47 protein-coding genes, 2 tRNA genes and 2 pseudogenes (1 of these 51 running past the window's edge) are annotated in these 57,671 nt (G+C 45.6%); 17 read left to right on the forward strand and 34 right to left on the reverse strand.

Features of this window, described 5'->3' with window-relative positions:
* On the reverse strand, positions 1-60 hold the start of the coding sequence (locus tag MKY98_RS16175) for a hypothetical protein (protein WP_013310940.1). Its footprint begins 498 nt before the window's first position; the window shows 60 of its 558 coding nt (coding positions 1-60); the start codon lies at positions 58-60; the stop codon falls past the left edge of the window.
* Between the two features lie 201 nt (positions 61-261).
* Between MKY98_RS16175 and MKY98_RS16180 the strand changes: the two genes are divergently transcribed.
* Positions 262-1,020, forward strand: coding sequence for an MBL fold metallo-hydrolase (locus MKY98_RS16180; RefSeq protein ID WP_069010571.1), 759 nt, complete (start codon positions 262-264; stop codon positions 1,018-1,020).
* A 108-nt stretch (positions 1,021-1,128) separates the two neighbouring features.
* Here MKY98_RS16180 and MKY98_RS16185 read toward each other — a convergent pair whose 3' ends face one another.
* Both MKY98_RS16185 and MKY98_RS16190 read right to left on the reverse strand, forming a co-directional pair.
* On the reverse strand, positions 1,129-1,365 hold the full coding sequence (locus MKY98_RS16185; protein WP_069010570.1) for a DUF3892 domain-containing protein: 237 nt from the start codon (positions 1,363-1,365) through the stop codon (positions 1,129-1,131).
* An 87-nt stretch (positions 1,366-1,452) separates the two neighbouring features.
* Complete coding sequence (locus tag MKY98_RS16190) at positions 1,453-1,896, reverse strand: GNAT family N-acetyltransferase (protein WP_029517666.1); 444 nt, start codon at positions 1,894-1,896, stop codon at positions 1,453-1,455.
* A gap of 142 nt (positions 1,897-2,038) precedes the next feature.
* Between MKY98_RS16190 and MKY98_RS16195 the strand changes: the two genes are divergently transcribed.
* Positions 2,039-2,110 (forward strand) — tRNA-Val (locus MKY98_RS16195).
* Positions 2,111-2,359: 249 nt separating this feature from the next.
* On the opposite strand, the gene nirD is transcribed toward MKY98_RS16195, so the two are convergent.
* Complete coding sequence (nirD, locus tag MKY98_RS16200) at positions 2,360-2,689, reverse strand: nitrite reductase small subunit NirD (RefSeq protein WP_029517667.1); 330 nt, start codon at positions 2,687-2,689, stop codon at positions 2,360-2,362.
* A gap of 12 nt (positions 2,690-2,701) precedes the next feature.
* The gene (nirB, locus tag MKY98_RS16205; protein ID WP_069010569.1) at positions 2,702-5,134 is read right to left on the reverse strand and encodes a nitrite reductase large subunit NirB; all 2,433 of its coding nucleotides are present in this window, start codon (positions 5,132-5,134) and stop codon (positions 2,702-2,704) included.
* 446 nt (positions 5,135-5,580) lie between these two features.
* Here nirB (MKY98_RS16205) and MKY98_RS16210 point away from each other — a divergent pair, with 446 nt between their 5' ends.
* On the forward strand, positions 5,581-6,183 hold the full coding sequence (locus tag MKY98_RS16210) for an ANTAR domain-containing response regulator (RefSeq protein ID WP_069010568.1): 603 nt from the start codon (positions 5,581-5,583) through the stop codon (positions 6,181-6,183).
* A gap of 19 nt (positions 6,184-6,202) precedes the next feature.
* Positions 6,203-7,276, forward strand: a complete 1,074-nt coding sequence (locus MKY98_RS16215; RefSeq protein ID WP_069010567.1) for an anthranilate phosphoribosyltransferase — start codon at positions 6,203-6,205, stop codon at positions 7,274-7,276.
* A 125-nt stretch (positions 7,277-7,401) separates the two neighbouring features.
* Here the strand turns inward: MKY98_RS16215 and nasC are convergent, their stop codons facing one another.
* Both nasC and nirB (MKY98_RS16225) read right to left on the reverse strand, forming a co-directional pair.
* Positions 7,402-9,582, reverse strand: a complete 2,181-nt coding sequence (gene nasC / locus MKY98_RS16220; protein WP_069010590.1) for an assimilatory nitrate reductase catalytic subunit NasC — start codon at positions 9,580-9,582, stop codon at positions 7,402-7,404.
* An 81-nt stretch (positions 9,583-9,663) separates the two neighbouring features.
* Positions 9,664-11,838, reverse strand: coding sequence for a nitrite reductase large subunit NirB (gene nirB, locus MKY98_RS16225; RefSeq protein ID WP_069010566.1), 2,175 nt, complete (start codon positions 11,836-11,838; stop codon positions 9,664-9,666).
* A 419-nt stretch (positions 11,839-12,257) separates the two neighbouring features.
* On the opposite strand from nirB (MKY98_RS16225), the gene MKY98_RS16230 reads away from it, so the two are divergent.
* The 4 genes from MKY98_RS16230 (at position 12,258) to MKY98_RS16245 (ending at position 18,763) form a co-directional block, all read left to right on the forward strand.
* On the forward strand, positions 12,258-13,499 hold the full coding sequence (locus tag MKY98_RS16230; protein ID WP_069010565.1) for a nitrate/nitrite transporter: 1,242 nt from the start codon (positions 12,258-12,260) through the stop codon (positions 13,497-13,499).
* Positions 13,500-13,895: 396 nt separating this feature from the next.
* Positions 13,896-15,614 (forward strand): NAD-dependent malic enzyme, encoded by a 1,719-nt coding sequence (locus MKY98_RS16235; protein WP_069010564.1) that lies wholly within the window; start codon positions 13,896-13,898, stop codon positions 15,612-15,614.
* 99 nt (positions 15,615-15,713) lie between these two features.
* The gene (locus MKY98_RS16240) at positions 15,714-16,673 is read left to right on the forward strand and encodes an AEC family transporter (protein ID WP_069010563.1); all 960 of its coding nucleotides are present in this window, start codon (positions 15,714-15,716) and stop codon (positions 16,671-16,673) included.
* 326 nt (positions 16,674-16,999) lie between these two features.
* Positions 17,000-18,763: a methyl-accepting chemotaxis protein gene (locus MKY98_RS16245; protein ID WP_069010562.1), complete on the forward strand. Its 1,764-nt coding sequence runs from the start codon at positions 17,000-17,002 to the stop codon at positions 18,761-18,763.
* Positions 18,764-18,856: 93 nt separating this feature from the next.
* Here the strand turns inward: MKY98_RS16245 and MKY98_RS16250 are convergent, their stop codons facing one another.
* The 7 genes from MKY98_RS16250 to MKY98_RS16280 all read right to left on the reverse strand — a co-directional run bounded on the left by MKY98_RS16250 (position 18,857) and on the right by MKY98_RS16280 (position 29,412).
* A complete protein-coding gene (locus MKY98_RS16250; RefSeq protein ID WP_069010561.1) occupies positions 18,857-19,909 on the reverse strand; it encodes a glycoside hydrolase family 53 protein in 1,053 nt (350 codons plus the stop codon).
* 101 nt (positions 19,910-20,010) lie between these two features.
* Positions 20,011-22,098, reverse strand: a complete 2,088-nt coding sequence (locus MKY98_RS16255) for a beta-galactosidase (protein WP_069010560.1) — start codon at positions 22,096-22,098, stop codon at positions 20,011-20,013.
* Between the two features lie 26 nt (positions 22,099-22,124).
* Entirely contained in the window at positions 22,125-23,003 is an 879-nt protein-coding gene (locus tag MKY98_RS16260; protein WP_069010559.1) for a carbohydrate ABC transporter permease, read from the reverse strand.
* A gap of 27 nt (positions 23,004-23,030) precedes the next feature.
* Positions 23,031-23,921: an ABC transporter permease gene (locus MKY98_RS16265; protein WP_029517681.1), complete on the reverse strand. Its 891-nt coding sequence runs from the start codon at positions 23,919-23,921 to the stop codon at positions 23,031-23,033.
* A gap of 251 nt (positions 23,922-24,172) precedes the next feature.
* Entirely contained in the window at positions 24,173-25,855 is a 1,683-nt protein-coding gene (locus MKY98_RS16270) for an extracellular solute-binding protein (protein WP_069010558.1), read from the reverse strand.
* 136 nt (positions 25,856-25,991) lie between these two features.
* The gene (locus tag MKY98_RS16275; RefSeq protein WP_069010557.1) at positions 25,992-27,617 is read right to left on the reverse strand and encodes a response regulator transcription factor; all 1,626 of its coding nucleotides are present in this window, start codon (positions 27,615-27,617) and stop codon (positions 25,992-25,994) included.
* The gene (locus MKY98_RS16280) at positions 27,592-29,412 is read right to left on the reverse strand and encodes a sensor histidine kinase (protein ID WP_069010556.1); all 1,821 of its coding nucleotides are present in this window, start codon (positions 29,410-29,412) and stop codon (positions 27,592-27,594) included. The genes MKY98_RS16275 and MKY98_RS16280 overlap by 26 nt, the downstream gene beginning before the upstream one ends.
* Positions 29,413-29,526: 114 nt before the next feature.
* Here MKY98_RS16280 and MKY98_RS16285 point away from each other — a divergent pair, with 114 nt between their 5' ends.
* Positions 29,527-29,703 carry a hypothetical protein gene (locus tag MKY98_RS16285; RefSeq protein ID WP_176715684.1) on the forward strand — a complete coding sequence of 59 codons (177 nt, stop codon included), beginning with the start codon at positions 29,527-29,529 and terminating at the stop codon, positions 29,701-29,703.
* Here the strand turns inward: MKY98_RS16285 and MKY98_RS16290 are convergent.
* The gene (locus tag MKY98_RS16290) at positions 29,696-30,136 is read right to left on the reverse strand and encodes a NucA/NucB deoxyribonuclease domain-containing protein (protein WP_069010555.1); all 441 of its coding nucleotides are present in this window, start codon (positions 30,134-30,136) and stop codon (positions 29,696-29,698) included. The genes MKY98_RS16285 and MKY98_RS16290 overlap by 8 nt on opposite strands.
* Positions 30,137-30,276: 140 nt before the next feature.
* Here MKY98_RS16290 and MKY98_RS16295 point away from each other — a divergent pair, with 140 nt between their 5' ends.
* Together MKY98_RS16295 and MKY98_RS16300 are read left to right on the forward strand one after the other, a co-directional pair.
* Entirely contained in the window at positions 30,277-30,471 is a 195-nt protein-coding gene (locus MKY98_RS16295; protein ID WP_069010554.1) for a hypothetical protein, read from the forward strand.
* 386 nt (positions 30,472-30,857) lie between these two features.
* Complete coding sequence (locus tag MKY98_RS16300; protein WP_013310964.1) at positions 30,858-31,160, forward strand: hypothetical protein; 303 nt, start codon at positions 30,858-30,860, stop codon at positions 31,158-31,160.
* Between the two features lie 69 nt (positions 31,161-31,229).
* On the opposite strand, the gene MKY98_RS16305 is transcribed toward MKY98_RS16300, so the two are convergent.
* From MKY98_RS16305 to MKY98_RS16325, 5 genes are all read right to left on the reverse strand, one after another.
* On the reverse strand, positions 31,230-33,116 hold the full coding sequence (locus MKY98_RS16305; RefSeq protein WP_069010553.1) for an Ig-like domain-containing protein: 1,887 nt from the start codon (positions 33,114-33,116) through the stop codon (positions 31,230-31,232).
* A gap of 120 nt (positions 33,117-33,236) precedes the next feature.
* A complete protein-coding gene (locus MKY98_RS16310) occupies positions 33,237-33,659 on the reverse strand; it encodes a hypothetical protein (protein ID WP_061828460.1) in 423 nt (140 codons plus the stop codon).
* 16 nt (positions 33,660-33,675) lie between these two features.
* A complete protein-coding gene (locus MKY98_RS16315) occupies positions 33,676-34,344 on the reverse strand; it encodes a uracil-DNA glycosylase (protein ID WP_069010552.1) in 669 nt (222 codons plus the stop codon).
* Positions 34,345-34,603: 259 nt separating this feature from the next.
* The gene (locus MKY98_RS16320) at positions 34,604-35,266 is read right to left on the reverse strand and encodes an S-layer homology domain-containing protein (RefSeq protein ID WP_069010551.1); all 663 of its coding nucleotides are present in this window, start codon (positions 35,264-35,266) and stop codon (positions 34,604-34,606) included.
* Positions 35,267-35,383: 117 nt separating this feature from the next.
* Complete coding sequence (locus MKY98_RS16325) at positions 35,384-37,444, reverse strand: glycosyl hydrolase 115 family protein (protein WP_081317531.1); 2,061 nt, start codon at positions 37,442-37,444, stop codon at positions 35,384-35,386.
* A 257-nt stretch (positions 37,445-37,701) separates the two neighbouring features.
* Here MKY98_RS16325 and MKY98_RS16330 point away from each other — a divergent pair, with 257 nt between their 5' ends.
* The gene (locus MKY98_RS16330) at positions 37,702-39,645 is read left to right on the forward strand and encodes a serine hydrolase domain-containing protein (RefSeq protein ID WP_069010550.1); all 1,944 of its coding nucleotides are present in this window, start codon (positions 37,702-37,704) and stop codon (positions 39,643-39,645) included.
* 177 nt (positions 39,646-39,822) lie between these two features.
* On the opposite strand, the gene MKY98_RS16335 is transcribed toward MKY98_RS16330, so the two are convergent.
* A complete protein-coding gene (locus tag MKY98_RS16335; protein ID WP_069010549.1) occupies positions 39,823-40,089 on the reverse strand; it encodes a hypothetical protein in 267 nt (88 codons plus the stop codon).
* Positions 40,090-40,406: 317 nt separating this feature from the next.
* Between MKY98_RS16335 and cysK the strand changes: the two genes are divergently transcribed.
* On the forward strand, positions 40,407-41,345 hold the full coding sequence (cysK, locus tag MKY98_RS16340) for a cysteine synthase A (RefSeq protein WP_029517693.1): 939 nt from the start codon (positions 40,407-40,409) through the stop codon (positions 41,343-41,345).
* A gap of 437 nt (positions 41,346-41,782) precedes the next feature.
* Here the strand turns inward: cysK and MKY98_RS16345 are convergent, their stop codons facing one another.
* Together MKY98_RS16345 and MKY98_RS16350 are read right to left on the reverse strand one after the other, a co-directional pair.
* Positions 41,783-42,130, reverse strand: coding sequence for a YolD-like family protein (locus MKY98_RS16345; RefSeq protein ID WP_069010548.1), 348 nt, complete (start codon positions 42,128-42,130; stop codon positions 41,783-41,785).
* Between the two features lie 854 nt (positions 42,131-42,984).
* Positions 42,985-44,211, reverse strand: a complete 1,227-nt coding sequence (locus MKY98_RS16350; RefSeq protein ID WP_069010547.1) for a serine hydrolase domain-containing protein — start codon at positions 44,209-44,211, stop codon at positions 42,985-42,987.
* A 299-nt stretch (positions 44,212-44,510) separates the two neighbouring features.
* On the opposite strand from MKY98_RS16350, the gene MKY98_RS16355 reads away from it, so the two are divergent.
* Positions 44,511-46,304, forward strand: coding sequence for a response regulator (locus MKY98_RS16355; RefSeq protein WP_208332684.1), 1,794 nt, complete (start codon positions 44,511-44,513; stop codon positions 46,302-46,304).
* Positions 46,305-46,341: 37 nt separating this feature from the next.
* On the opposite strand, the pseudogene MKY98_RS16360 reads toward MKY98_RS16355, so the two are convergent.
* The 9 genes and pseudogenes from MKY98_RS16360 to MKY98_RS16400 form a co-directional block, all read right to left on the reverse strand.
* Positions 46,342-46,626 (reverse strand): annotated as a pseudogene (locus MKY98_RS16360) (IS110 family transposase); the annotation flags it as partial.
* A gap of 950 nt (positions 46,627-47,576) precedes the next feature.
* Entirely contained in the window at positions 47,577-47,915 is a 339-nt protein-coding gene (locus MKY98_RS16365) for a hypothetical protein (RefSeq protein ID WP_069010545.1), read from the reverse strand.
* The gene (locus tag MKY98_RS16370) at positions 47,912-49,138 is read right to left on the reverse strand and encodes an MFS transporter (protein WP_069010544.1); all 1,227 of its coding nucleotides are present in this window, start codon (positions 49,136-49,138) and stop codon (positions 47,912-47,914) included. The genes MKY98_RS16365 and MKY98_RS16370 overlap by 4 nt, the downstream gene beginning before the upstream one ends.
* Positions 49,135-50,268, reverse strand: coding sequence for an MGDG synthase family glycosyltransferase (locus MKY98_RS16375; RefSeq protein ID WP_069010543.1), 1,134 nt, complete (start codon positions 50,266-50,268; stop codon positions 49,135-49,137). Before MKY98_RS16375 ends, MKY98_RS16370 begins: the two co-directional genes overlap by 4 nt.
* 22 nt (positions 50,269-50,290) lie before the next feature.
* Complete coding sequence (locus MKY98_RS16380; protein ID WP_029517702.1) at positions 50,291-50,992, reverse strand: polysaccharide deacetylase family protein; 702 nt, start codon at positions 50,990-50,992, stop codon at positions 50,291-50,293.
* Between the two features lie 30 nt (positions 50,993-51,022).
* Positions 51,023-52,189: an MGDG synthase family glycosyltransferase gene (locus tag MKY98_RS16385; RefSeq protein ID WP_069010542.1), complete on the reverse strand. Its 1,167-nt coding sequence runs from the start codon at positions 52,187-52,189 to the stop codon at positions 51,023-51,025.
* 24 nt (positions 52,190-52,213) lie between these two features.
* Positions 52,214-52,735: a phosphatase PAP2 family protein gene (locus MKY98_RS16390; RefSeq protein ID WP_039272208.1), complete on the reverse strand. Its 522-nt coding sequence runs from the start codon at positions 52,733-52,735 to the stop codon at positions 52,214-52,216.
* Positions 52,713-53,351, reverse strand: a complete 639-nt coding sequence (locus MKY98_RS16395; RefSeq protein ID WP_370682676.1) for a YqaA family protein — start codon at positions 53,349-53,351, stop codon at positions 52,713-52,715. The genes MKY98_RS16390 and MKY98_RS16395 overlap by 23 nt, the downstream gene beginning before the upstream one ends.
* A 186-nt stretch (positions 53,352-53,537) precedes the next feature.
* Positions 53,538-54,119 carry a YkoP family protein gene (locus MKY98_RS16400; RefSeq protein ID WP_049816996.1) on the reverse strand — a complete coding sequence of 194 codons (582 nt, stop codon included), beginning with the start codon at positions 54,117-54,119 and terminating at the stop codon, positions 53,538-53,540.
* Positions 54,120-55,037: 918 nt separating this feature from the next.
* Between MKY98_RS16400 and MKY98_RS16405 the strand changes: the two are divergent.
* Positions 55,038-55,367 (forward strand): annotated as a pseudogene (locus MKY98_RS16405) (response regulator transcription factor); the annotation flags it as partial.
* Between the two features lie 1,213 nt (positions 55,368-56,580).
* Here MKY98_RS16405 and MKY98_RS16410 read toward each other — a convergent pair.
* Positions 56,581-56,666, reverse strand: a tRNA-Leu gene (locus MKY98_RS16410).
* Positions 56,667-56,913: 247 nt separating this feature from the next.
* Between MKY98_RS16410 and MKY98_RS16415 the strand changes: the two genes are divergently transcribed.
* On the forward strand, positions 56,914-57,072 hold the full coding sequence (locus MKY98_RS16415) for a hypothetical protein (protein ID WP_013311032.1): 159 nt from the start codon (positions 56,914-56,916) through the stop codon (positions 57,070-57,072).
* 128 nt (positions 57,073-57,200) lie between these two features.
* Positions 57,201-57,389, forward strand: coding sequence for a hypothetical protein (locus MKY98_RS16420; protein WP_023989396.1), 189 nt, complete (start codon positions 57,201-57,203; stop codon positions 57,387-57,389).
* A gap of 75 nt (positions 57,390-57,464) precedes the next feature.
* Here the strand turns inward: MKY98_RS16420 and MKY98_RS16425 are convergent, their stop codons facing one another.
* A complete protein-coding gene (locus MKY98_RS16425) occupies positions 57,465-57,617 on the reverse strand; it encodes a hypothetical protein (RefSeq protein ID WP_165149143.1) in 153 nt (50 codons plus the stop codon).
* Positions 57,618-57,671: the final 54 nt, after the last annotated feature.

Raw genomic sequence — 57,671 nt, forward strand, 5'->3', positions numbered from 1 at the left:
GGCGGTTCCTCCCATTATTGAAAAGGCCATCATTAGGGCCATCACTCTTCTCCATTTCATCACTACTAATCCCTCCATCGTCATCTGTTAAAAACCTTCTGTCGTACATTTATACCTAGCTCAGCCGCACAAGTTGCGCTGTGTTTCACAAATTGTCCAAAGTTTTTACATAAGAAGCCAAATCTTTAGTTCCAGCAGCATAGGTGGTAAAATACGACTGTAGAATGTTCTAGTACACAAAGTCTGGAGGATAAATCCATAATGAGCCTAACGATACAAATGCTTGGCACAGGCAGTGCCTTTGCCAAGCATTATTACAACAACAACGCGCTGCTGGACAGCGGAGAAGGCAAACTGCTAATCGATTGTGGTACAACCGCTTCGTTAGCATTACACCAAATGCGCGTCCCTTTGCCTGATATTGACGCCATCTTAATCACACATATTCACGCAGATCATGTCGGAGGTTTGGAGGAATTCGGTTTTCAAATGAACATTCTCCATCGTCGCAAGCCTCTACTTTATATCGCCGAACCCCTAATCCACCCTTTATGGGAGCATACACTCAAGGGCGGGATGTCACAGCAGGGTATGATTGACAAGCTTGAAGATGTATTCGAGGTAAACGTAATAACGCCTGGCGTGCCCACTACATTAGTATCCGGTATCCAGGTGGAGCTGATCCCTACACGGCATATTCCTGGTAAAAACAGTTATTCCTTATTCATAAATGACCGCCTTTTTTATAGTGCAGATATGGTTTTTGACCCTGATTTGCTTCATCATCTGGTGCATGAACGAGGATGTCGGAGTATTCTGCATGAGGTTCAATTACAAGGTGCCGGAGAAGTCCATACGACGTTGGACGAGCTGCTAAGCTTGGCGCCATCTCTTCAAGAGTTGATTCGTCTGATGCACTATAGTGATGATATGGAACAATTCAGGGATAAAGCTGGCGTCATGTCCTTTCTGGAACAGCAACGATTATATCAACTTGCAGAGTTGGAACGTGCAGAGTAGCATGCTAAATACAGCTTAACAATTAACAAAAAGCCGCCTGGCTATCCTTTGTAGGAAAGCCAGGCGGCTTGCTGTTTTTAAATATAATGCTAGTGTTGCGAGTTAAGGTCAGAACAATGGCAGTTGATCCAGGTTATTAGAAGGATCTCCGTCGGCATCTCCCCGAATTCGTTTGCTGCCATCCTTGGCCTTGAAAACGTTAACGCCTGCAATTGAGCCTGTCTCAATCTCATTCAAAGCCTGGCTATAATCTAAAATCCGACCGGTAGATGTCTGAAAAGACATAAGGTCGCCATCCCCGTTTTTACGTACTGCTGTAATTTGCTCCCGTTCTGTATTAGCCATGCTGTATCGCTCCTTATCCATAGTATAGTGGAGGAACTTTTACTAGCATGCGCATTGTACAGATTTGTATGCACCTTGCGCTGCCGACTACAACTTTTTGCGCATACGAACATGCGGTATTCCCGCATCGTCAAAAGGTTCATCGGAGATCGTCTCGTAGCCAAGCTTTTCGTAAAACTTCTCGGCTTGACATTGGGCATCTAGCAACGAGTATCTTAACCCCAATTCACGTGCACGTTCCTCCAGTGCTAGCAGTAATACACGTCCATAGCCTGCGGCACGATGCTCCTTGAGAACGGCAATACGTTGCATTTTAGCTGTATCTTCCTCATAGTATGTCAACCGACCAGTGGCCACCATTTCACCATGTTCACAAATTAGCAAATGATGGGCCGTATCTCCCAGCTTGTCATAATGGTCAATTTCTAAATCGAGAGGAACCTTTTGCTCATCGACAAACACTTTGGTACGGATCGATATTGCCTCCTGTAGCTGCTCCTCTGTTGTTACACTTATAATTTCTGCGGCCATCACCTGTTCCCCCTATCATTAACTCCAAATTTGTAAACTCACTAAATTCGAATTATATATATAAATGGTCATGAAGTACAGGCTGACTTCTATTTTTTCACTTTACATATATGGTTAATACATGATATTATCTAATAACCGAAGGACGGTAGCTCAGCGGGAGAGCATTATCTTGACAGGGTAAGGGTCATGGGTTCGATCCCCATCCGTCCTATTCGTCAAAAGCCTTGATATTCAAGGCTTTTTTGTTTGTCTAGAGATAAATCCAGTTATCCTGTTTTTTAATCAAAATGATACTTATAAGATAAAAAAGCCGCCCGGAAAGATAGGGTCGACTTTTCTGTATACTCAGATCGTTGTAATTTAACAATGTCATTTTTTCTTCAGCAAAGCTTTTCACCTTAATCCTTCTATTTATATAGAAGAAAAAAAACAGGACCTCAGCACAATACGCATAGAACTCTTAGATTACGATATAAACCGCCCCGCTCTCACCGTCAATCTCCGTCGGGTAAGCAGTCACACATCCAGTATCTGGCTCTTGCACCCGGCCAGTGGAAAGGTCAACTTTCCAGTCATGGAGCGGACAATGGATTGCTGAGCCACATATCATTCCTTCGGATAACCGTCCCCCTTTGTGCGGACAACGATTCTCAAGTGCATGCACGCTGCCATCGCTCAGACGGAATACAGCTATTTCTGTATCATGAATGCGAACTGTCCTTGCTCCACGTCGGTCAATTTCGTTCAAATTAGCTATTCTGATTCTGTTGGTTGTCGTATTGGTCTCCATTTTGTCAGCCCCCTATTCCATTACTGGCTTAAGTTCCGGCAGCTGCACAAAATTTTTGCGCAGCTCTTTGTTGTGAATAATTTCGTGCCACGGATCAGTCGTCGTGCTTAATGTCTCTTCAATTCTGGTCACCAGTTGCTTCCTCGTCTCTGCATCCGAAAGTGCCTGTTTGATGGATTCCACTCCGACCCGTTCCAACCAATGGGCTGTGCGTTCGTTCCAATTGGCCTGCTCACGATAATACTGCAGATAGGCACCGGTCCATTCCATCACTTCATCCTCGGTTCTAACGGTACAAAGTAGTTCAGCTGCCCGAACCTTGATACCCCCGTTACCTCCAACGTAGATCCCCCAGCCACCGTCAATAGCAACGACGCCCAAATCCTTGATCGTCGCTTCAGCGCAGTTACGCGGGCAACCGGACACAGCCAGTTTGACTTTGGATGGAGCATTCAGACGTTCAAATGCCTTTTCCAACCGGATGCCCATCCCCATAGCATCCTGCGTGCCAAAGCGGCAAAAGGTATTACCTACACACGTCTTAACCGTTCGCAGCGTCTTTCCATAGGCATATCCAGACGGCATATCCAACTCGGCCCAGATCCCTGGCAAATCCTCTTTTTTCACACCAAGCAGGTCAAGACGTTGACCACCCGTAAATTTAACCAGAGGCACATTGTATTTCTCCGCGACAGCAGCAATTTTCTTCAGGTCGGCAGGTGAAGTAACTCCTCCATATATGCGGGGCACGACAGAATAGGTGCCATCTTTTTGTATATTGGCATGGTACCGTTCATTCGTAAATCTGGATTCCTTCTCATCTTCATAATCTAGTGGCCATAGCATACCTAGATAATAATTGAGGGCCGGCCGACATTTAGTGCAACCTTCCGGTTCGTTCCATCCCAGCACATTCATCACTTCTTTGACACTCTTCAATCCCATCTCCCGAATGCCATCAATGATCGCTTCCCGGTCAAGCGTCGTACAACTACAAATACCCTCTTTCATCGTTTCTCCGGCTTCTGCGCCTGCGTATAGCTGTAAGAGTCCCTCCACTAATGGCTTGCAGCCGCCACATGATGCCGATGCTTTTGTGCATGCCTTAATCTCCCCGACACTCCGGCAGCCAGCCGCAACCGCCTCTCCAATGTCACCCTTGGATACACCATTACATCCGCATACAATTTCGTCATCAGGCATCTGCTCCAGCATCATGGAGCCACTAGCTTCTGGTTGACCGGGATTGAAGCCAAGTAATAACTCTTTCTCTCGGCCAACCACCGACTCGCCACTTTTGATCAACGAAAACAGCATGGCTCCGTCAGACGTATCCCCAAACAGAACGGCTCCGATCAGTTTTTCTTCCTTGATTACGATTTTTTTGTAGACGCCACCAATATCATCCTGATACCGCAGGGAACGTGTTCCCGGTTCATCCTTGTAATCCCCTGCTGAAAACACGTCGACACCCGATACCTTCAACCTTGTCGAGGTAACTGAACCACTGTAGCCGGGAGTCTCCATTCCCGCGAGTCGCTGAGCCAGTACACCACCTTGCTCATATAATGGAGCAACCAGCCCGTAAGTGATTCCCCGGTGTTCTGCACATTCTCCAACGGCGTAGATGCCGGGGATATTCGTTTCCATGTGATCATTTACGATGATCCCGCGGTTTACAGGGATTCCCGCCGACACCGCCAGTTCAATGTCTGGTTTGATGCCTACCGCCATAACGATCAGATCCGCTTCCAACTCGCTGCCATCGGCAAATTTCAACCCTTCCACGCGGCGACGTCCTGTTATAGCCGCCGTCCGCTTATTGACCAGAAATGTCATTCCCTGCTCTTCCAGCTCGCGCCGTAGCATAAGGGAAGCAGCCTCATCCAGCTGCCGATCCATAATATATCCGTTAATATGGATAACTGTGACGTCCATCCCCAAGTTAAGCAGCCCCCTGGCTGCCTCTAGTCCAAGCAATCCGCCACCGATGACGGCTGCTTTTTTGTGCGTCTTCGCCGTCTCCATCATCGTTTCACAGTCACGAATATCCCGGAAACCGATAACACCATCCTTGTCGGCCCCTGGAAGCGGCAGAATAAACGCTTTAGACCCCGTTGCCAACAACAACAAATCATAAGAGATGCATACGCCGGAGCGTGATGTCACCTGCTGCTTTTCCGTGTCGATAGCTGTGACAGGATCATCGGTATACAATCGAATATTGTTGTCTTCATACCAACTCCAGTCGTTGATGACAATATCCTGCAAACCAGCCCCTCCCGCCAGAACGGAAGACAGCATGATCCGGTTATAGTTTGGATGGGGCTCGGCCCCGAATACCGTAATCTCATAGCTACCTGGTGCAAGCTTCAGCAAATGTTCGAGAGTGCGTATCCCCGCCATTCCGTTGCCGATCAACACTAACTTTTGGATATTGTTCATCAGGTCACTCCCCTTCCATTGGTATCCTCAAAACATAAAAAGCCCGCTTCACATATGGGGATTCAAAATATCCCCCCACATGAGAAAACAGGCTCCATTGCCGTTTCATCGAATACGCCGTTGTATCCATCAGAGTATGGAATTAAAAAGTATTGTAGCTAATATATAATGGTTCAAATGATATGTCAACATTCCTAACGCATAAACTTATAAAAAATTATATTTTATCACCATGTAACATGTCTATGACGTATAAAATATCACTCCCCTACAAAATTAGGATTGATTTTCAGACCAAAACACGCCAAAATGGTTTAAAAGTCCGTTTCAACTTGATGATGGTGGAAAAATAAAGCAAACGGATAAAATCACATGTCATATTTGTTATCAATGAATACCATCCCCATCGCTAACTACCCTTCATATTACAGAGAGGAGGAGCCCGCTTGCGTTCCTTGTTGGTAATTCACTTACATTCTGATCATGTATCTGAGCAGACACACGCCGTTTCCTCATGGCAGGCAGGACCTGAACACCTTTTAGAATCCAACGGATACCTAACTCTGCCCTGCCGCAATGAATCTGAAATCAAACAGCTAATCCTTAATGCAGATGCGGCGGTACTAAACATCCCTGTAGGCATGATTAGCATGTGGGGTGGCAGGCTGGAGCAAGCCAAAGCGGTTCCGTTGCTCTGGTGGTGCAGCGCAGAATCAGCGCTATCATCGACAGAGGCTTGTGAAGCTGATGTCACTGTTGATGGCATTCTAACCCCTTCTATGGCAGCCCATGAGCTGAATTGGGCTCTTCATTTTAGTGCCAAACGCTTTTTTGAACGCCAGCACTGGCAAAGTGAACGCAAGCAACTGACCGCTCGGTTGGAAGAACGCAAATGGATTGATATGGCGAAAGGAATACTTGGAGAAGTAAACGGTATCCCGGAAGCGGAAGCATATGATGTGCTGCGGAGAAAAGCAATGAACGAACGCAAACGTATCGTTGATGTGGCCATTTCCATCGTCAAAGCACAGCAAATGCTAAAAGCATAAATCTGAAAGGGGCCTGAACATGAATATCATAGAAATATTAAAAGAAGTGGGTCGTGGCAAAAGGGGCGCCCGGGATCTGAATTACGCCGAAGCCGAAGCTGCTGCCGAACTTATTATGACCCAGTCAGCAACCCCTGCTCAAATCGGAGCTTTCTTTGCCGCGGAGCGCATTAAAATGGAGAGTGTTGGCGAGCTGGAAGCATTCGTAAACGTCTGCCGTAAATATACCCATCGCTACCCGATGCATAAAGGTATTGATTTCGCCGGTCCGTATGATGGCAGGAAGTCTTCATTTATTGCCACCTTCGCAACGGCCTTTCTACTCGCCTCATGCGGAATTCCTGTAACGATGCATGGTAGTGCACCCCTCCCTCCCAAATGGGGTGTTACGCTCCCGCTTTTATTGCAGGAAATGGGGGTAACGCCCCGGAACATGACGCGTGAAATCGCCGTTCATGCCGCGAAGCTGACTGGTGTACTGTTCGTAGCCTCCGAACAGTGGTGTGTGCCCCTGCGAGATATGCGGCCCATTCGCGAAGAACTGGGGCTTCGCACAGTGCTGAATACTGCCGAGAAACTGGTTGATTACGGTTCTTCCCCATATATTGTATTCGGCGTTTTCCACAATACTGTGTTCGAAAAGACGGCGAAACTCATACAAAATCTGAATTACCACAGAGCTCTGATCGTCCAAGGGAGCGAAGGATCGGAGGATCTGTTCATCGATCGGCCGACCCGGACTTACCTGCTTGCTAACGGCGAGGTATCATTACAGGTTATTGATCCGGAAATGTACGGACTGGATTCGGTGGTACCAGAGCATAACTGGACCCCCGCTGAACAACTGCGCATTACGGAGGAAGTGCTACAAGGCACAGCTTCTATAGCCTTTTCGAATCAAGTGTTACTCAACAGTGCGGTCCGGCTGTTCGTTGCAGGGCGAGTTGACTCCATAGAGGAAGGTTTGTATACCTGCAAACCGCTGCTAGAAAATGGGCACGCCTGGGGTTTGTATTGTCACTGGCGGGAAGCCATGCTCAGAACAGAAATAAAAACGGAAGCAGACAGATCTGAAACCCGATTGCATTTATAATTACTGGCGTCACGCAGTCTGTGATTACGAGCCCTAAACTGTCCAACTCAAAAAGGCCAGCTCCCTCACTCATACAAGGGGGCTGGCCTTTTATGCAAAGAAAAAGTCACTTACTCCGTCCTGCTCTAGAACTCCGACCATTCCTCGTTATCTGCACTGGTTGCGGATGCAGCCAGATGAAGGGGACGGATGCGTACAGCTGCCGTTTTGAAGCCAGGCATCCGACAGAACGGATCAAGATCAGGGCGGGTCGCCCGATTAACATTTTGTATCCCACCCCAATGCATGGGCACGAAGAGCGTATCTTCGCGGATATCTGGTTTGATCCGGCTGCGGACAGTGAAGCTGCCGCGCTGTGATGCTATCTCTACCCACTCCCCGTCCCTGATGTGCCAGCGTCGCGCTGTCCGCGGATGAATTTCCACATAATTCTCAATCTCTCGCGCGGCCAGCGACGGACTTCTGCGCGTTTGTGCACCGGTCAAATAGTGAGCCAGTACACGGCCGTTCGTCAAAATAAGCGGGTACTCCTCTGATATCTCCTCTCCTGCTCCACAGCTTTCAACCACCGTAAAAACAGCCTTTTGATCAGAATGGGCAAAGGTTTCCCGAAACATTGTATCCATACCGGCTCTGTCCGTAGACGGGCATGGCCAATATACTCCTTCTTCACGACGCAGCCTGTCGTATGTGATCCCGTAGTAATCCGCAGGACCGCCCTGGCTGGCGAGCCGTAGTTCTTCAAAGATATGCTCAGCATCCCTGTATGAGAAATAGCCGCCCTTGTTTAGCTTTGCAGCCACCTGACACAAAATGTTCCAGTCATCTCTAGCCTCGCCTGGTGCGGGCCTCGCCGCTTCCCGTAGCAGAACGCGGCCCTCCAGATTGGTCATCGTCCCCGTATTCTCCAAATAAGATGTCACAGGCAAAACAACGTCAGCCATTCGCGCGGTTTCCGTGAGAAACATATCCGCCACAACCAGCAGATTCAGCTTTTTGAGGGCTTTCTCCACCAGCCGGACATTCGGGTTAGATACAATAGGATTAGAGCCCATCACGAACAAAGCTTGGATTTGTTTCTGATGGACAAGCTCCATCATTTCATAGGCGGACACCCCTTTTCCTGGCAAACTGCTTGGTTTCACTCCCCATACGGACGCCACATAGGCTCGATCTTCTTCATCCTCAATCGATCTGTAGCCAGGAAGCTGGTCAGCCTTTTGGCCGTGCTCTCGTCCCCCTTGCCCGTTTCCCTGACCTGTGATAGCTCCATAACCGCATCCTTCCCTTCCAATCTTGCCAGTGGCCAGCACCAGATTAAGAAATGCACGCACCGCCATATGTCCATCTGTCTGCTGTTCAACACCCCTGGCCGTAAAAACGATGCCCGTCTCCACACTGCCAAAGGCACGTGCTGCCTGCTGGATCATTTCTACTTCAATTCCGCACAACGCAGCCGATTCTCTCAGATCCACACCCTTCAAATGAGTCAACAGCTGGTCATAGCCGTTGGTCCGCTTGCGGATAAACTCTTCATTCGCAAATCCCTCATCCACGATGACCTTTAGCATGGCATTGGCCAGCACAGCATCCGTACCCGGCTTGATTTGCAGGTGCAAATCAGCGGCGGCCGCCGTTGGTGTCGCGCGCGGGTCAATTACGATGACAAAGGCGCCGTTTTCCTTCGCCTGGTGAAAGTAAGGCATTAAGGTCGGCTGGCATTCAGCGATATTCGTACCTGCGAGCACAATACAACGAGCCAACGGAATATCAGCCAGCCTGCAGGTCAGTCCGCGATCAATGCCAAACACTTTACTGCCAGCGGATGCCGCTGCCGACATGCAGAAGCGCCCGTTATAGTCGATATAACGCGTACCTACAGCCACTCTTGCAAATTTGCCGAGTAAATAAGCCGTTTCATTGGAGAGTGAACCTCCACCGTAAATTCCGATTGCATCAGGACCTTGTGTGGACAGTAGCGTAGAGAAACTGCTAGCTATAGTATCCAACGCCTCCTCCCACTTGACGGGAACCAGTTGGCCCTCTTTGCGAATGAGGGGCTGTACCAGCCTTTCCGCATGAGTCGCATGCTGATGCGCATTCATTCCCTTGATGCACAACCTACCCTGCGAGGCTGCATTATGCTTCCCTTCCGCCTTATACACTGTACGAATGATACCCGCAAGTGTCTCTGTACCCGTGCTAACGGTCATCTTACATTGCACGCTGCAAAACGGGCACTGCGTATCCATTACTGACGGTACATGTAGCCCAGCTTCCGGTTTGCCTTCTCCTGACTGACACATCAAAGCCACCTCCCTTTCGCCATTTTTCGGAATTTTATCGTCTGCACGATAGATAATTCGCCATAACTCCAACTCAACCCGTCATCCTGTCAGCATTGTGGTCCGCAGACTACCCGCTAGACCACTTCGAAGAGCAGCGTCAAGCACACTTTCCCGTAATGCCAGAACACCAGTCCTTTCCATCCACTCCCACATTTTTTCCCCATACCGGGCACTATGTCGGTATATTTGCAAGCAAGTTGCAGTCAGCAGAACCGCTTCTGTCGGGTCTTCCTCCAATCCAAGCAGCTGCCCCTGGCGAACCGGATGCTCTGCATGGCCACCCGCATAGACCTCCCAGCCTGCTGGAGAACGAGATATTCCAATATCGTGGACAAGTACACCTCCGGGATATGCCGATCCAGGACAAATAGCAACTGTAACTAACGCTGGCAATGCGAGACTTGCCCATAAAGTTGCCAACCGCTCTCTTAGCCAGGCTACTTCTACAAATGCCTGATCCATCAGATCCGCCTCAACAAAAGACCGATCCTCGGCATTTAGGTTCGTAAAGCGCAGACCCGCAGAGGGCGCCTCTCCTCCGTACTGCGGTGTGACCTGAACCGCAACGCCAGCCCCTAATGGATTTGTCGCAGATCTGTCGCGCAACCCGAGAGATTCCAAGTAATAAAGTACAGCCGGACGACACAATTCACACCCCTGCTGTCTAGTCCAACCGAGACGGGATACTACTTCACCTGGAGTCTGACAGATTGCGTCCACCATAGCTGTTTTAAGCGAATCATGATCGTAATGCGTACATCCACACACAGGGACAATTTCTTGGGCGGTTGGAGTAACTACAGGTCCGGAATCTGTGGATCGGGACAAACTATTTTTGACCAGTGCAGCCACCAGCGGCCGACAGCCCCCACAGGAACCGGACGCTTTGGTCCGGCTCTTCACCTCTTCCACCGTCTTCAGCCTATCCGTGGCAATCGCTCGCAAAATAGCCCCCTTACTCACGCCGTTGCACGCACATACCGTTTCTTCTTCCGGCAGTGCGGCTGCCGCATCCTCTGCTTTGCTCCGGCTGTTATCCCGGGATGTAAGCTCTGTAGCGGACGCCCCGCGCCGTACCATTCCGAGCAACGAGGTACTTTCCGCCGTATCTCCGTACAAAATGGCGCCAGTAACAGCACCGCCGTGCATCATCACTTTTTTATAAACCTCCAGCATCCCGTTATATTCCATAACTGCTGTCTCGTTTCCCTCATCGCGAATGTCTCCTGCGGAAAACACATGGATCCCCGCTACCTTGAGCTGCGCATACGGAACCGTCCCTTCATAGGGAGCCGTTTCACGACCACAAATAACTTTTGCCAGCACTTTGCCCTGCTCATATAGCGGCGCCACCAGTCCGTATGAAATCCCGCGGTGCTCAGCACATTCGCCGACGGCATAAATACCAGGAATACTCGTGCGCATATAATCATCCACGACAATGGCGCGGTTTACAGTCAGACCGCTATCCTGAGCTAATTCGATATTCGGTCGGATACCAACCGCCAGCACAACCAAATCCGTGTCCAGCCTGTTCCCGTCCGCAAACATCAAGCCTTGTGCCCTGTTTCGGCCTATGATGTTGACCGTTTCCTTCGCCAAATGAAACCTCATGCCCTGTTCCTCCAACTTTCGCTGCAGAAGCACAGCTGCCGTCCGGTCAAGCTGACGGTTCATAAGATACTGCGCATTATGAACAACCTCAGTTTCCATCCCTAGATTCAGCAGGCCTTGAGCAGCTTCAAGTCCTAACAGCCCCCCTCCGATAACCGTGGCCCTGCGGTATGTTTTGGCATATCTAGCCATGGTTTCACAATCATTCACATCACGAAAAGCAATTACTCCCTGTTTTCGCACTCCAGGAATGGGCGGCATGAAAGGCAATGAGCCCGTTGCCAATATGAGCATGTCATAAGGTTCTTTCATGCCGGATTCCGTTTCCACCATCCCGGCTGCAACATCAATACGACAGACGCGTTCACCCGCGTACAGCTTTACCCCGTTCTCTTCATACCAGTCCCAGTCATGGGTAACGATATGTTTAAATGAGCTCTCCTCCTGAAGCATTTTGGACAGGAGCACTCGGTTGTACCCGGGACGGGGCTCTGCACCAAATATCGTGATTTGGAACCGCTCTGGCTCCAAATTGAGTATTTCCTCCACACATTTGATGCCTGCCATACCATTGCCGACGACGACCAGTTTTTTCATCATGTTAAACCAGCCCCATTCTCCGAATAAAATAAGACAGAAAAAGCCCTTCTCCATTCAATGGAAAAGGGCACCGTTGCCGTAAAAGTCGGCACATCGTTGTGCCGATATGTATCTAAGATTACTGAATTGTGAATGTCATGTCAACATTCAATACATGAAAACTATATTTTCACCTTTTATTTAATTTTTTTCTCGCATTTGTGTTATGTATATTGACATACAATAGATCCTTTTTTATAATTTGAATTAAAATCACTCCAACGTGATCATACCAAGTCGACTCACAATGAAGTGTGTCAACCACGGCAATGAAGCCGCAAACCGTTTCCTAGATACCATGTAGGGGCGATTTGCGGCTTTTCATGTTCAAATTACATTTTGCAGACAAAGAACAACAATTAGAACAGGAGAGATGGAGAATGAACAAAAAAAGTTTCTGGAAAAGCGGACACAAGCCCACCTTATTTGGTTCCTTTCTGTATTTTGATATCAGTTTTATGATATGGGGGATGATCGGACCGTTGGCCGTTGTAATTGCCAATGATTATCCAATGGACCCTGTACAAAAAGCCAATCTTGTCGCTCTACCCATACTCGGTGGTTCCCTGCTGCGGCTCGTGCTCGGATTCATGTCGGATTATATCGGTCCCAAGCTCACAGGACAGATTGGTATGCTTGTCACGATCATCCCGCTTTTGCTCGGCTGGCTGTGGGTTGATTCGCTGGAGCAATTATACGTTGTTGCCCTACTCCTGGGCGTAGCTGGAGCTTCATTTGCAGCTGCGCTGCCGTTAGCCGGTCAATGGTACCCCAAAGAGCATCAAGGCTTGGCTATGGGAATTGCCGGAGCCGGTAATAGTGGTACCGTCCTTGCGACTTTGTTCGCCAACCGCATTGCTCAACATTTTGGCAGTTGGGAAGCCGTTTTCGGATTGGCCATCCTCCCCATCTTAATCGTCTTCATTCTGTTCAGTATTTTTGCCCGCAACAGCCCTCACCGCCCGGCACCAAAAAATCTGTCGCAATATGCTTCGGTGCTCAAACAGAGGGATGCCTGGGTATTCTGTGCCTTTTATTGCGTGACGTTTGGCGGATTCGTTGGCCTATCTAATTATTTGACTATTTTCTTCAATACCCAGTATGGCCTCTCCGCGGTACATGCCGCCGATTTTGCAACCGTTTGTGTGATTGCCGGAAGCTTTTTTCGTCCTGTAGGTGGTTTTTTATCCGATCGGATTGGTGGTTCACGCATGCTAATGTACTTGTATGCGGGGGCCGGGATTATGCTCGCCGGCATTGCGTTGTTACCGCCACTTACCGTGGTAGTTGTGCTGCTGTTCGTAGGCATGATGTGCCTTGGCGCTGGCAACGGCTCTGTATTCCAGCTCGTGCCGCAGCGCTTCGGCAACGAAATCGGGCTCATGACCGGCATCGTCGGCGCTGCTGGTGGCATAGGCGGGTACTTTCTCCCTCTTATACTGGGTCATCTGTACAAATCAACGGGTTCCTATATGCCGGGCTTCATCTGTCTGAGCCTACTTACGTTCTGTGCCTTTACCCTCGTCATCATAATGCAATTGAAATGGCGTAACAGCTGGATGCGACGCTCTGCTACAGTTACTGATGAAGCCGTCAATCGCATTGGAGAATTAAATGCCTGATATTCATCAAATATAAAGCTGCGAAAAATATAAAGCTGCGAAGCATTGAATTGTCCCTCAAACATCCCTATAGCCCAAAAAATGGCTTAACTTCGTTTATATAAAATGAAGTTAAGCTATTTTTCATGCATACTCAATCGAATCACACCTATAAAAACTATGATAAACATCACATTAGATCAATATTTTCCGAAAATATTATGAAAATTAAATGAAATTTTCATTTAAAAAACATTGAAAATCGCTTTCATTTTCATAATTTCTCTTATGTAAACACTTATATAACCATTTTTCACACAACATACTTGTTCACTTGGTTTAAAATAAGGCGTATACTTGTCCACGAATTGTTCAAGGATGAACTAAATGTAATTTTCTAGAAAGAAGGAATTAAAAATGCGTGCTTTTCATTTTACGGAAGACGGATCTATCGAAACCAAATTAACCGGAAAAGATCTACTTGCCAACCCACTGCTGAATAAAGGAGTGGCTTTTACCTTGGAAGAACGGAAACAACTTGGACTTGACGGTCTCCTTCCTCCTACGATATTAACTATTGAGGAACAGGTTCAACGGGTTTACGAGCAATTTCAGAGCCAACCGGATAATTTGCGTAAAAATGTTGCGTTAAATGATCTTTTTAATCGCAATACGGTCCTTTATTATCGTTTGCTCTCTGAGCACCTAAGCGAAATGCTCCCGATTGTTTATACACCAACAGTAGGCCAGGCTATACAGGAATACAGTCATGAATATCACAAGCCTGGTGGTATGTATTTATCTATTGATAATCTGGCGGGTATTGGAGAGGCTTTTAAGAATTTGAACCTGGACCCTGATGATATCGACCTGATCGTAGCCACAGATTCCGAGAGTATTTTGGGAATCGGGGACTGGGGAGTCGGAGGTATTAATATCTCTATTGGTAAGCTTGCTGTGTATACAGCTGCTGCTGGTATAGATCCTAGCCGGGTGCTGGCAGTTGTTCTTGATGCAGGTACAAACAACGAGAAGCTATTGGAAGATCCTTTATATATGGGGAATCGTCACAAACGTGTACGTGGAGAACAATATGATCAATTTATTGACACTTATGTTCAAGCTGCACTTTCCTTTTTCCCGAATGCTCTGCTGCACTGGGAAGATTTGGGCAATGTCAATGCACGGAACATTATCAATAAATACGGAAATAGTATTTTGACTTTTAATGACGACATTCAAGGTACTGGAGCGGTTACACTCGCAGGTGTGATGTCCGGTGTTCAATTGTCCGGAATCCCACTGAGCAAGCATCGGGTTCTAGTCTTTGGTCCAGGAGCTGCCGGAATCGGCAATGCAGACCAAATTAGCGCCGCCATGATGCTGGAAGGACTGTCAGAAGCAGAAGCAAGACGTAACTTCTGGGCTTATGATTACCGTGGCCTGCTTACCAACGAAACAGAAGGACTTTTTCCATTTCAGGTTCCTTATGCGCGTGATGCTGCAGAATGCCGTGACTGGGAACATGCTGAAGATGGAAAAATCCCTCTGCTTGAAGTCATTCGCCGCGTGAAACCGACGATTATGATTGGTACTTCCGGTGTTAGTGGGGCATTTAGTGAGGAAATCGTTAAAGAAATGGCCAAACATACAGAACGTCCTATAATTATGCCTATGTCCAACCCGACTCCACTTGCAGAAGCAACTCCGCAAGATTTGATCCACTGGACCGAAGGAAAAGCCCTGATTGCCACAGGAAGTCCTTTTGAGCCGGTGATCTATAACAATATTAAGTTTGAAATTGGGCAATCCAACAATGCTTTCGTGTTCCCGGGTCTTGGTCTTGGCGCAATCGTGGTAAAATCCAAAATCATAACAGATAGCATGTTTGCTGCAGCTGCCCATGCAGTAGCTCAAATGGTGGATTTGTCGCAGCCTGGTGCTTCCCTGCTGCCAAAAATCAATGAATTACGCGAAGTATCTGAAGCGGTAGCCGTGGCTGTGGCCAAGGCAGCAGTTCAGGATGGAGTAGCGCGTCATCAACCGGACGATATCGCACAAGCAGTTCGAGATGCGATGTGGGACTGTAAATATAAACCCATCAAACAATATGGTCAGGCAGCGGTCCTGGTTTAAAAAATAGCGAACAACATCAAATTTATACTTGCATACGCAAAGTGATTATTTAACTGATGTCCGCCATTTTTGGCGGACATCTTCATTGGAGGCGACATCATGGCTACAGGTCATATTTTTATTATCTTAATTCCTATTTTCTTTGTCATTTTAATTGGTTATTTCGCAGGATTGTTTAAAGCTTTTAACCCCGCTTCTTCTAAGGGATTAAATACACTCGTGACGAAGTTTGCTCTACCCGCACATTTGTTTATTGGGATTACGACGACACCAAGAGAGACGTTGATTCAAAAGTGGCCCTTTCTTGTGGCTTTGCTACTTGGTGTAATCGGCTTTTATATTGTATTGCTCATTGTTTATCGCTTAATTGCCAAAAAAGGCCTGACTGAATCCTCCATGTTCGCATTGAATTCAACACAGCCTTCTTTTGCATTCATGGGAATTCCGGTTCTGGGCAGCTTGTTCGGAAGTGCGACAGTCGCCATCCCGATTGCGATTACCGGGATCGTCGTTAATGCCATTCTTGATCCGCTTGCAAGTATTTTGGGAACGGTCGGCCAGCGCAAAACAACAGAATCCGACGGCACTAAAGGCAACTTATTTAAAGTCACTATGAAATCAGTCCTTCATGGACTCAGCGAGCCACTTGCCTGTGTACCTTTGTTTGGTGTCATATTGACTCTATGTGGATTCCACGCTCCGAAACTTTTACAATCCATGTTTGATCAAATCGGCAATGTTACTGCCGGTACAGCCCTATTTGCCATCGGGGTAACCATTGGTATCAAGAAGATTACGTTCAGTCCAAAAGCACTTAGCATTGCTATGCTGAAAGCCATCGTAATGCCTATTGTTATGCTCGGTATTGCTGTTCTGATAGGACTATCCCATGAAGATGTAAGCAAAGCCGTACTGCTTGTCGCTTTTCCCGGCTCGGCTGTGGCCGCTATGATTGCTACCCGTTATGAAACACTGGAAACGGAAGCTGCATCTGCATTTGTTATTAGCTCAGTCTTATCGCTCATTTCACTACCCTTGCTCATTTCACTTCTTTTATAAGGGACAGAAAAGTTAAGAACCCTCAATGCAATCCAGGTATTTATAGGTGTAAAGCAAACCCGTTTGTCCTCATTTATCTTATTTTTTAAATATTGTCTGAACAATAAAGTGATTTAGTAAGAATTGAGTTGGAAAAACAACATAAATCCAGTTTGCCGACAAGCGGCGGCCCCATCGTTTCATTCACTCGGGGGCCGCCGTTCTTTTTGTATAACCTTCTACTCTCCCTTTTAATAAATACCTAACAATTAGAAAGCAAATTGTCGAAATATATATGGGATAGGTTGTATATGAAACTAAATCGCTAATTCAAAGGAGAAGAAAACGTGAAAAACTTGAAGTGGAGAACTATGTCCTTTTTTGGTAAAAATCTATTAATCTCTTTTCTTAACATCGTATTAATAGGAGCTATTCTCATCACATCCAGCTATATACTTCAAAAGAACATTCTCACCACGCAGCTGCAAGACCAAGTTAAGGTATTGACTAAAAAATGGGCAGAAGATGTTGATAAAACAAAAGTACAACAAGCATTGAATGAAAAAGATTATAACGGCTCTGTGCAACAAGATTTACGCAAATTTCTCGATTCTATTCACACACTTTATCCTAACGTTGCCCAAGCTTACATATTCGGCACAGAGCTAACAGAAGGAAATCAGACCTCCATTATTGGCGTTCCCACAAATTTAGTCCAAGCTTTCCAAGACTTAAAGATGAACATTGGGGACATGTACACTCTTCCTGACGAAAATGCACAAGCCGTAAATAAAATGCTTCAATCTAATGAATCAGCATTAAGCAGCTTTTACACGGACGAATATGGCACATGGACTACTATTGTTTACCCGATTACAGATGCTAGCGGGAAAGTCACAAGTGCGATTTACTTTGACGTAGATGCGAGCTCTGTACCTACCGGCCTTCATAAATTGCTTGTATACGGTGTTTCACTGCTCATTCTGTTTCTTGCCATCTTCTTAACGATTCAATATTTACTGGTAAAACGCACCCTCTCCCCGATTCGTAGCCTGATGAAGGGCATTGAAGAAGTCAGCGAGGGAAATCTGAATGTAAAAATCAAGACAGGCGAGGACGACCTTGGCATTATCAATCAAAAATTTAATTCAATGATCAAACACCTTAACGATACAATGGTGAAAGTACAGGATACCACGCAAGAAGTTACGGGATCTGCCCAGGAATTGTTAAGCATTAGCGAGAAAAACAGTACGAATACGAACGTCATTAACAGCAATATTCAGGAAATAACCCAAGGGCTTGAAGCTCAGGATCACGCAGCACTTGAAAGCTCCAGAGCTATGAATGAAATGTCGACGGTTATCCAAACCATTGCGGAGAGCTCCTCTTCCGTAGCCGATCAAGCTTATTCTATGGAAAAACGCTCCGTTGAAGGCAATCAGGTAGCCCAAAAGCTTTCCGCTCAAATGGACTCTATCTCCACTACAATGGAAAGTACAGCTGATTCCGTTAATGCGCTGCAGAACCGTTCTAACGAAATCAGCAATATCGTCAGCATCATTACAGGCATTGCCAGTCAAACGAATCTGCTTGCACTGAACGCTTCTATTGAAGCTGCCAGAGTCGGTGAAGAAGGCAAAGGTTTTGCAGTCGTAGCGGGAGAAGTGCGTAATTTGGCTGAACAGTCTCAAGAGTCTGCCAAACAAATTGCAGAGCTTATTGAAGAAATCCAAAAAGAAATTGAACAGACTGTAAAAGGCATCAGCCTTGGTACAAAAGAAGTTCAGATTGGGCTAGAAGTTACGAAGCAGACAGGCGAAATGTTCTCTGAAATTTTAGATGCGTCTAATAAAGTGTCGTCACAAATCCAGGAAGTATCCAGTGCAACGGAGCAGATTTCAGCCAGCACGCAGGAAATGTCAGCTACCTCTGACGAGCTGTCTTCCACAGTTAGCAAAACAGTCGACAGCAGCAAACAAATTCAGCATACTATTGGAGAACAGGCTGAGTCTATGGCTTCTATTGTCCAAGCTTCTGACAAGCTTACATTGATGTCCGGCGAGCTGGAAGAGCTCATTTCGTTCTTCAAGGTGAACCGAGAAGCCTAATCCTATAACTTCCAAGAGCCCTAGATAACAATAAAGAACCTCTAGTCTGATAAATGCGAACTAGAGGTTCTTTGATCTACTCTTACATACTTCTTAATTTATAAATCCTTCCAAAGCTGAGGTTGGTTTACCGTCAGCCTGCCAAGCACCTTTGTTATAACCTTGATTGTAACCTGGAGTTGCAGCAGGCTCCCAATAAAATACCCCTGTACCTTTACCGCCTCCGATGTTCCGAACCTTCGTTTTGATTGCAAATATAAATGCCTTGGAAGCCGCAGGTTCATTATATTCCATCCCGATTTCACTGATGACAATGCCTTTTCCGTATTTGGCAATGAGGTTATTGGCATTGGTAATCGTCTGATCCACCTTGCCCTGCCAGTCCGCAGGAGAGGGATACAGAGACAGTCCGATGAGATCAAACTGAGCTCCATTATCAATCAGTCCGCCGATATTCCAGTTCAACACAGAACTGTTATCCCCGTTGGCTAAATGTACGATCGTTTTAGTACTACTGCTTACCGATTTTACAGCGTTATTGCCCGTGTTGACGAGCCACGCATAGTTTTTCATGTTCACCGAAGCTTTGCCGTCTTCCCAGAGCATTCCATTGTTCGTCTCATTACCGATCTGCACCCAGTCCGGTGTTACCCCCTTGCTTTTCATCGTGTTCATAACATAGACCGTATGGGACCAGACTGCATCCATAAGTTGTGTAAATGTGAAATTGCGCCACGCATAAGGTTTGTTCTGTTGCCCTGGATCTGCCCAAGAATCACTATAATGTAGAGTCAGCATAACGCTCATACCTAACTTTTTAGCTCGTTGCGCCAGTTCTGCTGCCTTTTCGGCATTCATGTATCCGCTTGCATAATCTTTCATGTCAGGGTTTACCCACACACGGATACGCACCGCGTTGATCTGATAGTCATCTCGCAAAATTTGCAGTATATCTCGACGAACACCCTTCTTATCCTTCCAACTCATACCTTGCGCTTCCATTCCTGCTACCCAGCTTATATCTGCTCCTTTGGCGAAAGCAGGGGCGGCCGAAGCCGCACCCAACCCTACAGAACCGAACGGATACAATAAGCTGGATAACAAGATCAACATCGCAAATACCATCGTGCGGTTACCTGTTTTCATAAGTCATCTCCCATCCGAATTGTATACTTCTCATTGCCTCTGACCAATCTACCAGCTCCCACTCGGGAAAACGATAGAGATCACACTTAAAATATCATGTTCTATTTATTGCGCTCTGTCTTTAAAACCTTAACAGCGTAGGCATCCAATTGAATGCTACCATCTTCTATCACATGATTTTCAAGCATATCCGCATAAGTTCGTCCATCCAACATAATCTTTTGCGGCTCATGCGTGAAATTCAATATGAAAATATAATCATTAACTCCATCGGTACGAATCGCCGTATTCACTCCATGAGGCAACTTCACATTGAGCGCTTTACTGATTCCTGCATCATCAATTAAACTTCTGTAAAAATGACTGTGGAATAGTCCGATGTTGCGTGATGCGATGTAATAAGCCTTTCCTTGTCCCAAACGGTTCACCGTCAAAGCTGGGCGTCCTGCATAAAAGTCTGAACCGTACACAGCCAGTACCTCTGCACCCTCTGTATGAATGAGATCACACAATTCTACAGCTTCATACTCCCCTTGCAGATCCAGCTCATTGCCTTCAACCGGCAAAATGTGATTACGGTCATGATCATGCAATCCGTCAATCTCTTCCGACCAGATCCCCAGCGTCTTACGAAGCGGGCCCGGAAAGCCTCCAAGGAAGCACAAATCATGTTCATCTACGATACCAGACCAATAGGTTGCTACGAAAATACCACCGTTTTCAACAAACTTCTGTATACGCTCCCCCACACCGCTGCGGACCATATATAACATCGGAGCTACCAAAAGTTTGTATTTGGAGAAATCTGCATCCATATGAATGACATCTACAGGCACACCCTGCTCCCACAGCGCCAAATAATGCGCTTCAGCTGTCTCTTCATATTTTACACCTTTGTTCCGCGGTCCCTGTGAATCGTTGATTCCCCAACGGTTCTCCCAGTCAAAAATGACTGCGGCCTCCGCCGGTACAGATGTACCGATAACCTCCTCCAGTTTTTCCAGCGCATTACCGACATGGGTCACATCCCCGAATACCCGAGTGTGCTCATGTCCGACATGATCGACAACCGCACCATGCAGCTTTTCACTCGAACCGCGGCTTTTCCGCCACTGAAAATATTGAACGGTGTCTGACCCGTGTGCCACAGCCTGTAAAGACGAGAGCAGATGCATTCCCGGCCGCTTCAGCTTGCTAACGTCTTGCCAGTTCGTCAAACTTGGTGTACTCTCCATGAGCATCCAAGGCTTACCTCCCTTGATTGAACGAATAATATCATGCATCATGGCCACTTTAGCAGCCTGACGGCTATCATCTCCCTCACGATCATGCCATGTTGGGTAACTATCCCAGGATATAACATCGAGCAGATCAGCAAACTTCCAGTAGTTCAATCCTTCAAAAAACTCCATCAAATTGGTTGTGACCGGAATTGCTGGATTTGCAGCCTTGAGCGGCACAATCTCATGCTTGATAAAATCTGCGGTCTGATCGGTCACAAACCGTCTCCAGTCCAAATTCATGGCATGAACCTGTGTTTCACCGTGAGGTGCCGGGGACTCAACTTGGCTCCAGTCCGTAATCGTATGACTCCAAAAGGTCGTCCACCATGCGTGATTTAGCTTGTCCAGCGTACCGTATTTATCCTGGACCCAAGCGCGAAATGCCTCCTGACAATAATCACAGTGGCAATCTCCACCAAATTCATTGGAAATATGCCAGCCAATAACAGCCGGATGGTTAGCATAACGCTCGGCTAGCTTCGTATTCATGATACGTACTTTTTCCCGGTAAACAGGCGATGTAGCACAGTGATTATGGCGAAATCCGTGCAGATTACGGACACGGTTAGCCTCCACACGCAGCACCTCAGGATATTTTTGTGACATCCAGGCTGGTCTTGCTCCACTAGGAGTAGCCAAAAATGCATAGATTCCGTTCTCAGCAAACGAATCCAGAATACGATCCAGCCACTCAAACGTAAATACACCTTCCTCAGGCTCCAATGATACCCATGAGAAAATGCCAACAGACATCACGTTACATTTGGCTAGTTTCATTAGACGAATATCCTCCGCTAACACCTCAGGGTAATGCTGCCATTGCTCCGGGTTATAGTCCGCTCCATGCAGCATACGTGGAATTCGCTCACTAATCGGGGGGTACTTAGTTATGTTTTGATACGTCACTGTAAATCATCTCCTTATTATTTCTATTACTCTTTGACGGAACCTAGCGTCATACCTTTAACAAAATACTTTTGTAAAAATGGATATACAATGAGAATAGGCGCTGCACCAATGAAAATTTGCGCTGCATTAACCGTCGTTTGAGAAAGTAATTCCATCTCCTTTGGACTCATGCTCATGGAACTCATGTCCTTCTGAATAATTACAGTTTGCAGGAACGTCGCGAGCGGATAGTCCTTTGCATTGCTCAAATAGAGTAGACCGTCAAACCAGGAGTTCCAATGAAATACCATACTAAACAGCGCAATCGTCGCAATGGAAGGCATGGATATCGGTAAAAAGATACTAAACAATGTCCGAAAATGTCCTGCTCCGTCGATCAATGCGGCCTCTTCCATCTCTTTGGGAATTCCTCTAAAAAAGTTCAACATAAGGATGACCAGAAATGTGTTGACCGCTCCTGGCAAAACAAGTACCCAGAAGCTATCCATTAAATGAATCTTTTGAATAACCATATAGAATGGAACCAGACCACCGTTAAAAATCATGCTGAACACGAACAACCATGAATATACGTTTCGGCTACGGAACACAGATGTTTCCTTTGAAAGTGGATAAGCAGCTAAAAAGGTAATCAGCAGTGTCAAGCCGGTTCCCAATACAGTCCGACAGACAGAAATCCAGATGGAGTGCAGAAAAATCGGGTTATTCATTGTCTTCTTATAGGCTTCTAATGAAAACTGCACTGGCCACAGTCCAACCAGATTTGCATCTGCTGCTGATTTAGCACTAAATGATACCGCCAACACATGAATCAGTGGAACGATACACATGATAGACAAAATCACTAGTAAGCAAATATTAAACACATTGAAAATGCGGTATGGCGTTGTTTTATGATACATGACTCTCCCTCTTTCAGTCTCGTGGAATCAGAATATGCGGTAACCTGCCCATTTGTAAGCAAGTCGATAAGATATCAGAATGAGAATCATACTGATAACGGATTTGAACAAGCCGATAGCGGTGGCAAAGCCCATCTCCCCATTGATTAACGCTGTCCGGTAGACGAATGTATCAATAATATCGCCTTTTTGGTAAACCAGTGGATTATAAAGGTTGAAAATCTGGTCAAAACCGGCATTCAGTACATTGCCAAGTGCAAGCGTTCCAACAACGACTACCATCGGAATTAACGAAGGTACAGTGATGTGTAGCGTCTGTCTCCAGCGGCTCGCTCCATCCATTTCAGAAGCCTCATACAACGAAGGATTAATACCCGCCAGTGCAGCGAGAAATACGATGGTGTTGTAGCCGAACTCCTTCCATATATCTGAAACAATGACAGTAAACCGAAACCAGTTATTATCTCCCAGAAAAAAGATAGGCTGGATCCCGAAACTACCGAGAATACGGTTCATAAATCCATCTGTAGCCAACAGGTCAATCAGAATTCCGCCCAAGATGACCCACGACAGAAAGTGTGGTAGATAAACTAGTGTCTGAATGGATCGCTGAAGTCCGACCTTGCGAATTTCATTCAGCAGTATAGCAAAAACAAACGGAACTACCAGATTGAAAAACATCTTTAACACAGCAATAATTAGTGTATTCCAGACAACTTGAAGACTGTCCTCCCGTTGAAACAAAAAGCGGAAGTTATCCAGTCCAACCCACTCGGAACCCGTTATGCCTAGCCAAGGCTTGTAATTTTGAAAGGCCATCACGATGCCGCCCATCGGAATGTAGCTGAATACAATTAAGAAAATGATGGCTGGCAGCAGCATGATATGAAATGGCCACGTACGTTGCAGACTTCTCATTGCAGTTCCTCCTGTAACTTTCATTCATGGTATACTTCAATTATAAAAGCGTTTTCGCAGTCCCGACAGTTCAAAAAACCAACATACATGGCACAAAAGCAATCATTTTTTTAAGCTCGCCAAACGAATAAAACTTTTTTTCAAATACACCATGATATCGCATTCATTTCCACTCGATACGGGTGAAACTGTAGTAAAAAGGCTGCCCACCTCGGGACAGCCTTCCTACTCTGTTACAACATCATTGGTTTTTACTTTTCGACGCTTTTATACCATTCGTTTACTTCATTTGTAATTTGTTCGCCACCCGCTGTTTTCCACGTCTGCACAAAGGTATCAAAAGCAGAGATCGGCTGCTTGCCATAAATAATTTCATTGAAGGTCTGACTTTCAATTTTATCCAGATAGTCCTTTTTAGCCTTCATGGTTGGCGTAGTTGGACCTGTGAACTGATCTTTCATGGAGATATCCTTCTGTTCCATAAGCACTTTGGCAGCTGCAGGAGTACCTTTCCCGTAGTTCACCATTACATCTTTCTCTAGACGGGTCTTCGGTTCTGCGCCGTTAGCCAAACTTAGCAAAGCCTTCATTTGGGCATCAGGTATACGCGCACCATCACGAACCAGCAAATAACGAATAGAGTTTACATAACCGCCTGGTATTTTATCGATAGACATTAGCTTTCCGTCCGCATCCAAATCATAATCGTAGCCCTTAAACAGCCCATTCGACAAATCGCTATCCGGTTTGGCATTAGCATAATGGTCAAACAAATAGTTTTGATAAGTGAAAAAAGCTTCAGGATGCTGCATTTGTTTGTTGATTAGTACAACACCATTGGTGTATTGCGTACCGTGACGCATGGCTTTGTTGTCAGGACCTGCTGGAATCTTAATCGGCTTCCATATGGCACCCGGCGCATTTTTGACTGTATCCTGAAGCGGCCAGCCGCTCATCCAATATGGTCCAGGAATCATACCGGCTGTTCCTGCGACTGTAGGTTCTGCCGTTTTATTTTCATCCCACAATGCTGCTTCCTGAGGAATATATCCCTTTTTGAGCCACTCGCTCAGCTTTTGCAAACCCGGCTTCATGCCAGGCTGCACGGAGCCATATTCCAAACTGCCATTTGTACCTTTGTTCCACTGCTGAGGTAGTGTGCCATATGCCCCGAAAATCCAGGACGGGTCACCCATCCAAGTGTTCATGGATGTTTTAAAACCGATACTGAGCGGAACCACTTTGTTCGGAGCCAGTCCGTCCGGATTTTTATTTTTAAAGGCATCCATCACTTTTTCCAGATCATCCATCGTCTCAGGAGCCTTCATACCCAGCTTATCCAACCAATCTTGTCGTACCCACAATACATAATCATGGTTATAGGCGAAATCAAGCACAGGAATACCCATTTTCTTACCATCTCGGCTATACTGATTCCATACATTCGTATCCTGATTCATCGCCTGCTTCCATGAATCCGAAGCGTACTTGTCAAACAACGGACCAGCCTCTGCAAACATACCGGAATCGATCATGTCCTGTGCCAGTTGCTCATTTTCCGTCCCCAGTACAACGACGTCCGGCATCTCCTGACCGGAGGACATAGCCAAACGCAGCTTCGTAGCAAATGCGCCATTCGTATCCGTGACGGACCAGAGTGATTTGATATTAATACCGAATTTCTCTTTAGCCCATTTGGTCGCAATGTTATTTTCGATAGATTCACCATTTTTAAATTTTAAGGCGGGATCTACACCCCATACCGTGGAAATTGTGACTTCTGGATTGTATTTTTCTTTGTATACGTTTTCAGTTTTAGCTGTGCCGTCCGCACTCCCATCATTTCCCGCACCTGAGCAGCCCACAAGGCCAACTCCTAATACCATAGTTGCGGCGAGCAACGACAACAGCTTTTTCTTCGAATGAACTCGCATATTGTTCCCCCTCTAGAAATCATTTTCTACTCTTTTATTATAGAAGGGCTTTTCTTCACAGCCTATGTCACAAAATAAATATTTCTGCACCTTTCCCAACTGATCTTTACTGATTTCGTCTTTACTGGTCCCATCTCTACTGATCTCGAAATTCGTGCGGAGTCATTCCGTAATGCTTTTTGAACATTTTACTGAAGTATTGGGGATTCTGGTAGCCTAGTTCCGTCGTAATTTCGTATATTTTTTTGTTGGAATATTTGAGCAAATAAAGAGCCCGCTCCATTCTCATTCGGATAATATAGTCACCCAGACCTTCTCCGGTTTCAGCTTTATAAATTTTAGACAGATAGACTGGATGAAGATAAACCTGATCAGCAATCGTCTTAACAGACAGCTCCTGGCCTTTATCCTGGGAGATGAGCTCCTGAACCTGCTTGACCACATAGCTTTTAGCGCTTTGCTCGCTTGCGGACCATTCAGATTTAAGTTTGTTCATCATGGAAAATATCCACTCTTTGAGGTGGGGGAACGAATGAACCATTTTCTGCGCATGTAACGGATCGAAGCCTACTTGATCCATCTGTGTAATGAAACGTCCTTGTTTGTGCGCTGTATACATAAAGGCGCTCGTCACCGAAATAAACAGCTCATATAAATGCTCGCGTGTATATCCCACCTCTTCCATTTTTCCAAATACACGGCTCACTTTCGCTTCAGCCTCGTCCCATTGCCTGGATTCGAGCAGATGAGTAAGCGTAGGGTGCATATAAAGCCCCTCTAGTGACTTAACTGAACTGTGTGGCTGTTCTGTCTGTTCTTCTATGAATAGCAGTGCATCCGTTTCCTCCTGATGATTCCAGTATAAAGATCTAATCGCTGTCTGATATAGCTTAGGTAGCTCCTCTGGAAACTTAAACCATCCGGTTAATGCAACGTAAATTTCCCCTTTCAAGTAATTGCTCACATTTTTTCGAAAGGTCTCAATCGCCGCACGCAAACAAAGATTCTGCTCATCCACACTCCGTTCAGGAAATGAATTCCAATTCCCTTCTATTAATACAATTAAGCAGTCATGCGGCGCTTTGCAATGCCAAACGTGAAAATCAGGTGCGAACACTTCTTCGGCAATATTTCCAATCGCATACTCAATTAAGGAGACTGAATGATAGTCCATATCAGAAAAATGCTTTCCTAGCTGAATAAGCAGCATACTGGCAGGATGTCCCGTACGTAGCTTGATTTCGTACTCGGACATTTTGCTCTCTATTTTTGGTACTGGTAAATCACGCCCGAGTAGCAAATCATGCATCAAATGGGTCCGCAGTACACCAAAATCGTTTCTGCGGCTATATTGTAATTGGTGAACCTTATCAAATGCTTCCCATTCTTCCTTTAGCGAATCCATGGCGGCTGACACACATTTGATAAACTCTTCATCATCCACCGGCTTTAAAATGTAATCAAAAGCCTTAAGCTGAAGCGCTTTTTTAGCATATTCAAAATCGGCATAGCCTGTCAGTAACAAACTTCGGATATGCGGCCATCGCTCGTTTACTTCAACAATCAACTCCAGTCCCGTCATACCAGGCATACGAATATCTGTTACCAGAATATCAATATCGTACGCTTCCAGCACATCCACTGCTGCTAATGCGGAAACCGCTTGATGAACCCTCTCGATGCCTAGCGTCTCCCACGGAATGGTAGCTGCCAGACTTTCTGTTACATAACTCTCATCATCTACTAGTAATATCTGAACCATCTGGTCCCTCCGTTTTAACTATATTCGAATCTGGCGAAGGCTCAATTAAACCATTCGCATGCTCTCCTTCTGTTGAGATCGACCATTTTAATACTGCACGCAATCCTCCCAATGGAGACAAAGAGAACTCCAGTCCGGCATCTTCCCCAAAATGTAATCGCATGCGGTGATGCACATTCCACAAACCGTATCCATGATCCTCTTCCACAGGCTTGTCAAGCGTTGATGTCAGGGCAGCTATAGCCTCTCTACTCAAACCGAGTCCGTTATCATCCACAATCAGGTACATATACGAGCCAACACGCTCAGTCAAAATATGAATTAGACCCTCCTCCGCTTGAGGCTCTATTCCGTGCAGCACCGCATTTTCCACCAGTGGCTGCACTATAAGCGGCGGAATCGGCAGACTGCTGGCCTGCGAAGAAACATGAACTAAGAACGTTAGCCTTGGCATACGCATCTGCTGTATCCTCAGATAATATTGAACAAACTCGACTTCTTCTGACAATGGAACCAAATCCCGCTCCTGTCTTGTCGTATACCGATAATACCTGGATAAATTATGAGCCATAGCCACGACCGCCTCATGATTGCGCAGCTTTGCCATACTTGTAATAAACGAAAAACAATTATAAAAAAAATGCGGATTGATTTGTGACTGGAGCTGCTTTAGTCGCGCTTCCTTGACATGTAGCTGCTCAACATACACCTTCTCAAACAGCTCCTGAATCTGTTCGACCATCTGATTGAATTGACTAGACAGGAAAGCAAACTCGTGACTCCCCCTTAGACTTAATCGAACAGCATAGTCTCCGTCCTTTAGTCTCCTAAATGCCCGCACAAGCTGAAGAATCGGCACTTGTACCTGTGAATGAAGCAAGTAAGCGCCAATCAGGCCTACCAGCAGCGAGCCAACAACCGTTATATAAAACAGTCGATTCGATGAGTAAATCGGAGACATCATATCAGACAAAGGCATGTAATCAATCAAATACCAACCCGTCGTGTGCGAAAGAACGGCATGAACCAGGTAGCTTTCTTCTCCAATCTTCACGGTCAGATTGTCAACTTCATGGAGTCCCATTTTTTCTAATTTTGAAATCAGCTGTCCAGACAGCTCTTCATTGGCAGTACGATTATAGATCGCTCCTACGCCTTTTTTATAATAAAAAGGCTCTTTTCGACCATCACCTTTGAAGCGGTCAAGCATATCCTGAATATTACTACTGTCAAATTCTACCTTAATAATCGTGTTAGCGGTTTCTGGATTACCAAGTGAAGAAAACGGGGATAATGTATACAATGAAAATATAAATTGGTCTTTCCCGTATGATCTTTTTTTGGATACCTGCCAGCCGTCTTTTATCAGCTGATTTAGTTTTTTCTGGTCATATAAACCTGCTCCATTCTCCGATACAACCCGTCCAAGTGAAGGAGAATAGATACTCAGCCCGGTTCTCCAATTAAAAGAGCTTTCCTGAAGCCCAAGCTTGGTTTGAATCCGTTTGACAAGGTTAATTCCATCCAGATTGAGAACTTTGTCCTTCAAAAAAATCGCTTGAAAACTGGCTACATCAGGATCATGAATAAGCAGATGCGGCCAGGAGGAAATCATTTCAATATTCGTATTCACCTGGTTTTGAAAAAAAGTCAGCTGATTATAATTAGATTGATTCAGCTCCTCACGTAGTACACCTGTCGTTGTCTGATTAGAATAGACATACAGGATCAGCAGAGGTATAAGCAATACGATAACGATGGAGACGATTTTAGTATAAAAATTAAATTTAAACATGAGTTCTACACATCCTCTGCACAAGAAACAGGCATACTTAATTGGTATGCCTGAGCCCTGACCTTTGTTGCCGTCAGTACATACACTACATTATCAATGGTTGGCGGTGATAATATGTTTGATGCTAAGCAAATGGAATGGTTTAACCAACTATCCGCTGAAGACTTGGCCATTTTAGGTGCCGGCTTCAATACACTAGGTGATTTTTTTGATTTTCTGGCGTTGGTTAAGGCCAAACAGGAAACATCTAAGGAGCTAAAAGGTAAAAACACGAAATCAAAAACTATTTAATAACGAATTTTACACGAGTTCCATCCTCATACTCATCCAATTGATGACTAACCCATGATCCTGCCCCACGATTATCCTTAGGGGCTATGTATTTGACATTTGCACCTTTGCCTCCTTCTGAACACATAGCCATCGGCCATTCATCACGATCGTATCCCTTACGAGTGGGAACACCTGTAAGCGAATGCTTGCGATTTAGCTCGGCTCCTTCACGGTCAATTGTGCATACTGGTGATTTTCCCGCCTGAATGGCTTCCTTAATATGCTGCGCCGTTTCAGGGTAACGACCTGACGGGAATTGCAGCGTTACCTGAGCCGCCGAGGAAGGCGGGTTCTCTCCTGTTATTTTCGTAAGAAGATTGCCTCCTTCAAACCAGTACGCGCCCGCAGCTAGCAGTACTAAAGCTATAAAACTTAGCAATTTTTTCTTCAATTTCCCTCTTCCCTTCAAGCTATTCCAGTAGATGCCTTCAACTAAGTTAATCCCCGGATTTTATTTTTTGTAACCCCTTACTGACTATAAAAAAAGGTTGAATATTCGACGACAAATAGTATAGAGAGGAGGTTGTACGAATGAACGATGAGATCAAACTGGCCGTGAGCCATATGCAAGCCGTTGTTATCCGGTTACTGAATGGAAGTACCGTAATTGGCTGGCCTAAGCTCCTATCTGACCAAGAAACTCAGCAATTCAAGCTCTATGATGACGAACACGTATATACGATTTCCGTTAATGATGTGGATACAGTCGCAAGAGTTATTGTATAAGATACAGGAAGCGACTTAATGAGACATCCAGTGGACAAGCCCGAACAAAGCACACCACAGGAGAAGACTGATCAGAATCCCCCAAAATAAACCTTTAAAAAGCTTCATACCATACTGACAACCTTTCGACTGGGCTTTTTCCCCATTATAACATGTCAGAAAGACAGCTGTCGCAGCTTGCTCTTATATCATCTTCGTATCATATATATTAAATTTTAAAATCATGACACAAAGGAAATAATGAAATAATTCCGAAAATTATGCCTGATCACCAGTGAAAATGCAATCATGACATAATAAAAGTCACATTTTAATCAAAATTTAATGAAAGTTTTCCGAAAATGATGTATAATTATTGACATAACAAAACGCACGAGGTGATCATCATGGCATTATTAAACAGAGTTCATGAATTAAAATTGCAACTGCCTAACGAGCATCATAGCATTTCCCAATACGTGGAGCATGCATTGCATTCGATTGACAGTTTTGTGGAGCAACATCGTCAATTTATAGCCGCTCAGGCTCTATATGGTGAAAAGATCAATGGTACGGAAGAAAGACTGTTCCGAGACACAATTTCTGAGATTAAAGCCCAACTGGTAGCTACTTTGGAAAAGACAGTTGAAGACTTCGCACACAAAGGCGATAAGCACTGGAAAAATCATTATCAGGACGGCGTAGAATAAGCTGAAAATAACCCCCGGTCTTTGGACCGGGGGTTATTTTGTATAAGTGGATGTGGCAATATGCGTAGACTATTTTAACACTCTGGCCGATGTCGCTACAGTCTTACCACCATAGACTACTTTGATACTGGAACTTCCGGTATCAATCGCCTTCACCTGACCGCCAGTAACCTGTACGATCGACGGTTTGGAAGATGTCCATACCGCTGAGCTCGTCACATTGGTAGTTGCGCCTGAATCATAAACTGCATTCACACTAAGCACTTGAGAGGAGCCTTTAGGCAGCTTCAGGTTTTTATTGCTTAATACCAGTTTGAGCAGCTTAGGTGTGACCTTGATCTCAACGTTAAACGACTTATCCTGATATGTGCCCGTAATCGTTGCGTTTCCAATTCCAACGGCTTTAATGGAAGAGCCTTTTACGATTACTACGGAAGCATTCGATGATGTCCATTTCACTTTGCTGCTCAGCGTAGCTTTTTTACCATCCGTATATATGCCGATGACTTTGATGGACTTACTTCCTTTCAAATTCATATCAGCACTCGAAAAGCTTGGTGTCAATGTAGAGATGGCTCCTTCCACAATGACAGGTACTTTCACATATTTGTTCATATACATAGCCTTGATTCCAGAGTTACCGCCATTCACCGCTTTTACTTTACCATTTGCTACTGTAACTGCGGCTGTTGTACCTACCCAGCTTACCTGATTGGTAACATCCAGGATTCCGCCACCAGCCATGTGTGCTTTTACTGTCGGAATACTTGCTTCTTGGCCTGCAACCAATACATATTTTTTCTCAGAAGCGGTCAGCTTGAGCACTTTGTATTGCACAGTCACTGGAATATCCAGTTTGAGCGCACCTACCGTTGCTGTCAATGTTGCACTGCCTGGGTTCACTGCAACTAGCTTACCATTTGCTATTTTAACTGCACTTTCACTGCTTAAACTCCATTTTACATCGGATTGAACTGCTTTTTTTGCTCCATTGACCAAATAAGCAGATATACTCGGGAGAGAAGTTTTGCCTCCTGTTTCGAGGGTCAGACTGGCTTTGCTCGAAACCAGTTTTTCAACCGTTGGAAGTACATTAATCTTCAGAGTCTTGCTCAAACCGTGATAGGACGCTGTAATCGTCGAATTGCCTGCATCCATTGGTGTGATTTTACCTTGCTCGACTGTGGCAACCAGCGGATTGGAGGAAGTCCATTCTGCCGTGTTGGTTACATCTGTTTTGCCGCCAGTCAGGTTAACATCGGTTGCACTAACCTGAATTGGGGAGCTACCCAGAAAGACCGATTTGGCCCCAGTTGCACTCAATACTAACGCCTGAGAAGAAGAACGCACATACACAATCGTTTGTGCTTTAAGTTCATCTTTGCTTGCCTTAATGTAAGTCACGCCTTTGGCAAGTGGACGAACAAGACCATCTTCAACGGTAGCAACAGCCGCATTCGAAGAAGTCCATTCGACACCGGATACATTTTCCGTCCCACCTCCAGTAAGTACACCTTGAGCAGTCAATTGCTTTGATTCTCCGCCAATCGTCAAATTAATGGGACTAGACGGATTTAATTGCAGCTTGCTGTAAGGCGATTTTACTGTAATCGTTGTACTTACCGTTTGCTGCTCATATGTGGCAACAATCTTAATCTGCCCTTTTGAAACAGGAGTAATGAGCCCCTTATCAACCTTTAAAATGCTTGAATCCCCAGAGATCCATTCTGCCTTTTGGGTAACATCTTCTTTGCCCTTTTCAGTCAATGACCACACTTTTAATTGAGCGGGGCTTCCACCCAGATTCAATGTAGTCGGATTTTGACTGTCCCACTGTACCGTGGAGGTCGTGCTCTCCTCAGCCCGGATCAAACCCGCTGGCCATGCTGCAAATACAAACATCAGCAAAGCAAGTAAGAAGGTACTCCGTTTGCTCATACGTTTCATACGCTCCATTCGTTTCTCTCCCTTAGTTTCATCTCTATAAAATAGGATATAATTAACAATCCCATTACTTTTATCGGTTAGCAGCTTACTAAATTGAACCCTTCATCAAAAAAAGGTGAATAATTACAGTTAAAGTTCTCCACGCAGTGACCTTACCACAAACAAATGCTCTTCTTTAGATAAGGTTTGTCCATCTTCAAGGATTACATTGTGTGCCGAGTGACTAACCAGCTTTACATTATAAGCAATCAGCTGATCTTCTCTCCAAATCGTCACCGCCGACTGAAAATGAATGGCATTATCAAACTGCAACGGAACACTCATTACATAACCGATAGCGTTGAGCTTCGCCGGATGGCGGCTTCTACGCTCACGCCCCGGAGGTAGCATGGTAATATACGTAATATTTTCAAAAGGAATAGCCAGCATTTTCGGGCCTAAAATAACGCACTTTCGTATATCATCCCATTTTTCAAGCGTGCCGCGCACCTTCTGGGTATGATCGTTGTTGCCGTGATATAAAATGACCTGACGTCCCTTCCATTGACGCATGTCCTCACCTCCAGTGCTAGCGGTTAGGAATCTCCCACCGAATCGGCTCCATTCCATGCTCCTGCAAAAATGCATTGGTACGCGAAAAAGGCTTGCTGCCAAAAAAGCCTCTGTGAGCCGCCAATGGACTCGGATGAACGGATTTCAGCACCAAATGCTTGCTGGTATTCACGAAGCTTGCTTTTTTCTGAGCATGGCTCCCCCACAAAATAAACACTGCTGGCTGCTCGCGCTCATTAATCGCTTCAATGACAGCATCCGTGAAACGTTCCCAACCTATTCCCTGGTGAGATTGCGGTTGTCCTTCACGCACGGTTAACACGTTGTTCAGCAGCAGCACACCTTGCTCAGCCCAAGGAACGAGGTATCCCTGATTCGGAATGGGAGTACCGATATCATCGCGAAGCTCCTTGTATATATTTAATAGAGACGGTGGCGTTCGCACACCAGGTCTAACAGAAAAGCTTAAACCGTGAGCTTGTCCCTCTCCATGATATGGATCCTGTCCCAATATAACCGCTTTGGTCAGATGAAATGGCGTTAATTTGAGTGCGGAAAACAAGTCTTCTTTTGGAGGATATACCTTATGTAACTTGTACTCTCGGGCTAACGTATACCTTAAATCATTAAAGTATGGCTTTTCGACCTCTTCTCGTAGTACATCATCCCAGTCATTCCCAAACATACTCCTGTCTCCTCTCAATATGTAAATCAGTGAAAACGGTAAGCTTTTTGATCCAAAAAAATAAGCTGAACTCCTCATCCGGAGCCAGCTTATTTATTCGTTACCTGTGTTATATGCCGAAGGACCAGGAAAATATCCTTACGGTAATCAGCTACCGCAGGTCTAAATTCGATTTCCTTATTATAACATTAACGATAATGATGTCAAGTAACTGAAAGCTTAATTCCCTCTGAAGAAAAGCTCTTTATTGCTGTATTTATTACGAGTTTGTATGAGTATTCAAGTATTCCAATGCATTATATAACATAACAGCAGCTTCGGCACGTGTAATCTCGCTTTTTGGATAAAACTTTTCATTTGCATCCAAGGTATTGACCTTGTAGACTAGCGAGCGTTGAATGCTACCTTGGTAAGAAGGCTCCAGTTCGCTGTCATCCGCAATATTCGCAGGTGCGATTTTAATCATCGGAAGAGCGCCTGCTTTTTCCATGCCCTGAATCAGCATATGGGTGAACTGTTCCTTAGTCAGAGCTTTGGCAGGATCAATATCCTTTGGAATAACCACACCATTATAATGAGCGTTGATAAAAGCTTCAGCGTACCATGCAGTATCCTTAACATGGGTAAACAGTCTACTGACCTGTGGCTCCTTGTTCAAATCAATGGCGGCCAAACTGAGCTGGAGTCCGCCGCAGATCAACTGAATGCCTTGGGCAGCGGTGACTTTAGATGACGGGAGAAACTGCGTGTCAGAGGCACCTTTGAGTAGACCCTGATCTTTAAGGGATATAATTTTTTCTTTACCGCTTACGTTATTCAAATCCTTAAATTGGCGGTCTGCCGCAGACATTTGACCTCCAACGGAAAAGGACAAAATGGCTACAGTTGTAATGGCTGCAAATGCACCTTTTCTCATACTCATGTTAAATTCCACCTTGTAGTTGAATTAGGCCGCTTGGCCATTAACAACTTCATTGACGTAGTACAAGCTGGAAAGGTTGCAGGCAGACGCTGTTGCTTCTTATGCTACATGCCTTCCTTAATATAATACCTTCTCCAGACTGCGTGCCAACTCATCATCGGGAAGGGGCTTGCGATGCGTATTCTCTAGGTAGATATATTTCTCTGTTTCTGGCATTAAATATTGTTTGGACCACAGGAACATATCCGGACTGTCTCCCTGAAGACGAAGAAATCTCCGTACAGTGTCCGCATGTGAAATAGTATTATCCAGATTGGTTAACCAATCTGCCCGGTAGAAATGCTCCCATCTTCCAGTTCCTGCGAGCGATAAAGCTTCTTTACCCATCCGGTAGCTCCAAACGGCATGAGAAGCTTGTATAAATGCTCGTGGATAATCTTTTTCAAGGAACAGCCCATAAGCGCTACATAAGCTTGCCAGTCCACGTGAACCACTTAGATGCAGTTCAATCTGCACAAGCAGTTGATTATATAGCCTGCGACATTCATCTTCAGACAACTGCTTCATGATTCGTAGACACCGCTCTCGCAGTTCAACCCAGTCGGGAATTGCCGACTCGGCTTTTTCCTTGAACCAGCGAACTTGTTCAGGAAAAGGCCTTTCTCCAGTAGCCCAGTACAGCCGTTCATCACTGCCTTCTTTGCCTTGTAGCCAATACCCCATAATTTGCCGAGCTGGATGGTGATAGAATTCCTCCCCTGCTCGATCATCCTTATGCGGGCCATAAACGATAGTGCAACGGGAATAATCCCGGTATAATTGGGAAATCTCTTGAAGCTGACTACTGTACAGCCGTCCAATAAAATCAGTAAGCTGCTCTTCAGCATCCACTTCACCCTTCATCCATAAATTTGCTACTAAATCCAGCGTATATACATGCGGCAAAATATTACCTGAATTGACCAGCAGGTACTCGTCCGCCCCTGAAGTAAACGCTGTTGTTAATTCCTCTACAATCAAGCTGGCTGAGGAGGGAAGTTGGGTAAGATGGTTCGACGCTTGCAAATCGTGGAAGGTCACATGGTAATATACTCCATTCTTGTCCCCATCCTGCGTCTCAGGCAATGCTGGTACACGATAATTAAGATTCCCATGGCGCCGAGATACCATTTTACCGTAACCATTGTCCGCCCATACTTTAATCACCCCTTCGGGTACTTCCATATGCCCCTGCTTGTATAACTCGGCAATCTCACCATACATCGCCATACAGCACACAGGATGCTCCACAAATTCACAGATCATATTGTACTGCTTGCGAACCACATACGAGATTAATTGTCCGCGTTTGTCCGGCGTATTAAAGGAAGGATCATCTTCCCAAAAAGGCTTGTCACCCTGCCCGCGAAAAGATAATACCCATACAATCTTTTCTTCCTTTTGCCGTTCAATCGCTTCCTGCCACAGCTGTTCAAACAACTCGGGATGCTCTCTGTAGCTAGCTTGTTTACCCGGAAAGGCGCGCAAAAACATCTCCGCCCCCAACGGTTCAGCATGATGATGTGTGATCCATAAACCCATGTCTGCTGCAAGCTTATGATGGATACCTGTGCGTGGTAAATCGGTTCCGGGAATCACCATATTTCCACCACAGCGCAGTAACGCTTCAAAAACGGGCTGCCACACCTGCTCCGTCGGTGGATAATCATCTTTCCAGCCAATCAAGCATACCTCATCATTGACAAACCATCCCCGATACCGGACCTTGGACGGTATACTGTCAACATTCTGACTCGGTATTATTATGGTATCCCGCTTAGGCGGGAGGAGCTCCGCCCAGAACCAGAAGGGCTCCACACCCAGAGCGAAACGGCTGTAATGAAGCAGTCCATAAATAATTCCCAATTCATCACGGCCAATAATATGGAGTACCGTTCCCTTGCTACCAGCAACAAAACGCAGACAATAGCCCTCTGGCCAATGCGGACAGCTATCTCCTTCCTGTGCATAACGGATAATGATCGAGGGCTCTACTTCTGTTTGCAATGGCTCGCGGCCAAACACTTGCTTATGATCTCGCGCAATCATGTTCCAAGCGTGGGCAATGGGCAGACTTTCATCGGTTTGAAGATTGTATCCGCTTTCAGATGAAATAGTCAGAGGTTCACAGGCTTTCATTTATTGTCATCTCCTATTTTTTTCAACTATGAGGATTCTTCTTGTCTTTATTTTATAGGTTGTCAACATACATATAAAGCTGTACCAACGTAAATATAGCTTTTTTTCGGTAAATCATTTGAGAGTTGAAGCTTCATTTGAGAAAGAAAAAAGTAAGGAACAGGAGAGAAATAAGAAAGACTTGACTGCTACACTAAAAATGTTCCAAAAAACAGACTGCTCTTAAAGATTCAAGCGCAGCAAAAAGGAGACTTGATATGAAATTGAAAAAACGATTTGCCTCTTTGTTCCTGTTGGCATTGATGGCATTTATCCCGGTCCAGGCATATGCTTCTGGGTCCGTTCCAACCACTCCCTCTGGAATCCCGATTTCCGAAATCGAAAACAGAACAGATCAAATTATGAAAAAATATATAGGAACAGCGATTCCTGGTGCTGCGGTTTCCATAGTAAAGGACGGAAAAATTGTTTTTTCAAAAGGTTACGGATACGCAAACATCGAGAAACAAACACCCATGAGTACGGAAACAACCTATATGGAGGCCGGTTCCGTATCGAAATTGTTCACCTGGACGGCAGTAATGCAACTGGTTGAGCAAGGAAAGCTGGATTTGAATACGGACATCCGCACATACTTGCCTGACGGCTTTCTCAAGCCTTCTTTTGATAAGCCTATTACCCTGAAATCACTGATGAGCCACACGGCAGGTTTTGAGGAGCGCCTGGAAAAACTTTTGGTTCATGATCCTGCTGATCTTAGGCCTCTCAAGGAGCATGTCGCACCCGGAAACCAGCCTCAACAGATTTATGAGCCTGGAACAGTGATTGCTTATTCCAACTATGGGACCAACCTGGCCGGTTATATTATAGAACGTGTATCCGGAATGCCTTTTGAAACCTATATTCAGAAACATATATTTGAGCCTCTAGACATGAAACATTCTTACTTTACACAACGGTATGATCTTATTCCAGAGGTTATCGAACATAAAGCAACAGGCTACTCCAAAAAGGATGGAAACTGGGTTGCAAAGCCGAATGTTTTCTTTAATGATGTGCCGGCTGGTGCGTTAAACATTACTTCGGAGGACATGGCTCATTTTATGCTTGCTCATCTGAACATGGACCATTCCTTAAAATATTCGCTGTTCAACAAGAATGAAACCCTGCGAGAAATGCATGAGGCTTCGTATACCCACTATCCCGAGCTTCCGGGGAATGCCCATGGCTTTTGGGAACGGTTCGCGGGAGATTATCGTGTTATCGAGCACGGTGGAAATACAGATTCATTCTCCTCTCTGGTCTCTATCGTGCCGGATCAAAACTTTGGGATCAGTATTCTGACTAATGTGGAAAATGAAATGTCCGGGGCAAGAAGCGAACTCATTGACCTGTTTGTCGGGGGTTCCCACGCTACTCCGCAAGCGGACAGCACGTTGAAGCATAGCGCGGATGTGGAGGGAAAATACCGTTCTGCTCGCGCAGTATCATCTGGTATATTGAAGCTTATACCCGTATTATCCAATGCGGAAGAAGTGGTCACAGCCAACGGCAATGGCGGAATCACTCTGAGTATTCCATCCATGAATATTCATGTTGATTATGTAGAAACCAAACCCTATTTTTTTGAACGCGTGACTCCCGGGAGCACTCCTTATGATCACGCGGGCCTAAACATCAGCCGTCTTTTTTTCTTAACCAATGCCGATGGTAAAGTGACGCAGTTGTCATATGGAGTGATCGATGACCAATTGCCGATATCCTTCCTGCAAACATCCATCTTCAGTTATATTCTGGTCGGGGGATGCGGTATTTGGTTTGCGCTTGGGTCTATTTTCGGTATTATTGGATGGCTGCGGAAGCTCAAGGACGCAAGAAAGCAGAAGAGTGCTTCGCGGCTTCCCTTGCCTGACAGTGTAACCGTAATCCCCTTGCTGGGTCTGCTTGTGATCGTCAATCTCATTGCTTCAAGCATCCAATTGATAGGCGACCCCTATCAGCCTATGTCCAATTTCAATTTCAATATTATCTTTTTCTGGGTACTTGGGCTTGCCTTTGTACCGGCTGCCTATCTTGCTGTAAGAAAATGTAACGTTTCGGAGACTACATTGTTAAGAAAGGTATGCACCGCGACGCTGATTCTTTCGTTTTTAGCTATTTCGTTTTTCTTGTATTCCTATAATTTCTATTTTTTCGCATAGATCTACTTAATTTTATCCTTTTTATAGCATAGATAGCCTCCACGATATATTTCGAGTCGAAACATAGAAAAGGCCGTCAATAGACGGTCTTTTTTGTATTCTCTTCTCTATGAACACTCTTATTCATATTTCATAAACTACTAGTGTAGCAAATATGTCTACAGAAAGAGGGTTAATTCAAATGAAACCAAAGAAAAGTGGAAAGGGCGCAGCCCCTGTCATATCCTCCCGCACTTTCTCAATCTCAGGAAATTCGGGAACTGTTTCCAGAGATTTAGTGTTCCGTGTTACAGCAGAGGACACCTTTGCCACAATTCTTTTAGATGATGTATCGATATCCTTATTAAGAACATAAATTACTTCGTATTGTAGGCATTTAGTCGTAAGCTCTCGCAAGAGCAACTTGATGGCGCGAATTGATACACCGTAAGCTTGCCAAAACAAAAACGCCTCCCCGTATGTTAACGGTGAGGCAGAAGGATTAATTCCTTACTGCTCTTTTTGCCTTCTACTAAATACAAATTCGTTATCCGCCGACCACTAGGTTAGCGGGTAAAAGGATACACTGTATACATTCTTAATGACTCTCAGGTTCTGAATAAGCTTGGACTACTTTTTTATGAGTAGTACCTTAGGTTTAAACTGTTCCATCCGTTCCCGCTCCTCACTATGAATTAACAGGACATGGTTATGAAGGAAAATTCGTGATAATATCTATGTCATAGTAAGTAGATATGAATTAATTGTTTGGAGGGATAATTTTGACTAAAATTCACCAAAAGTTGACTGAATTAATTGGAAATACTCCTTTGCTAGCACTGTTGAACTACAGCCAAATCCAAAATATTGAGGCAAACGTGGTAGCTAAGTTGGAATATTTCAATCCGGCTGGTAGCGTTAAGGACCGCATTGGATATGCTATGATTAAAGACGCTGAGGAGAAAGGCTTAATCAATAAAGACTCCGTTATTATCGAACCAACAAGTGGAAATACTGGAATCGGACTTGCATTTGCAGCTGCGGCTCTTGGATATAAACTTATAATTACACTTCCTGAAACGTTTAGTATCGAACGTCGCAAGCTTTTGACTGCGTTCGGTGCTGAGCTTGTGTTAACACCGGGATCCGAGGGGATGAAAGGCGCTATCAAGCGTGCTGAACTATTGGCTGCCGAAACACCAAACTCTTTCATACCACAGCAGTTTAGCAATCCTGCCAATCCAGAAATCCACCGCAAAACTACAGCTGTAGAAATCTGGCATGATACGGATGGCGGTGTAGATATTTTTATTGCGGGCGTAGGTACAGGTGGAACTATTTCGGGCGTTGGCCAGGGATTGAAGGAACGAAAACCTTCTGTAAAAGTGATAGCCGTCGAACCGTTCGATTCACCAGTGCTGTCTGGGGGTACTCCAGGTTCACATCAACTACAAGGACTCGGTGCTGGTTTCATTCCAAATAACTTTAATGAAGAATATGTGGATGAGGTTTTCAAAGTTAAAAACGAAGATGCATTTGAAACTGCACGCCTGCTTGCCAAAACAGAAGGGCTGCTTGTTGGTATTTCTTCTGGGGCTGCGGTTTATGCAGCAACACAAATTGCGAAGCTTCCAGAAAACAAAGGCAAGACGATCGTGGTCATATTACCTGATACAGGTGAGCGTTATTTGTCCACTCCGCTTTTCTCAGACGTAGAATAATAACAAAAGAGACAGGAATCCCGCTGCCTCTTTTGTTAATTTTCCAAGTACACAAGCAAGAGCTCATAGAATTGTTTCATTAACCTGAATTGATTTCTTTCTTCGCTAGCGGTCCATTTTTTGCACAACAAATGGACCGTTAGTGAAGAAAAAGTTACCTTGGTCCAGCGCGATGTTGTTGGAGCTCATCAGGATTTTCTGTAAAAGTAGGCTTCCCCATAGTAGTCTTGTACCAATCTGTATGCCTCTTTCTTTAACTTGATGCGGGTGTAGTGCATCGTCATCAGGAAGTTTTCGATTGCGATATGAGGATTGATCTGCTCAGCTAAAACACTAGCATCAAATGCTCCTAGAAAGACTTCGGCTGAATTGTCGTAGATAAGGCAGCTGAGACATTTCTTGTTTGTTGAATAACATCAGTAGAATATTTACTACCCTTAGATTTTTGCTAGATACTTGCTGAAAATGATATCCTCCAACTTGATCCAACTAAAATCATCCTCGCCACGAAACAGTTTCACTTCCCTGCGAGCAGTATTTATAGACGTGATTACACCTGTGAGTTCTTCGTCATCGAACGGGCTAAAAACCACTAGTGTTATAGGTTGACGTGTGTTGTAGGACTCTATAAGCGCTTGCTCGATCAACTGGACTTCCTGATCGTCAAGTTCCGGCTTGCCTCTCCGCTGACGGTCTTTCATGAGTTTTAAGTATGCTTCCTTGTGTTCTGGTATGATAATCCTGCTGCTTTCCCATAAGCCGTTACCTTCTAATTTTTTCGACATGTATGTAGCCTCCTGATGTATTATGTAGAAATTATATTCCGAACATACGTTCTAGACAAGGCTTTTTATATACCGAATCCAAAACTTTTGTCCTAGAAAAATATTCCTAGGTCTGATAGACTAGACGAAAATACAAAATCAGAGGGATAAAATGAAAATTTTGGAGCATTAAAATTGGCTAACCACCGCATATTCACCTGGTTAGATCAAGTTTTGAATAATGATTAAGTTTCTTTCCCTCAAATTCATCTCCTATATTGTCCCATACGATTGTATCGACATTATTCCATGCATCTTTCGAATTGTCATATCGCTAGTCTCCATAAAATAAGTTTTAGACGGACTTTGAAATTGGAACAGTGACAACCAGTACGAGAAAATAATGTCCTAGACTGTCGCTGTTCCATTGAACTAACGTATCCCGTTAGCGGAATAACATATACGAAATTCTGATATTTTTGTACAATAGTCTTAATGTTTGATTTTCCTTGAAGTCTTTTTTAAATAGAAATTGTAGTCTGGTGCAATATGTAGGTTAGTAATATTACGTTGTCTATACCTACTATGTATTTCTAAAAATCCATATATCTCTTCTTATTCTCTATATCGAATTTGCGTCTAACCTATTTTACGATTTTGGCGGTAAACCATCTGTTGGCGGGAGTGGTAAAGAAGTCGATAGTAGAGCTTGACCGACCGAATATAAAATACGCCGTCGTTATGCCCCTCGTGAATCTTATCTATCGTTTTATTCTGAATGCGGACATTTGTGCCTCGATTGCATGAAACGACGGTTAATCACAGCAGAAACCGACATCCGCCCTCAAATAAAGGACGCGATGTCGGCTTTAAACTTAACGGCCAAACTCCTTATTGATTATTTTATTGTGAGCAGGCTCCACTTCCGGAGCTACCGAGTTGATGCACGTTACCAAAATATGCTGCCCGCCTAGAGATCCGAAGGCTCTCGATTCAAATCCGAAAGTACCGCCAGCATGCCCCCAGTATGATTGCCCGTCAGCTGTTTTTATTTCATAAATCCCTAGTCCAACTTTACCTATAGGTGAATCTACTGTCGTGAGCATCTGGTCCATTATCTCTTGATTTAGAAGCTTTCCGCCCAACAGCGCACTGAAGAAGGTGGTCAAATCTTTGGTTGTTGAGACTATATCTCCGGCTGCATTTGCCCATGATTGATTCATCTCTGTTAAATCATACAAATGACCCGATCTGTCCATATTATATCCTGTGGCATGCTTACCTGGAATATCGTGACTATTTTCCATTACAAATGTCCCTGTCATCCCGAGCGGTTCGATCAACCGTTTCCTGATCTGCTCCGCATACGTCTCTCCTGTTACCTTCTGAATAATTTGACCGGCTAGTATAGTATTCATGTTCGAATAGTTCCAGCCCTTCCCTGGCGCATATACAGGCGGCTTAGCTAGTCCCATGCTGATAAGCTCGTCGGACGAATAGTAACGGAATGGATTTTGAGGCAAGGTAATATCTCGAAAATCAAGATCAGTATAGCTCGCAAGCCCGCTTGTATGGTTCAATAACTGACGAATCGTAATTTTGTTGCCGTCATACCCATTACCCTTTATGACCCCCGGCAGCCATTTTTCGACCGAATCATCCAGGTTCAATTTTTTCTCCTGAGCCAACTGCAATACAACGGTAGCAGTGAATGTCTTCGTGATGCTTCCAATACGGAATGAAAAATCCGGCTCCACCGGGCGTGGTACTTCGAAACTGGCTGTACCCGTAGCGTAGGACCAGCGTTCCCCATCCTGTAGCCCGCCTGCCACGACACTTGGAACTCTTTTGTTGGTAACTACTTGATCCATGACGCGTTTGACTTCTTCCCGATGCTTTCTTTTCTTTTCTTTCTCGTTGAGTTCTTTTTTGGGTTCTTTTGCGAATTCCGACGATAAAATATTGTCGGTATTGGCAGCTTTATTGATAGCTTGATAAGTTGCCGTCTGACCCTCTGCGTGGACAGTTCCATAGGCCACTGTACCCGCCAATATAGCTATTAAAGTAAGTGCAACTCCTTTTCGAATGGTGAATGATTTCATAACGCATCGCTCCTATTATTTTGAATGTTGTTCTGCTTTACCCCCTCACCTTACCTCTGATATTGTTAAATCGAACAGTGATAAAACCGTCTAGCTTTTGATGACATCGTACTTGGACTTGTCACATATACCGCATGACAAACTATCAACTGTCTTATATGACGTGCTTGCTAAGCTACGTTCTAACCGCCGTTACCCCACCCTCTTTCGCTTGACGGATCGGGAAGTTATATTGCATGATAGGTCTGAATCATTCGGAATTTGATTTGCAAAAAAATATAAGAAGGTGTGCGTAATTCGTGTTCTCGATAATGAAAAAAAGGGTCTGGTATGATTGGATACTTGTGGCCATACGAACGCTTTGGCTGGTCATTATCGCAAGCGCTGGTTTTGTCGATCCGTCATTAACCGTTGTGTCGCTTTGGGTTGTACTTTCTCTCGCTTTCGTCGTTTATCTCGTTCCATTAATCATCCTCTATAGGAAAGAAGACTGGTATCTCACAATCGAAGTCACGGTAACGGGCTTTTTTTATCTTTATTTAGCTTACGCAGCCCCGGGATTGCTTTGGTCTTTTGTTTTACTCGTGATTACTATCGGCTTGACGAGCAGTCGAAGAAACTATGTGTGGACAGGTATCCTTAGCGGAATCGTATTCCCGGTATTGAACGGTTGGATTGCTGATCGTCTCCCGTATGAGTTTATCGTTAGCTGCAGCCTTGGTTTTGCCATCGGCTTCGCGTTTAATATTTTAATTCAGTCCCATAAGCAAGCCCGAATTATTCAAGAACAAAAGCTGTTGCTGGAGCAGCATATTAAGCGGATTGAGGAACTTACGCTGATGGAGGAGCGCAGCCGGCTGTCACATGAGCTGAATGACACGATTGGCCATACGCTTACCTCGCTCATCGTCGGCGTCGAATCACTGCGATCGTCCGTACCAGATGCGCAAATAGAGAGGATCAATTCACTTGTCGGAATCGCCCAACACAGTCTGGTTGATATCCGAAAGCATCTGCATCAGCTCTCTCATACTCCGTTGAACCATTCGTTAAGTGAATCGCTGCGGCAATTAACTGAAGATTTTATGAAGTCAACAGGTATAACGGTCAAATTCCGTGTGATCGGCAGTGAGACTCTTGTTATGCAAAAAATAAACAATTGTTTATATCGTTGCCTTCAAGAGTCTCTAACCAACGTGGTTCGGCACGGCAAGGCGAGCATGATATCCGTTCAGTTACATTTCAATAGTCAGCAGCTTCGATTACAGATCGAAGATAACGGCATCGGAATCGAAGAAATCCAATTTGGATCTGGGCTCAATGGAATGAAGGAACGACTTGAACTATTTCACGGCACGGTGTCCGTGCATTCCGAGTCAGGACAAGGAACTTTCGTCATATGTGATATTCCGTTGCAGACAGAGCCTGTACATGATGCAATCCGCCTGCTGATCGTTGATGACCAGGTGATCATTACCGACAGCTTGAAGCAAATTTTGGATCAGCATGCTGATTTTAACGTCGTTGGTACAGCCAGGGACGGGCGCGAAGCATTAGAACATTGTGATCGCTCCCAACCAGATATCGTGCTAATGGATATTCGTATGCAAGGAATGGGCGGGATTGAAGCTTTAGTTGAGATGAAACAACGATGGCCTGATATGAAGGTTGTATTCATGACAACGTTTAAGGATTCCTCGCAGGCAGCAACTGCATTGGAGCGCGGGGCAGAAGGCTACATGCTGAAGTCGATTCATCCGCGGGAGATGAAGGAAGCCTTGAAACTTATTTATAATGGAGGAACCTGGATTGACCAATCGGTCGCTACGCGAGTCTTCGAAGAGATGAAGCGTCAACGTGAGCAGTTGGAGAAAATCGGTTCAAGTCAGGGAAACTACCCGTACGGGCTTACGAAACGCGAGATGGAGATTCTGGAGCAACTGTCGAGCGGTCTGCGCTACAAATCGATTGCCGCCAAGCTATTTTTATCGGAGGGAACGATCCGCAATTACTGCTCGATTCTCTACTCGAAACTCGGCGTCAACAACCGTGAAGAAGCATTAGAAATGGCGCGAATGAAGAATATCGTGTAGCTGGAGAACTTCCCGATGGTACTCACGATATAGGGGTCACGTGCTGTTCTTTCACAAAATGGGCCAGGTTCAACCAGTAGTGGTCGGTTGTTTCCATGCCAACGATGACGTCCTGGAACCCTTGCTCCGTAGCAATCTTTCTGAACCAGCTAACGAACAATTCAAAGCCTTCACGGTCGTTCTCAAACGTAATAGCCTTCCCGAACTCGACTCCGCGGTAGTCTTGTGCCCGGGCGACATGTTTGAATTTAGCGATGTCTACACCGATAATTAAGGTAGAAGAAGTGATTTGATTAATACGTTCATTTTGAGTAGAATTCATCTTGTAGTCTCCTTGGTTTGTTTTTGGATCCAGTCGCTGGCCAGCATCGTGGACCCATTTACATCATACCAAGGAGTCTTTTTCATTCTGAAACCTCTTATTTCAACTTACGCTGATATAAAAACTAAACCTACTTCATTATCAATATAGGGGACAAACTTGATAAATAGTGATTACTTTCTCCGTTGCAACGGCATTTTAAATTGACTGATTATTTATGTATTTGAAAGGCCTGATTTGCAGCGTCCCAATACGATCCACAGCCGGAAAACCTTCGGTCACTGGGAGCTGGATACGGTCGTTTCCAGCCGAGGATAGAGTAAGCTTGCGTCGACACATCGTGGTGGCAAAAACACGTTTTTACCAAGTGATTATATGACGATCGCACGGCATTATCGATAAAGATCGCGTTTGCCTTATTGGCGGCTCAGTATCCGATGTCTGCGATTCGGAGCGCGACCGTGGGGAAAGAATTCGCCTGTCACTGAGAGTTGGAACGACTGTACGGCGTGGGCGTCTATTTCGCCGACCCGTACCCATCCTGGCAACGAGACTCCAACGAGAATGCCAAGTCTTGAGCGTGAATTTATCTCAAAGGGGCATAACTTCGCTCAGGTGACAGATGCTGATCTGGGACAAGCTCTCGCCCTGATTAACAACTGGCCCCGAAAAACTTAAGATGGAAGTCCTCTCACGAATCGTTACAGGAGGAACTGTTGTACTTGTCTTGACAATCCGTCTATTAAAAAAGGTGAAAGAAAACCATCATTTCACTGGTATTCTTTCACCTTTTACGGTTTAAGGCTTTTTCAGTAGCTTATATAATGACTCTACTTATTCAAACTGTAAATTTCCATCAGTTATTATAAATCCAAATGTTTTATTTAAGGCTTGTAACTCACTCTCATGAACTTCCGTTATTTTGATTATCTTATTGTTATCATCTCTAATCACTTTGAAATCGGATTTCCTTTAGCATCATAGTAAAAGTTATTTGATCTACCTTCATTTTTTATATCCTTATCAACAAACAATCTGACTTGCTTGCCATGGAAGAGAAATCTGTCCTCTTTCTTATCATAAGTTAGACCATAGGCAATGTAATCCTTTAAAGAATTGTAATTAAAATCGGCACCTTCACCAGCTTCTTGTGCTGAGGTAGATGAACTGAGGCTTGTATCGTGATGATTTTCGATGGCTTGGATTTCAGGTGTACTCGGCGGATGGGGAGCGCGATGAAGTCTAGCGGCAAGCCGATGAGCAAGACCAGGTATCCATACTCGGTTCAACTAACCCGATCAGGTCCATGAGCGTTCTCCCTCTTGTGCTGCAAAGTCCCGCCAGTCGAGACCAGCTTGTTTTGCGGCAAAATCAAATAAAAAAGTGCAAGAACCGCCAGTAAAGCAGCGCTGATGCTAATGGCAGCGGCATTCGTATACTGGCTGGCTATCCCTCCCCCGATGACCGGGCCAATCATAATACCGAGCCCTTCAATCCCGGAGAGTACTCCCCACCCGGTCCCCTTCTGATCCTCCGGAACAAGGTACGACAGCACCGCATTCCAGGCCGGAAGCACGGCTGAGTAAGACAATCCCAGCATAAAGGCAAACAGCATCGTTAATGCAGGCGGCGGCATGGATACGACTAACAGAGCCAATACGACCGTAAGCGATACGAAACCGGCGAACAGCATTTGCTTGTGCCCCCATCGATCGGCCAGCTTTCCCATCGGGACAAGAAACAGCATCGCGCCGGCCCCGCCTAATATGAGCATTAGCGAATATTGCGGCTGGCTCAGACCGAGTTGGTCAGCGGCAAAACCGGGCAGTATCGGCAGCAGCAGTCCCGCGGCGGTCATCTGCAGGACCATGCCTGGCAGCAGCCATTTCAGCTGAACGAGCCTTCTTCGCAGTCCTGCCGCTTGTTCGGCAAAGCTGACATTCTGGAGATGCAAGGGGGTTGTTCTGTTAATCCCGAACGATGCGATGCAGCCGACGGCGAGCAGCGCAACCATCAGCCGGAAGGCAGGTTCGAAGCCATAATCGAAGGTGAGATTGATTGTGACCGGCCCCAGACCGATGCAGGCCAACCACACGGTGTATATCGCTCCCATCTGGGCCGCCCGCTCCGTAAGTCGGACTTTCTCCAGACAAATGAGCCATATAGGCGACGCCCCCATCCCAAGCATCACGGAACCGGCAACAAGCCCCCAGGCATACGGACTAAAGAACACGGCGGCTAGTCCGGACAGCATCAGGACGAAAGTGGCGGGCAGCAGCCAGCGCAGCGAAAACCTGTCCAGCAAATATCCAGCCACACATTTAATCAGCGTATCGGCTGTATAATGAAGCGAGACGGCAAGACCGACCAAAGCAACGGTTTGCCCCGACTCGTTGACGGCAAAGTTCGGCAGGAACGAGAACAAGAAAGCGCTTCGGACAAACTCTGTGCAAAAAAGCACCGTGAACAGCGTCAGAGTAGAAAGCTTGAACGCGCTCCTCCCGCTCATCATATTCCACTCCTTCTTAAGGGACTTGCCTCAGGAAACAAATGCCGGACAATATGGTCCGCAGCCGCTTTCTGCCTTGCTGCGAGCAGCCCGTTCATCATCGACTGCTTGATCTGCTCAGAGGAGATCATCGCTTGTATCTGCAACACCAGATCATGAATCGTAAAGGCCACGACTGCCGCTCCTTTGCGCTGCAAATACAGGGCATTTTCCTTCTCCTGCCCCAGAAACGGATTTAGGATGAAAATTGGAACCCCGGCCTGAATCGTCTCGGATAGTGTAACGCCTCCCGCTTTCGTGACTACGCAGCAGGCGCTGCTCATCAGAACATGCAATTGATCGGTGAAGCCGAATACATCCACTCTTGCATCATCCGCCCAGCTCTCCGCAAGCCTCCGTCTCCATCCTTCCTGCCGGCCGCAAATCACTTGAATGCGGACGCCTGACAAGAGCAGCAGCTTCCCGATGAGCCTCGATAGCGAATGCAATGTGCCGCAGACGTTAGCCATAAGCAGAATCACATGCTCATCTGCTTCTTTAACGGAGCCGGGACCACTCATTGCCGCATCATGAAATGACTCTCTGACCGGAATTCCGGTTACGGTAATACGACTCTCGGGGACGCCCTGCCTGACCATGGCCTCTTTCACGTCGCTGGCAGGGACAAAATAATGATCCGGCTTGGCGAACAGCCATCTTCGGTGAACGTCAAAGTCCGTTATGACAACAGCAGTCCGGGGACGGATCGCAGATAATGCCACGCTGCTTGGCAAGCTGCCGAACGGGAATGTATAAATGATGACTTCCGGCTGGTACTGGAGGATGATTTTCTTGAGCCTGTCGCCGCCAAGACTGTTCATCCAGGCTGCGATCTTTCCCTTCATGGGAAGCTGGTTGGTCAGATGGTAGGTCCATCCGTAATAGGGAATGCCCAGGCTGGCTGCATACAGGCTTTGCCGGTACAGATAGCGGATTATTTTGTTCAGCACAGGATAGGCTTCCCGGAACAAGTCGACAACCGCCACCTGGCAATAACCATTGCGGATCAAGCTTTGCTGCAACACCTTGGACACCTGATGATGACCTTCTCCGTAATCGGCCGTTAAAATTAAAATTTGCGGTTCCTGTCCCACTATTGTCACCTCATTTCCTTTGTCAAGCCATTTCATCCAGACGAACGAATTGCAAGTTGCGTCCCTGTAATTGATGCAGTACTTCCTCCAGAGCCCGAAGCATAAAATATGGCGCGTGACGGTCCGCTCCCGGCGAATCTCCGCTGTCATGCAGCAAAATAACAGATCCGTCCGTAATTCCGTTCAGCAGCGTTGCCTTCAGTTTCTTGCGGCAGCTTCTGCTGCGCCAGTCCCCCGCCTTCAAGGACCAGAGTACAATGCGGTACGATTTGGGATGAAAGAAATCGAAAGCGTTCATGAGCCCCCACGGCGGACGATAGTGATCCGGCCTTTTTCCAATTATGGATTCAATAATATCTGCGGTCCGTTTCATATGATCACGCCGCACCGTCCAGGGAAGCATCAGCCAATTGGAGATGTGATTGTAATTGTGGATTCCAATCTGATGACCTTCACGATCCATTCTTCTGATCAGATCCGGGTGCAGCTCCGCCTGCGAGCCAAGCACGAAGAATGTGGCCTTCACTTGATAATCCTGCAATAAATCCAATAATTCCGGTGTATACCTCGGATGCGGCCCATCGTCGAACGTGAACGCTACCTGGTTCTTGGTCGTTCCCTTACGAAAGGCTCCAAATTTGATCATTCTTGGCAGAAAACTAGGAATTATCATATACAGACTGATGAAGCCTATGAGCCCAATCAACAAATATTTAACAAGCAACGTCTTTATCCTCCTTAGTGAAAATTAAGCTTAAGCATACTGCTGCAAGGAGCAAACCCATTTTTCTTCCTGTGTATCGCTCTGCATGCTCAGAATTTGCATGACCGCATGTCTGGCGGAATCCTGCTGTCTGCACAGCCCTGCCTTCTCCCTCATTTCTTCCAATAGGGAAGGCTGTTGAACCAGCCGCTGAAGCTGATCCTGCAAATTGTCAATCTGACATAGATACGCTACTCCCGCTTGAATCAAATAACCGGCATTATCCTTTTCCTGCCCCAGCCGTGGCTCCAGCAGCAGCATGGGAAGCTGGAGCGCCAGCGCTTCGGAGGTCGTCAGTCCGCCCGGCTTGGTAATCAATACGTCTGCGGACGCCATCCATTCATGGATTCCCTCCAGGAAGCCTGTCAGTATGACGTTATCCCTGTCTCCCAACGCTTCACGCAGGCGGTACAGCAGCTTCACATTGCGTCCGCATACGATGACAAATTGCACGTTAGGGGGAAAAGAGTCAGATTGCATTTGCTCGATGAAGGATTTATCGATAATCCCGCAGCCGCCACCCATCACCAGCACGACAAAGGCGTCAAGAGCCAAGGCCTGCTTCTCGCGCAGCCGGTCTTTATTGTCATGCTGACTGTAGGATGGGCGAACAGGGATGCCGGTTACAGCGATTTTGTGGTCAGCAACGCCTTTTCTCTGCAGAGCTGCACGCACGCCTTCGGAGCCAACCAGATACAGATCCGTAGACGGATGTATCCAATAGCTGTGATCGGAATGGTCGGTAATGACCGTTGCCGCAGGCAGATCCGTCATCCCTTTTTCCTTAAGCAAGGAAATGGCGGCTGATGCCAGCGGGAACGTGCTGACAATCAACGTCGGCTGTTCCTCATTCAGAAGTTTGAGCAGCCGCTGCAGGCTGGTCGTGAGAAAATGCTTCAGGAAGAAAGTAAGTGTACTGTCTGTCCGGGTCTTCTGATACATATATCCGTATGAGGAAGGAAAATGCTTCACCCATTGCAGGAAGCAATACCGTTCAACCACATGCATGCGGGGATGGATCCATTGCATGAAGTCGATCACCTCTACTCCCTGTTTGTACAGCACCGATGCCTCTAAAATCGCCTTGGCCGCCTGCATATGTCCATCCCCGAGCGCACCGGACAGAATCAGCAGCTTTTCCCGTTTCATGCTATTCATCAACAATCGCCTCCCTCGTGAAATTTAACTATGCATGAACAAAACAACCAGCACCGCCGTTAGGAATCCGACCATCCCACCAGCCACACAATCGATCGGATAGTGATAGCCCCAATAAACCCGGGATATGGCCACCAACAAGGCCAGACCAATCAAGACAAGCATAATTGCCGGCGATGAGGCCAACATAAAAGGTGTAACCAGGGCGAAAATAGCGGTAGTATGGCCGGATGGGAAGGAATAATCCTTCAACGGGAATTTGCCTACCTTCACCTGCTCCAGCTTGCGGAAAGGCCGGTCTCTGCGCACCTTTCTCTTGATCAGGACAGCAATGATATGGCTAACGGCCAGTGCGATCAAGCTTTGCAGCCCGATTCTGCTGAACTCCCCCTCGGCGAACCATGCCAAGGACACGGCGCAAATGATGGTAAACAAAGCTCCGCCCAAATGGGTAATCCATCCGAACAATCGGTCCATTGCCCGACTGCTCAGCCGCTGGTTGCACCAGAAGAACATCGTTTGATCAATTCGCCTTATCCACTGCATCCTGTTTTCCGCCTTCATTCCCTGTTTTTTCGATCGGTTGATGTTCATCCCTTATCTTCCTCCGCTCGCACAGCTTCCGTATCAAGAACCATATTGCCGCAATCGCAACACCAATGCCCACCAGCGTAATCGTGAGAACTTGGTTCACCATATTCTCTGCCGCGCGGCCATATATATAGAAGAGAAAACCGACTACATAAAACTTCACCGCCCGGCCAATGGCCGCATAGCTGAGCAGCTTCCACAATGGATAATTCATGCATCCAGATAAAATCGTAAATATTTTAAATGGGATCGGAGTGAACGATCCGATCAGGATTGCGGCCTCGCCGCGGCGGGCAAATAAGTCGCTTGCCGAATCCAGCCATTTTTTCTTCATTACACCACCCATAACATGCTTTCCCGACACCTTGCCGATCCCATAACCGATCGGTGTCCCAAGCAGACTTCCTGCAAAGCCAACCGTAGCGAGCCATAAAGCCGACTCCGGTTGCACCGCGCTTAAAGAAAGCTGCAGGAAGAACGCCGGGATGGGGAAAATAATCGCATCGAGCATAGCGTGAATGAAAAGTCCCGTCGCTCCAAAGTTCTGTAAAAATTCCATAATTTTATCCATGAATGCCTATCCCGCCTTTGTTACAGAGCATGATGAAAAATAGGTTGCCTCCGTGCGGTATGGGTTTCCACTCGCTGTGTTCCAACTCCATACCGCCCTCCAGGAACTTACTCACCACGCTCTTAGTTTCTTTTTTAATTAATTGGAGCTTGATTTGGGTAGACATAACCCCTTTGAAACGGACCGTCACTTCACCGTCATAAATCGGTTCCTCAGCGAGCTGCGGGAGTGAATCAGCATCATCGGTATCAATTTTTCGGTCTTGCGGCCAATCCGCTTCTTGCCTTCAGGGTGCATGACGGATAACAATAATCGGAGATAAGCCGTTGTAATGCGTTGGAACAGATCGGACTTCATCGGTTGTTGTTCGAAACCAAGACCATGTATCAAACCACGATGAAGCAGCGTAACGCCGACTAACGCCTTCACCTCTCTGAACTCCGGCTGACTTGCGAATGCCTCGCTGATCTGCTGCATGGATTTCCGTGTAAGCCGGGCCGTCATGAGCGCCGCGCGGTCTGAGTCTTCGGATTTGATCAGCGTCAGAATCGTTTCATTATTGAGATGGAGTTCCCCGACCAGATCGCCTTTATTGATGATCGTGGAGTCCGCACAGACGATACTCTCCCCTCGGTGTTTCTTAATCATGACTTTGCAAATTCCAAAGTGCGATGTATGCGAGCCGCGAAAGCGTGAAATCCAATCGAACCCTCTTTCCCACACCATCCAGGCCGCCTGCATTGAAGATTTGCGTAAACGAAGCAACATTGATCCAATCATCCCTCATTCTTATTTTAATCGACAAATTTTATTGAAATTGTCCAACTGAAATAATATTCCTATGTGAATTCCTTATTTTTGTTACTTTTATGATAGAGGATTTAACCAAAAAAGCATCCGGGCTGAGGTACTGGATGGTGGCCCGTCTTGAGGGGGGCCTTCACTCAATTTGATGCACATCGCTGATCGCTCAAGTTTAATCTGATATATAAGTGCGACCAAAAATAATTTCGTTACATGCTAGTTGAGATTCATTTGCACTCCTAACAATCCAATCAGGTAATACTGATAAGATGGCTTCTCCTTCTGAAAAGTCCGGATGACCCGAATCACATCGGTACGATGCTGATCGGAAACCTTCAATTAAAGCAGTGTGCAGCGCGTGCCGGGAAAATGACGGAAAGTCCCCTCATAGACATCTTCTTCAACAAACCCTGCAACCTAAGGATTCGTCGCCCTCTTACGGCCGAAGCTAAACAATTCATTCAGTTCTGCGTACCACCTGTAAGAAATGTACAGCTGAATAAGAACGTGAGTTCAAATCCCTGAAGTAGCGAATCGTTAAAGAGCAGCGTTAGGAATCCGTCTCCAATATAGCTATTATAGTAAGTGCAACTCCTTTTCGAATGGTGAATGATTTCATAACGCAATCGCTCCTATTATTTTAGAATCTTGTTCTGCTTTACCCCCTCATCTTACCTCCGATACTGTTAAATCGAACAGTGATAAAACCGCCAAGCTTTTGATGACATTGACTTGGACCTGTCACATATACCGCATGACAAACTGTCAACTGTCTTATATGACGTGCTTGCTAAACTACGTTCTAACCGCAGTTACCCCACCCTCTGTCGCTTGACGGATCGGGAAGTTATATTGCATGATAGTCTGAATCATTCGGAAATTGAGATGAAGGAAGCCTTGAAACTTATTTATAATGGAGGAATCTGGATCGACCAATCGGTCGCTACGCGAGTTTTCGAAGAGATGAAGCGTCAACGTGAGCAGTTGGAGAAAATCGGTTCAAGTCAGGGAAACTACCCGTACGGGCTTACGAAACGCGAGATGGAGATTCTGGAGCATCTGTTGAGCGGACTGCGCTACAAATCGATCGCCGCCAAGCTATTTTTATCGGAGGGAACGATCCGCAATTACTGCTCGATTCTCTACTCAAAACTCTGCGTCAACAACCGCGAAGAAGCAATAGAAATGGCGCGAATGAAGAATATCGTGTAGCTGGAGAATTTCCCGATGGTACTCACGATATAGGGGGCACCTCACGAAACGGAAAAAATCGTACGCTAAGCAATGCGTTGCAGAAAAAACCGGACCCTTACAGGGGAATCCGGTTCTCGTCATAGCAGCAAGTGAAGTTGAACTATCGTGTCCCGTTACTTTAACGATATAATCGAACTGAAGCTAAATGCATTAGATCCAAATATCATTGACTGCTGTTAATTCTGACTCAGTCTCGCCAGTGTTTACTACGCCCCTGGGCTCTACTAACATGATATGATACTCCTGGTTAGCGAAAGTTTTGTGTTCGACACCCTTGGTACAATAAACAACATCTTGGGAAATCTTTACTTGGCTATCGCGGAAATCAATGAACATCTCTTCTTCGAGCACGATAAACACCTGGTTGGTATCTTGATGAGGAGACCAATGTATTAATCTTAGATAATTTCTCATTCAGACTATTACTTTATTTTTCAGTCTAGAACTTTAGACACCTACAATAAAGACCGCAAAGGCTTAAGCCCTTACGGTCTAATTTACTTCTGGCATCCTTAGTCCATTTTCACTTTTCTTGTTTCGTTTCGTCCCCGTCCATAGTCGTTGGTGACAAAATCCAGTATTCGGTTGACAGCACCAAAAATGGCCAGGCGGACATTACAGATACCAAGAATGAAGCATCTAACGATTATGTAGATATGCCACAATGGTACATGGAGGAACTGGCCGTCCATGTTAAAAGCATGCGGAAATTAAGGTTTGAGACAAAGGCAAATGGGACATGGAAAGGCGGGGATCGTAACTTTGTTTTTCATTCAGGTACAGGGAAACCCTATTACCATACAACGCCGTCCCAGCAGTGGAAAAACTGGTGTGAGCGGCACAGCTTCCGTAATGTATCACTTCATGATCTCCGCCATACAAATGCAACGTATTGCTGGGCCAGGGAGCATCTATCAAGGAGATTCAACATCGATTACGACATTCCACATCTCAGGTGTCTTCAGATACCTATGCTCACATCACCAAGAAGCTTAGTCGTAAAACAACAGCACACCTCGATGTCTTCGATCCAAAAGTTCGTCCCCAATCCGTCCCCAGGAGCGAAAAAGGCGCTCGCTCCCTGTGATCCTGTGATATGGAAGCCAGGATTTCAATCACTAAAAAATAAAAAATCCCTTGATAATCAAGGGATTCAAAAGAAAAACAATAGTGCCGAGGACCGGGATCGAACCGGTACGGTAGTCACCTACCGCAGGATTTTAAGTCCTGTGCGTCTGCCAATTCCGCCACCCCGGCATAATCTTAGGAACGCTATTTTACACTTACTTGTTCTTGTCTTACAAGTATCTGAGAAGCTTACTTATTAAGAAGTGTTCTCGCTATGTAAATGTCGTTCAACCGGGCACCAACATATAATACGATAATTTCATCGGATTGTAAAGTTTTTTTTAAAAAAAATAATAAAATTTCTTTTTGTATAACTTATGCACATTTGAATTACACTAATAAACGTCTTTCCAAACTACCAGAAGGGGTGTTACGAATGCGTGAAGGTATGATTCCAGCTGTTCTTGGAACGGTAGTATCGGCTTCAGGCGCTGTGTTGCTGAGCAGTAAGTACAAACTTGCAGCTACAGGCATTCTCGGTTTCGGACTGGCTCATGTTGTTCTGGGAGCGATTGATCTGATTGAGCATCGCTAGTTGTTTGGGAAGTGCCGGGCGGGATTACTCCCCCCCGGTTTTATTTTTATCAACGTTTAGTCTGGAGTACAAACGTTTATGTAAAGTATAGAAGCTGATGTACCTAATAAAAGGAGCTGTGATGTGCTATGAGAGATAATAACTCTGAAAAGAATCGTACTGACGATCAAATTGAACATAAACAATCCCTGGACAAGCGCGAGCCAGGATTTAATCGCATTCCTGACACTGATGCAGATACACCTGCTGCTACCGATATGATTGATGAAGCCATAGGTCGCGGGATAGACAAGTTACGTAACGATTTCACAAAATAAAGCGTGGGTAATAGGACATAGGTTTAAAGTAGCCCTTAATGCATTTGTTTTGATATGTACAGCGATTTCGTAAAATCACTTAAAGATCAGCATGATCCAGCCAATGATCGAGATCCACAGCACGATGCTGATTAAGAGTCCACACATGATACCAAAAGAGAAATTACCTTCATTCTTTGGCATGGTACTGCCAAATTTCAATCTAAGCTTCATTTGATTCCAGTTCATAGAACCCCCTCCTTAAGTTCTATTTCGGAATATGAAGCTTGTTTTTGTAGACCT

Origin of the sequence: Paenibacillus sp. FSL M8-0228, from assembly GCF_038007385.1 — a bacterium.
Taxonomy (GTDB): Bacteria; Bacillota; Bacilli; order Paenibacillales; family Paenibacillaceae; genus Paenibacillus; species Paenibacillus polymyxa_D.

Bases quoted from the DNA above. Each gene is read 5' to 3' on its own strand.
- MKY98_RS16265 (WP_029517681.1), bottom strand. From the start codon at position 23,921: ATGAGAAGTCTGCAACGTACGTGGCCATTTCATATCATGCTGCTGCCA.
- MKY98_RS16260 (WP_069010559.1), bottom strand. From the start codon at position 23,003: ATGTATCATAAAACAACGCCATACCGCATTTTCAATGTGTTTAATATT.
- MKY98_RS16250 (WP_069010561.1), bottom strand. From the start codon at position 19,909: ATGAAAACAGGTAACCGCACGATGGTATTTGCGATGTTGATCTTGTTA.
- MKY98_RS16215 (WP_069010567.1), top strand. From the start codon at position 6,203: ATGAATATCATAGAAATATTAAAAGAAGTGGGTCGTGGCAAAAGGGGC.
- MKY98_RS16320 (WP_069010551.1), bottom strand. From the start codon at position 35,266: ATGAGTATGAGAAAAGGTGCATTTGCAGCCATTACAACTGTAGCCATT.
- MKY98_RS16345 (WP_069010548.1), bottom strand. From the start codon at position 42,130: ATGTCGAAAAAATTAGAAGGTAACGGCTTATGGGAAAGCAGCAGGATT.
- MKY98_RS16325 (WP_081317531.1), bottom strand. From the start codon at position 37,444: ATGAAAGCCTGTGAACCTCTGACTATTTCATCTGAAAGCGGATACAAT.
- MKY98_RS16400 (WP_049816996.1), bottom strand. From the start codon at position 54,119: ATGTTGCTTCGTTTACGCAAATCTTCAATGCAGGCGGCCTGGATGGTG.
- MKY98_RS16280 (WP_069010556.1), bottom strand. From the start codon at position 29,412: ATGTTTAAATTTAATTTTTATACTAAAATCGTCTCCATCGTTATCGTA.
- MKY98_RS16395 (WP_370682676.1), bottom strand. From the start codon at position 53,351: ATGGATAAAATTATGGAATTTTTACAGAACTTTGGAGCGACGGGACTT.
- MKY98_RS16350 (WP_069010547.1), bottom strand. From the start codon at position 44,211: ATGAAATCATTCACCATTCGAAAAGGAGTTGCACTTACTTTAATAGCT.
- MKY98_RS16240 (WP_069010563.1), top strand. From the start codon at position 15,714: ATGGCTACAGGTCATATTTTTATTATCTTAATTCCTATTTTCTTTGTC.
- MKY98_RS16385 (WP_069010542.1), bottom strand. From the start codon at position 52,189: ATGAATAGCATGAAACGGGAAAAGCTGCTGATTCTGTCCGGTGCGCTC.
- MKY98_RS16295 (WP_069010554.1), top strand. From the start codon at position 30,277: ATGAACGATGAGATCAAACTGGCCGTGAGCCATATGCAAGCCGTTGTT.
- MKY98_RS16300 (WP_013310964.1), top strand. From the start codon at position 30,858: ATGGCATTATTAAACAGAGTTCATGAATTAAAATTGCAACTGCCTAAC.
- nirB (WP_069010566.1), bottom strand. From the start codon at position 11,838: ATGATGAAAAAACTGGTCGTCGTCGGCAATGGTATGGCAGGCATCAAA.
- nasC (WP_069010590.1), bottom strand. From the start codon at position 9,582: ATGTGTCAGTCAGGAGAAGGCAAACCGGAAGCTGGGCTACATGTACCG.
- MKY98_RS16330 (WP_069010550.1), top strand. From the start codon at position 37,702: ATGAAATTGAAAAAACGATTTGCCTCTTTGTTCCTGTTGGCATTGATG.
- MKY98_RS16235 (WP_069010564.1), top strand. From the start codon at position 13,896: ATGCGTGCTTTTCATTTTACGGAAGACGGATCTATCGAAACCAAATTA.
- MKY98_RS16275 (WP_069010557.1), bottom strand. From the start codon at position 27,617: ATGGTTCAGATATTACTAGTAGATGATGAGAGTTATGTAACAGAAAGT.
- nirD (WP_029517667.1), bottom strand. From the start codon at position 2,689: ATGGAGACCAATACGACAACCAACAGAATCAGAATAGCTAATTTGAAC.
- MKY98_RS16425 (WP_165149143.1), bottom strand. From the start codon at position 57,617: ATGAACTGGAATCAAATGAAGCTTAGATTGAAATTTGGCAGTACCATG.
- MKY98_RS16270 (WP_069010558.1), bottom strand. From the start codon at position 25,855: ATGCGAGTTCATTCGAAGAAAAAGCTGTTGTCGTTGCTCGCCGCAACT.
- MKY98_RS16370 (WP_069010544.1), bottom strand. From the start codon at position 49,138: ATGATGAGCGGGAGGAGCGCGTTCAAGCTTTCTACTCTGACGCTGTTC.
- MKY98_RS16415 (WP_013311032.1), top strand. From the start codon at position 56,914: ATGCGTGAAGGTATGATTCCAGCTGTTCTTGGAACGGTAGTATCGGCT.
- MKY98_RS16285 (WP_176715684.1), top strand. From the start codon at position 29,527: ATGTTTGATGCTAAGCAAATGGAATGGTTTAACCAACTATCCGCTGAA.
- MKY98_RS16390 (WP_039272208.1), bottom strand. From the start codon at position 52,735: ATGCAGTGGATAAGGCGAATTGATCAAACGATGTTCTTCTGGTGCAAC.
- MKY98_RS16190 (WP_029517666.1), bottom strand. From the start codon at position 1,896: ATGGCCGCAGAAATTATAAGTGTAACAACAGAGGAGCAGCTACAGGAG.
- MKY98_RS16315 (WP_069010552.1), bottom strand. From the start codon at position 34,344: ATGTTTGGGAATGACTGGGATGATGTACTACGAGAAGAGGTCGAAAAG.
- MKY98_RS16420 (WP_023989396.1), top strand. From the start codon at position 57,201: ATGAGAGATAATAACTCTGAAAAGAATCGTACTGACGATCAAATTGAA.
- MKY98_RS16230 (WP_069010565.1), top strand. From the start codon at position 12,258: ATGAACAAAAAAAGTTTCTGGAAAAGCGGACACAAGCCCACCTTATTT.
- nirB (WP_069010569.1), bottom strand. From the start codon at position 5,134: ATGAACAATATCCAAAAGTTAGTGTTGATCGGCAACGGAATGGCGGGG.
- MKY98_RS16305 (WP_069010553.1), bottom strand. From the start codon at position 33,116: ATGGAGCGTATGAAACGTATGAGCAAACGGAGTACCTTCTTACTTGCT.
- MKY98_RS16185 (WP_069010570.1), bottom strand. From the start codon at position 1,365: ATGGCTAATACAGAACGGGAGCAAATTACAGCAGTACGTAAAAACGGG.
- MKY98_RS16180 (WP_069010571.1), top strand. From the start codon at position 262: ATGAGCCTAACGATACAAATGCTTGGCACAGGCAGTGCCTTTGCCAAG.
- MKY98_RS16310 (WP_061828460.1), bottom strand. From the start codon at position 33,659: ATGCGTCAATGGAAGGGACGTCAGGTCATTTTATATCACGGCAACAAC.